The organism is Sphingobium sp. YR768 (assembly GCF_900111125.1).
GTDB lineage: Bacteria > Pseudomonadota > Alphaproteobacteria > Sphingomonadales > Sphingomonadaceae > Sphingobium.
This window is the reverse complement of the sequence record NZ_FOGE01000006.1, coordinates 1-57,671: the sequence shown is the minus strand read 5'-3', so window position 1 is coordinate 57,671 and position 57,671 is coordinate 1. Positions and strand designations below refer to the sequence as shown.

Annotated in this window: 40 protein-coding genes (1 of these 40 running past the window's edge); 28 read left to right on the top strand and 12 right to left on the bottom strand. The window is 64.3% G+C overall.

The features are described 5' to 3' along the window. The 5 genes from xdhB to BMX92_RS09785 all read left to right on the top strand — a co-directional run. Nucleotides 1-1,843 carry the 3' portion of a xanthine dehydrogenase molybdopterin binding subunit gene (gene xdhB / locus BMX92_RS09805; protein WP_093015754.1) on the top strand. It extends 467 nt beyond the left edge of the window, so 1,843 of the gene's 2,310 nt are visible here — the last part of the coding sequence; its start codon lies beyond the left edge, outside the window; the stop codon is at nt 1,841-1,843. Next, on the top strand, nt 1,840-2,760 hold the full coding sequence (xdhC, locus tag BMX92_RS09800; protein WP_093015751.1) for a xanthine dehydrogenase accessory protein XdhC: 921 nt from the start codon (nt 1,840-1,842) through the stop codon (nt 2,758-2,760). The genes xdhB and xdhC overlap by 4 nt, the downstream gene beginning before the upstream one ends. Then, nucleotides 2,757-4,037 carry a guanine deaminase gene (guaD, locus tag BMX92_RS09795; RefSeq protein ID WP_093015748.1) on the top strand — a complete coding sequence of 427 codons (1,281 nt, stop codon included), beginning with the start codon at nt 2,757-2,759 and terminating at the stop codon, nt 4,035-4,037. Before xdhC ends, guaD begins: the two co-directional genes overlap by 4 nt. Nucleotides 4,038-4,047: 10 nt before the next feature. Next, nucleotides 4,048-4,743, top strand: coding sequence for an HAD family hydrolase (locus tag BMX92_RS09790; RefSeq protein WP_093015745.1), 696 nt, complete (start codon nt 4,048-4,050; stop codon nt 4,741-4,743). Between the two features lie 74 nt (nt 4,744-4,817). After that, complete coding sequence (locus tag BMX92_RS09785; protein WP_093015742.1) at nt 4,818-5,837, top strand: adenosine deaminase; 1,020 nt, start codon at nt 4,818-4,820, stop codon at nt 5,835-5,837. A 119-nt stretch (nt 5,838-5,956) separates the two neighbouring features. Here BMX92_RS09785 and BMX92_RS09780 read toward each other — a convergent pair whose 3' ends face one another. The 3 genes from BMX92_RS09780 to BMX92_RS09770 all read right to left on the bottom strand — a co-directional run bounded on the left by BMX92_RS09780 (nt 5,957) and on the right by BMX92_RS09770 (nt 8,113). Then, nucleotides 5,957-6,535 carry an LOG family protein gene (locus BMX92_RS09780; protein WP_093016055.1) on the bottom strand — a complete coding sequence of 193 codons (579 nt, stop codon included), beginning with the start codon at nt 6,533-6,535 and terminating at the stop codon, nt 5,957-5,959. Nucleotides 6,536-6,564: 29 nt separating this feature from the next. Then, the gene (locus BMX92_RS09775; protein WP_093015739.1) at nt 6,565-7,095 is read right to left on the bottom strand and encodes a phosphoribosyltransferase; all 531 of its coding nucleotides are present in this window, start codon (nt 7,093-7,095) and stop codon (nt 6,565-6,567) included. 85 nt (nt 7,096-7,180) lie between these two features. Then, nucleotides 7,181-8,113, bottom strand: coding sequence for a LysR family transcriptional regulator (locus BMX92_RS09770; protein ID WP_093015736.1), 933 nt, complete (start codon nt 8,111-8,113; stop codon nt 7,181-7,183). A 163-nt stretch (nt 8,114-8,276) separates the two neighbouring features. On the opposite strand from BMX92_RS09770, the gene BMX92_RS09765 reads away from it, so the two are divergent. The 7 genes from BMX92_RS09765 to BMX92_RS09735 all read left to right on the top strand — a co-directional run bounded on the left by BMX92_RS09765 (nt 8,277) and on the right by BMX92_RS09735 (nt 21,084). Then, nucleotides 8,277-9,353: a purine-nucleoside phosphorylase gene (locus BMX92_RS09765; protein ID WP_256213354.1), complete on the top strand. Its 1,077-nt coding sequence runs from the start codon at nt 8,277-8,279 to the stop codon at nt 9,351-9,353. Beyond that, on the top strand, nt 9,350-10,876 hold the full coding sequence (locus tag BMX92_RS09760; RefSeq protein ID WP_093015730.1) for an adenosine deaminase family protein: 1,527 nt from the start codon (nt 9,350-9,352) through the stop codon (nt 10,874-10,876). Before BMX92_RS09765 ends, BMX92_RS09760 begins: the two co-directional genes overlap by 4 nt. 188 nt (nt 10,877-11,064) lie before the next feature. Further along, nucleotides 11,065-13,542, top strand: coding sequence for a TonB-dependent siderophore receptor (locus BMX92_RS09755; RefSeq protein WP_093015727.1), 2,478 nt, complete (start codon nt 11,065-11,067; stop codon nt 13,540-13,542). Between the two features lie 63 nt (nt 13,543-13,605). After that, nucleotides 13,606-14,718: a purine nucleoside permease gene (locus BMX92_RS09750; protein ID WP_256213353.1), complete on the top strand. Its 1,113-nt coding sequence runs from the start codon at nt 13,606-13,608 to the stop codon at nt 14,716-14,718. Next, the gene (locus tag BMX92_RS09745) at nt 14,715-16,100 is read left to right on the top strand and encodes a uracil-xanthine permease family protein (RefSeq protein WP_093015725.1); all 1,386 of its coding nucleotides are present in this window, start codon (nt 14,715-14,717) and stop codon (nt 16,098-16,100) included. The genes BMX92_RS09750 and BMX92_RS09745 overlap by 4 nt, the downstream gene beginning before the upstream one ends. A gap of 132 nt (nt 16,101-16,232) precedes the next feature. Then, nucleotides 16,233-18,101, top strand: a complete 1,869-nt coding sequence (locus BMX92_RS09740; protein ID WP_093015722.1) for a gamma-glutamyltransferase family protein — start codon at nt 16,233-16,235, stop codon at nt 18,099-18,101. A 16-nt stretch (nt 18,102-18,117) separates the two neighbouring features. Continuing rightward, nucleotides 18,118-21,084, top strand: a complete 2,967-nt coding sequence (locus BMX92_RS09735; protein WP_093015719.1) for an amidohydrolase family protein — start codon at nt 18,118-18,120, stop codon at nt 21,082-21,084. A 40-nt stretch (nt 21,085-21,124) separates the two neighbouring features. On the opposite strand, the gene BMX92_RS09730 is transcribed toward BMX92_RS09735, so the two are convergent. Next, the gene (locus tag BMX92_RS09730; protein WP_093015716.1) at nt 21,125-21,874 is read right to left on the bottom strand and encodes a FadR/GntR family transcriptional regulator; all 750 of its coding nucleotides are present in this window, start codon (nt 21,872-21,874) and stop codon (nt 21,125-21,127) included. A gap of 151 nt (nt 21,875-22,025) precedes the next feature. Between BMX92_RS09730 and BMX92_RS09725 the strand changes: the two genes are divergently transcribed. The 4 genes from BMX92_RS09725 (at nt 22,026) to BMX92_RS09710 (ending at nt 28,762) form a co-directional block, all read left to right on the top strand. Further along, nucleotides 22,026-23,177 carry a mandelate racemase/muconate lactonizing enzyme family protein gene (locus tag BMX92_RS09725; protein ID WP_093015713.1) on the top strand — a complete coding sequence of 384 codons (1,152 nt, stop codon included), beginning with the start codon at nt 22,026-22,028 and terminating at the stop codon, nt 23,175-23,177. After that, entirely contained in the window at nt 23,177-24,448 is a 1,272-nt protein-coding gene (locus BMX92_RS09720) for an MFS transporter (RefSeq protein WP_093015709.1), read from the top strand. The genes BMX92_RS09725 and BMX92_RS09720 overlap by 1 nt, the downstream gene beginning before the upstream one ends. Before the next feature lie 80 nt (nt 24,449-24,528). Then, the gene (locus tag BMX92_RS09715; RefSeq protein ID WP_218145752.1) at nt 24,529-27,312 is read left to right on the top strand and encodes a TonB-dependent receptor; all 2,784 of its coding nucleotides are present in this window, start codon (nt 24,529-24,531) and stop codon (nt 27,310-27,312) included. 55 nt (nt 27,313-27,367) lie between these two features. After that, nucleotides 27,368-28,762: a DUF1593 domain-containing protein gene (locus BMX92_RS09710; protein ID WP_093015703.1), complete on the top strand. Its 1,395-nt coding sequence runs from the start codon at nt 27,368-27,370 to the stop codon at nt 28,760-28,762. Nucleotides 28,763-28,859: 97 nt separating this feature from the next. Here the strand turns inward: BMX92_RS09710 and BMX92_RS09705 are convergent, their stop codons facing one another. Genes BMX92_RS09705 through BMX92_RS09690 form a run of 4 tightly spaced genes read right to left on the bottom strand, consistent with a single transcriptional unit; the run spans nt 28,860 to nt 33,641 of the window. After that, complete coding sequence (locus tag BMX92_RS09705; protein WP_093015700.1) at nt 28,860-29,744, bottom strand: BadF/BadG/BcrA/BcrD ATPase family protein; 885 nt, start codon at nt 29,742-29,744, stop codon at nt 28,860-28,862. Further along, nucleotides 29,741-31,438 (bottom strand): D-lactate dehydrogenase, encoded by a 1,698-nt coding sequence (dld, locus tag BMX92_RS09700; protein WP_093015697.1) that lies wholly within the window; start codon nt 31,436-31,438, stop codon nt 29,741-29,743. Before dld ends, BMX92_RS09705 begins: the two co-directional genes overlap by 4 nt. Then, the gene (gene nagA, locus BMX92_RS09695; RefSeq protein WP_093015694.1) at nt 31,435-32,586 is read right to left on the bottom strand and encodes an N-acetylglucosamine-6-phosphate deacetylase; all 1,152 of its coding nucleotides are present in this window, start codon (nt 32,584-32,586) and stop codon (nt 31,435-31,437) included. Before nagA ends, dld begins: the two co-directional genes overlap by 4 nt. Then, complete coding sequence (locus BMX92_RS09690) at nt 32,583-33,641, bottom strand: SIS domain-containing protein (RefSeq protein WP_093015691.1); 1,059 nt, start codon at nt 33,639-33,641, stop codon at nt 32,583-32,585. Before BMX92_RS09690 ends, nagA begins: the two co-directional genes overlap by 4 nt. 172 nt (nt 33,642-33,813) lie before the next feature. On the opposite strand from BMX92_RS09690, the gene BMX92_RS09685 reads away from it, so the two are divergent. From BMX92_RS09685 to BMX92_RS09670, 4 genes are read left to right on the top strand one after another with little or no spacing between them, the layout of a single operon-like run. Further along, nucleotides 33,814-34,704, top strand: coding sequence for an N-acetylmuramic acid 6-phosphate etherase (locus BMX92_RS09685; RefSeq protein ID WP_093015688.1), 891 nt, complete (start codon nt 33,814-33,816; stop codon nt 34,702-34,704). A gap of 6 nt (nt 34,705-34,710) precedes the next feature. Continuing rightward, nucleotides 34,711-35,442, top strand: a complete 732-nt coding sequence (locus BMX92_RS09680; RefSeq protein ID WP_093015685.1) for a GntR family transcriptional regulator — start codon at nt 34,711-34,713, stop codon at nt 35,440-35,442. After that, nucleotides 35,443-36,936 carry a permease gene (locus BMX92_RS09675; protein WP_093015682.1) on the top strand — a complete coding sequence of 498 codons (1,494 nt, stop codon included), beginning with the start codon at nt 35,443-35,445 and terminating at the stop codon, nt 36,934-36,936. Nucleotides 36,937-36,945: 9 nt separating this feature from the next. Continuing rightward, nucleotides 36,946-37,962, top strand: a complete 1,017-nt coding sequence (locus tag BMX92_RS09670; RefSeq protein ID WP_093015679.1) for a serine hydrolase domain-containing protein — start codon at nt 36,946-36,948, stop codon at nt 37,960-37,962. Here BMX92_RS09670 and BMX92_RS09665 read toward each other — a convergent pair. Beyond that, nucleotides 37,959-39,158, bottom strand: a complete 1,200-nt coding sequence (locus BMX92_RS09665; protein WP_218145751.1) for a serine hydrolase domain-containing protein — start codon at nt 39,156-39,158, stop codon at nt 37,959-37,961. The two genes, BMX92_RS09670 and BMX92_RS09665, sit on opposite strands and share 4 nt — an antisense overlap. Nucleotides 39,159-39,276: 118 nt before the next feature. Here BMX92_RS09665 and dacB point away from each other — a divergent pair, with 118 nt between their 5' ends. Continuing rightward, nucleotides 39,277-40,719 carry a D-alanyl-D-alanine carboxypeptidase/D-alanyl-D-alanine endopeptidase gene (dacB, locus tag BMX92_RS09660; RefSeq protein ID WP_256213352.1) on the top strand — a complete coding sequence of 481 codons (1,443 nt, stop codon included), beginning with the start codon at nt 39,277-39,279 and terminating at the stop codon, nt 40,717-40,719. A gap of 128 nt (nt 40,720-40,847) precedes the next feature. Here the strand turns inward: dacB and BMX92_RS09655 are convergent, their stop codons facing one another. Continuing rightward, entirely contained in the window at nt 40,848-43,229 is a 2,382-nt protein-coding gene (locus BMX92_RS09655; RefSeq protein WP_093016047.1) for a penicillin acylase family protein, read from the bottom strand. Nucleotides 43,230-43,638: 409 nt separating this feature from the next. On the opposite strand from BMX92_RS09655, the gene BMX92_RS09650 reads away from it, so the two are divergent. Both BMX92_RS09650 and BMX92_RS09645 read left to right on the top strand, forming a co-directional pair. Further along, nucleotides 43,639-46,491, top strand: a complete 2,853-nt coding sequence (locus tag BMX92_RS09650; protein WP_177184982.1) for a TonB-dependent receptor plug domain-containing protein — start codon at nt 43,639-43,641, stop codon at nt 46,489-46,491. Nucleotides 46,492-46,654: 163 nt separating this feature from the next. Further along, on the top strand, nt 46,655-47,137 hold the full coding sequence (locus BMX92_RS09645; protein ID WP_093015673.1) for a hypothetical protein: 483 nt from the start codon (nt 46,655-46,657) through the stop codon (nt 47,135-47,137). 269 nt (nt 47,138-47,406) lie between these two features. Here the strand turns inward: BMX92_RS09645 and BMX92_RS09640 are convergent, their stop codons facing one another. Then, a complete protein-coding gene (locus BMX92_RS09640; RefSeq protein WP_093016041.1) occupies nt 47,407-49,038 on the bottom strand; it encodes an N-acyl-D-amino-acid deacylase family protein in 1,632 nt (543 codons plus the stop codon). Between the two features lie 166 nt (nt 49,039-49,204). Here BMX92_RS09640 and BMX92_RS09635 point away from each other — a divergent pair, with 166 nt between their 5' ends. The 5 genes from BMX92_RS09635 (at nt 49,205) to BMX92_RS09615 (ending at nt 54,649) form a co-directional block, all read left to right on the top strand. Continuing rightward, a complete protein-coding gene (locus tag BMX92_RS09635) occupies nt 49,205-50,089 on the top strand; it encodes a LysR family transcriptional regulator (protein WP_093015670.1) in 885 nt (294 codons plus the stop codon). A gap of 93 nt (nt 50,090-50,182) precedes the next feature. Next, nucleotides 50,183-51,220 (top strand): N-acetyltransferase DgcN, encoded by a 1,038-nt coding sequence (dgcN, locus tag BMX92_RS09630; protein WP_093015667.1) that lies wholly within the window; start codon nt 50,183-50,185, stop codon nt 51,218-51,220. A 5-nt stretch (nt 51,221-51,225) separates the two neighbouring features. Further along, nucleotides 51,226-52,218 carry an N-acetyl-D-Glu racemase DgcA gene (dgcA, locus tag BMX92_RS09625; protein WP_093015663.1) on the top strand — a complete coding sequence of 331 codons (993 nt, stop codon included), beginning with the start codon at nt 51,226-51,228 and terminating at the stop codon, nt 52,216-52,218. A 7-nt stretch (nt 52,219-52,225) separates the two neighbouring features. Continuing rightward, nucleotides 52,226-53,455, top strand: a complete 1,230-nt coding sequence (locus BMX92_RS09620; RefSeq protein WP_093015661.1) for a dicarboxylate/amino acid:cation symporter — start codon at nt 52,226-52,228, stop codon at nt 53,453-53,455. A 42-nt stretch (nt 53,456-53,497) separates the two neighbouring features. Beyond that, nucleotides 53,498-54,649 (top strand): M20 aminoacylase family protein, encoded by a 1,152-nt coding sequence (locus BMX92_RS09615; protein WP_093015658.1) that lies wholly within the window; start codon nt 53,498-53,500, stop codon nt 54,647-54,649. Between the two features lie 21 nt (nt 54,650-54,670). Here BMX92_RS09615 and galB read toward each other — a convergent pair whose 3' ends face one another. Further along, on the bottom strand, nt 54,671-57,394 hold the full coding sequence (galB, locus tag BMX92_RS09610) for a beta-galactosidase GalB (protein ID WP_256213351.1): 2,724 nt from the start codon (nt 57,392-57,394) through the stop codon (nt 54,671-54,673). Nucleotides 57,395-57,671 lie beyond the last annotated feature (277 nt).

Sequence of the window (57,671 nt, the reverse complement as noted above, 5' to 3'; positions counted from 1 at the left end):
CGGCGATGCGGATGCAGCGCTGCAAACCGCGCCGCTGCGCCTGACCGGCGGCTTCGACATGGGCGGGCAGGATCATTTCTATCTGGAGGGGCAGGTTGCGGTCGCCACGCCGGGCGAGGATGGGCAGATGCACCTGCTCTGCTCCACCCAGCATCCCAGCGAAGTCCAGCATCTGGTCGCCCATATGCTCCATTGCTCTTCCGCCGACGTCATGGTCGAGGTGCGGCGCATGGGCGGTGCTTTCGGTGGCAAGGAAACGCAGGCCGCCCTTTTCGCCGCCGCCGCCGCGCTGGTGGCGCACAAGACCGGACGCCCGGCCAAATTCCGCTGCGACCGCGACGATGACATGGTGATGACCGGCAAGCGCCATGATTTCCGCGTCGATTATGAGGCCGGCTTCGATGCGGCGGGGCATGTTCTCGCCCTCAAACTCCGCCTTGCCTCCCGTTGCGGCGCGACCGTGGACCTGTCGCCCGCGATCAACGACCGGGCGATGTTCCATGCCGATAATTGCTATCATCTGCCCGATATCGAGATCGCCTCGGAGCGGCTGAAGACCCATATGGTGTCGGCCACAGCCTTTCGCGGGTTCGGCGGGCCGCAGGGGATGCTGGCGATCGAGCGGATCATGGACGATGTCGCGGCGCATCTGGGCGTGGACCCGCTCGCCGTGCGCATTGCCAATCTCTATGGTCCCGGCCGGGACGTCACGCCCTATGGCATGACGATCACCGACAATATCGCCCCGCAACTGATCGACCGGCTACGCACCGACTCTCGCTATGATGCACGGCGAGAGGCTATCGCTGCCTTCAATGCGGCCAATCCAGTCCTGAAAAAGGGGATCGCGCTGACCCCGGTCCGCTTCGGCATCAGCTTCACCACCACCCACCTCAATCAGGCCGGCGCGCTGGTCCATGTCTATGCCGATGGCAGCATCCAGATCAATCATGGCGGCACCGAAATGGGCCAGGGCCTCTATATCAAGGTCGCGCAAGTCGTGGCCGATGTGTTCGCCCTGCCAGTCGGACAGGTCCGCATCACCGCGACCCGCACCGACAAGGTGCCCAACACCTCCGCAACGGCAGCGTCTTCGGGTGCGGACCTGAACGGCATGGCCGCCTATAATGCGGCGATGACGATCCGCGACCGGCTGACCGCTTTCGCCGCGCGCAGCTTCGGCTGCGAGGAAGTAGCCGTCCTCTTCACGCCGGACGGCGTGCAGATCGGCAGCGAGTGCCTCGACTTCGGCACGCTCTGCCGCAAGGCGCATATGGGCCGCATCTCGCTCTCCTCGACCGGCTATTATGCCACGCCCGACATCGCCTATGACCGCGCCACGCATAAGGGGCGGCCCTTCTATTATTTCGCCTATGGCGCGGCCGTCGCGGAAGTCGCGATCGACACGCTGACGGGCGAGCATAAGGTGCTGGCGGTCGATATCCTGCATGATGTCGGCAAGTCGCTGAACCCCATCATCGATATCGGCCAGATTGAGGGCGGTTTCCTGCAGGGGCAAGGCTGGCTCACCACCGAAGAACTGGTGTGGGACGACAAGGGTCGATTGCTGACCCACTCCCCCGCCACCTACAAGATCCCGACCGCATCGGACCGGCCCCGCCATCTGTCGATCCGCCTGTGGGACGGCGAAAATGTACAGCCGACCATCAACCGGTCCAAGGCGGTGGGCGAGCCGCCCTTCATGCTGGCCAACTCGGTCTTTTCCGCGCTCAATCAGGCGATCGCCGCCACTGCGCCGGACAAGCGCAGTCTGCCTCCGCTCGACGCGCCGGCCACGCCCGAACGAATCTTGCACGCCATTGCGAGCCACCGCGCTGCATGAGTGAATGGCTGACATGGGTGCGGGACGTGGCGACGCAGGAACCGGCGGCACTGGTCAGCGTGCTGGCGAGCGAAGGATCGGCCCCGCGTGGTGCGGGCACGCGCATGCTGGTCAGCGCGGATCGCCTGTTCGGCACGATCGGCGGCGGGCAGCTGGAACATCGGGCGATCGAGCAGGCCCATGCTATATTGGCGCTGCCTCCAGGCAGTTGGCGAGTGCAGGATTATCCGCTTGGCCCCTTGCTCGGCCAATGCTGCGGCGGGCGGGTGCGGGTGCTGATCGAACATCTCGATCCGGCCGCACTCGACTGGCTGGCGGACGCGGCGGAAGAGCGGGTGCTGGTGTCCGCGCTGCATTCCGGCCGGATCAAGCGCCATGTCAGCACGCAGGCCGCACCCACCCTCCTGTCCGCGCGCGGCGACCGGCCACGGGAGGGCATGACTTTCGCCGAGATTATCGGCCAGCGCCGCCGCCCGCTCTATCTGTTCGGGGCGGGGCATGTCGGTCAGGCGATCGCCCGCCATGTCCAGCAGCTCCCCTTCCGCCTCGCCTGGTTCGACACGCGCCCTTTGTTCGAGACGATCGATGGCGTCGCTATCGTGCCGGAAGATGCGATCGCCCAATGCGTCGCCGAAGCGCCGGACGCCGCCGCGATGCTGATCCTGACGCATGACCATGCGCTCGATTATCTCTTGACCAGTGCAGCCTTGCGCCGCCCGCCGATCGCCTTTGTCGGCCTGATCGGATCGCTGACCAAGCGCGCCCGCTTCCACAGCCGGCTGGAACGGGACGGCCTGCCCGACACGGCCCGCGCGCGCCTGACCTGCCCGATCGGCGTCGCGGGCGTGGCTGGCAAGGAACCGGACGTTATCGCCATCGCGGCGCTGGCCCAACTTTTACAACTGGAGCGCCCATGACCGTCCAGGCCTTTCGCGGCGAAATCCTGTCCGTACCGCATGATCCGCTGTTCAATAGCGATGCGATCCGCCACGATCCCGACGGGCTGCTGCTGGTAGAAAACGGCATCGTCGTTGCGCGCGGCGCCTATGCCGATCTTGCGCCGCGCTATCCCGATATCCCGGTCGAAACGCTGCCGGGCCTGATCGTCCCCGGCTTCATCGACGCCCATATCCATTATCCGCAGATGGACCGGATCGCCTCCCATGGCGAACAACTGCTCGACTGGCTCGATCGGCATATCTTCCCGGCGGAAAAGGCCTTCGCCGATCGCGCCCATGCCGATCAGGTCGCTGGGCTGTTCCTTGACGAACTGCTGCGCAATGGCACCACCAGCGCGCTCGTTTTCCCCACCGTCCACGCCCATTCGGTCGACGCCCTGTTCGAGGCCGCGCTGGCCCGCAACATGCGCATCATATCCGGCAAGATATTGATGGACCTTGGCCCCGATGGTCTGGCCGATACGCCCGACAGCGCCCGAACGGAGAGCGACACCCTGATCCGCCATTGGCGCGGCAGGGGGCGCCTCGGCTATGCGGTGACGCCCCGCTTCGCCCTGACCTCCTCGGACGAACAACTCCGGGTCGCAGGCACGCTACTGGCGGACTATCCCGACGTGCTGCTGCACACCCATCTGGCCGAAAATGAACGGGAATGTGCGGCTGTCGCCGCGCGCTTCCCGGATGCCGCCGACTATCTCGACGCCTATGACCGTTTCGGGCTTGTCGGCGACCGATCCGTCTTCGCCCATGGTGTCCATCTGTCCGACCGCGCCTGCGCTCGCATGCAGGAAAGCGGCGCAGGCATAGCGGTCTGCCCGACCTCCAACCTGTTCCTGGGATCAGGCTTCTTCGATTTCAGTCAGGCGTACCGCCACGGCCTGAAACTCGGCCTCGGCACCGATGTCGGCGCGGGCACCAGCTTCTCCATGCTGCACACCGCTGGCGTCGCCTATCAGGCCGGGTTGATGCGTGGCCATCGGCTCGATCCGTTCCGGGCGCTTTACCTCGCCACCGCAGGCAGCGCGGCGCTGCTGCATATCGAAGACAAGGTCGGCGGGCTGATGCCCGGGCAGGAGGCTGACTTCATCGTGCTGGACCCGGCCGCAACGCCACTTCTCGCACGACGAACTGCCGGCGCAGACCTTGCCGAACGGCTTTTCGCGTTGCAGATATTGGGGGACGACCGGGCAATTGCGGGCACCTATGTCATGGGCGCCCGCACCGGTCGCACATGATGGAAAGACTATGACGATCAAGCTGATCTGCCTCGATGCCGACGACACGCTCTGGCACAATATGCGCCACTTCAACGCGACCGAGGAAGCGCTGGTGGCGATGCTCCAGCCCTTTGCCGATGATCATGTCACGCGCGACCGGCTGATCACCTGCGAAACGCGCAACCTCAAGCTTTACGGCTATGGCGCCAAGGGCTTCACCCTGTCGATGATCGAGACGGCGGTGGAACTGGCCGGGGACAATCTCTCCAAATCGCTGGTGACCGATATTCTCGCCGCCGGACGTACACTTCTGGCGCATCCGGTCGAACTGTTCGACGATGTCCACGAAACGCTTGAGGCGCTGTCGGATATCGGCCGGGTGGTCCTGGTGACGAAGGGCGACCTGCTGCACCAGGAAAGCAAGCTGGCGGCGTCGGGCCTGGGCGATTTGTTCAGCGGCATAGAGATCGTCAGCGACAAGAAGCCCGAAACCTTCACTCGTATCTTCGCTCAATATGGCGTCGCGGCGGAAGAAGCCGTGATGGCCGGCGATTCGCTGCGGTCGGACATCAACCCCGCGCTGGAGGCGGGCGCCTGGGCCGCCTATATCCCGCAGGAGGGCGCCTGGGCGCATGAAATGGGCCGCGTACCCGACGATCATGCCCGGTTCCGCCTGCTGGAGCGCCTTGGCGACCTGCCCGATTGGGTCCGTACGATCGCCTGATGCGCACTTTGCGGCAACGGGCCATGGCCGGGATTGCATTTGCGGGCGCCGCCGTCCCTGTCTAAAGTCGCGCCATGACCGATCTCGACGCTTTCATCACCGGCCTGCCCAAGGCCGAACTCCATCTGCATATCGAAGGAAGCCTGGAGCCCGAACTCATGTTCGCCCTGGCACGGCGCAATGGCGTGACCATTCCCTATGCCAGTGTGGAGGAAGTGCGCGCCGCCTATGCCTTCGGCAATCTCCAGGATTTCCTCGACATCTATTATGCCGGGGCGGACGTGCTGCGGACGCGGCAGGATTTCCATGATCTGGCCGCCGCCTATTTCGAACGGGCCGCCGCCGATGGCGTAGTCCATGCCGAAATCATGTTCGATCCGCAGACCCACACCGATCGCGGTGTCCCCTTCGCGGAAGTGATCGAAGGCCTGCTGTCCGCCTGTGCCGAAGCCGAAACCCGGCTGGGCATCAGCAGCAGCCTGATCCTCAGCTTCCTGCGCCATCTGAGCGAAGACGCCGCCTTTGCAACGCTGGCGATGGCGGAACCTTGGCTTGACCGGATCGCGGCCGTCGGCCTCGACTCCTCGGAAATGGGCCATCCGCCCGAAAAATTCGCGTGCGTATTCGCCGCTGCCGCCGACCGGGGCCTGCGCCTCGTCGCCCATGCCGGGGAAGAAGGCCCGCCCGCCTATGTCATACAAGCGCTGGACGTGCTGAAGGTCGACCGGATCGACCATGGCAATCGCGCGCTGGAGGATATGGCGCTGGTCGAACGCCTCGCGCGCGAAGGCATGACGCTGACCGTCTGCCCTTTATCCAACCTCAAGCTCTGCGTCATCGACGCGATCGAGGATCATCCTATCGACCGGATGCTGGCGGCCGGCCTCAAGGCGACCGTCAATTCGGACGACCCCGCCTATTTCGGCGGCTATGTCGGCGACAATTATCGCGCGATCGCAGCGGCACGGGGCCTGGACCGCGCCGCACTGGCCACGCTGGCGCGCAACAGCTTCACCGGTTCCTTCCTGCCCGAACCGACCGTCGCCGCCCATCTGGAGCGGCTGGACATGTATGTCGAAGAAACGCTAAACTAGAGCCGTTCGTGCTGAGCCTGTCGAAGCACGCGCGATAGGCATGTACCTTACGCGCCCTTCGACAGGCTCAGGGCGAACGGGGGTTTTAAAAGCCGGAATAGCGCTTCGGTGTTGCCACTTCATACATCATTATCGCCCAGCCAATGTTCGGTCCGGGGTGGCAGATATTGCGCGATCCGGTCGAGCATCACTTCCGGGTCCTTCTCCACCAGCAGCATGGCGCGATGTTCGGGCTTCAGGAACCCTTCGGTCACGACATGGTCGATGAAGCCCGACATGCCGCTGTAAAAGCCGTTAACGTCCAGCATCCCGACCGGCTTGGCATGATAGCCAAGCTGCGACCAGCACCAGGCCTCGAACATCTCTTCAAAGGTGCCGATCCCGCCCGGCAGGGTCACGAAACCGTCAGCCAGCTTGGCCATCAGCGCCTTGCGCTCATGCATGGTCTGCACGACATGCAATTCGCTGATCCCCTGATGATCATGTTCGCGCGCGCGCAGCGCTTCGGGGATGACGCCGATTACCTCGCCGCCCGCCGCGCAGGCCGCATCGGCCACCACGCCCATCAGGCCGACGGTGCCGCCGCCATAGACCAGGCCAATGCCCCGCTTGGCCAGCAACGTGCCAAACGCTTCCGCCGCCTCCCGATAGATGGGCGAGCGCCCCGGCGACGAACCAAGGAACACACAGATGCGCATCCGCCCGTCGCGGCCAAGCACGTCCATGCTCAGGACAGCCTCTCGGGCACCGACAGCGCCTCTTCCACGATATCGTCGTTCGTGCCGACCGATTCCCAGGGGAAGACGAACCAGCGCTTGTCGCTGTCGCGATCAATCATGCTCGCCCAATAATCCACCGTCTGGCGCGACCGGCTGTTGTTCATCAGCACCGCGAAGCGCAGATTGTCCTGGTCGCAACCATTGTCGCGCAGAAGGTGGCGGATATAATCGATCGTGCCGCCGCTATCATTGATATCGTCGACGAACAGCAGCTTGACGCCCGCCGCACTCTTGGCCGCGACCTTCCCCAGCAGTTCGTCAGCAAAGCCCGGCACTTTCGAGCTATGGTCGATCGACAGCATCGGCAGCTTCAACTGGTGCGAGATATAGACCGCCGGCACCAGCCCGCCGCGCCCGATGCCGATGATGAAATCGGGCGTCCAGTCGCCGCCGCCCACCTGCCGCGCGACCGTCTGCACATCGGCAAGGAAGGCGTCATAGGCGATGTAGAAAAGTTCGGGTTCTTCGGTGCTGCTCATGAAACGCGAATCCAGTTGGCGGGAATAGAGACAAACTTGCCGATTATCCTGCCCGGGCCAAGGGGGCAATCGGTGGCAGCGCGGATCAGATGTCGGCCCTCTCGATCGAGGCAGGATAGCTTAATTGCGCGAACCCGCTCTCGATCTCGCCCAGCACGATCCCCGCCGCATAGGATGGCGTGCGCGTCGCCGCCGTGCACAGCGCCAGCGTCATCGGGCGCAGGATCGGATCGGAAATGCGGGTGAAGGACAGCAGGCCGCGCTGCACCTCCGTAATCACGTCGAGCGAGGTGAGAATGCCGATGCCCACGCCCTGCAACACCAGCGACGTGATCATCTGGATATTGTCAGACGTCGCGCTGCGATCGATATGCAGGCCGCTGGTCCCTTCCAGCACCGCGATCTGCTGGCATACGGCCAGCGGTTCGGCCGGCACGATCAGCGGCGATCCGGCACAGGCGGAAAAGCGCGCCTCGCGCTGGTCGCCGAACGGATGGCCCGCAGGGGTGATGAAGCCCAACCTCACCTCGACAAAGGAACGCACGGTCAGGTCGCGATAGGATTGCGGTTCGAACAGGATGCCGAAATCCACCTCCCCACTGGCGATCGCGTCGCGGACCCGATCATTTTCCAGCACCTGCACGCCGATGGTGATGCCCGGATAGCGGCTCTGGATCGCGCGGATGGCGCCGGGGATATAGCCCTTGGCCAGCGCGTCGATGATGGCGATATCGACATGCCCCCGCTTCAGCCCGCGCAGATCCTCTATCTGGGCGCGCACATCGGTCAGGTTCTTTTGCCAGCGACCGCCGGCCGCCATCATGATCTCCCCAGCCGCCGTCAGTCGCAGGCCGGTCGGCAGACGCTCGAACAGCGGCATGCCCAGGTCCGCCTCGACATTCAAAATCTGCCGATCGATCGCGGAGGCGGAGATGTTGAGTTCGTCCGCGGCCTTACGGATCGACCCCAACCGTCCGACAGCCATGAAGTAGCGCAGAAAGCGCGAAAATGCCGGCATGAACCCACCCTATTTTTTGCAACACTCTGTAGGATTCATTGCGTTTGATCGCATCAGGTCAAGCCCCTACTCGCACCACAGGGTAAATTTCGGGGGGCGCGTGGCATTTATGGGGGAAGGGTCCGGGAAAAAGGCGGTACTGGCCTTCGCTACGGCTGTCGCCATGCTCGCGCCTTCCGCCGCCTCCAGCGCGGAACCGCCAGTCCCGGCCTTGCCGAGTACGAAGCCGATCCCGGTCAAAGTGATCGTCGTCGCCAATTTCGAACCGGGCGAGGATAAGGGCGATGCGCCGGGCGAATTCCAGTTCTGGGCCGAACGCGAACATCTGGACGAAGTGATCCCTATCAAGGGCGCACTCCATCCGCTGCGGCGCAATGCCGACGGCCTTTATGGCATGTGCTGGGGCAGCCCGGACACGATGCTGGGCGGGGTTGCCGAACAGTTGATGAGCCTGCTGCTCGATCCGCGCTTCGACTTCAGCAAGACCTATTGGCTGTTCACCGGCATTTCCGGCGTCGACCCCGAACTCGCCTCCGTCGGCAGCGCCGCCTGGTCGCGCTGGGTGGTGCAGGGGGACACGCTGCGCGAATTTGACGACCGCGAAGTGCCCAAGGACTGGCCCTATGGCCTGTTCGCGATCGGTGCGGACGCTCCGAACAAGCTACCTGCCAATACCGAGAATTTCGCCGGCTTCACTGACACGGGCAAACTCGCCATGTCGGTGAAGCTCAACCAGAGTCTGGCGCAATGGGCCTATGACCGCACCAAGGATGTGGTCATTCCCGACAGCCCGGCACTGCAAAAGGCCCGCGCCGCGTGGAAAGGCTATCCCAATGCGCAAAAGCCGCCCTTCGTGCTGATGGGCGAGACGCTGGGATCGGTGCGCTACTGGCATGGCCCCGGCCGCACCCAATGGGCGCGCGACTGGGTGAAGCTGTGGACCGGCGGCAAGGGCCGCTTTGCCATGACCAATATGGAAAGCCAGTCGCTGGCCGGAACCATGGCGATCGCTGCAAAACAGGGGCTGGTGGATCCGGCGCGCGTGCTGGTGCTGCGCACCGGCAGCAACCCGTCCATGCCGCCGCCGGGCCGATCGGCCGTGGAGAGCGTGGCCGATGAAGGCGCAGGCCAGATCGCCTCATTCGAAGCCAATTATCGCGTCGGCGTGCCGGTGGTGCACGAACTTCTGACCCATTGGGACATATATCAGGACCATGTGCCGGGAGCCGATCCCCAGTGAAAACAGGGCTGGCTCTCTTTACTTCCCTTGCCGCCCTGTCGCCGGCGACCGCACAGGCGCAATCGGGCGAAGCGGCCGCATCGGCGCTGTTCGACAAGCTGCTGGACAGCCCGCCTGCGCTGCGCGTCTTTCTGAAGGCCATGCCCAAGGGCGGCGACCTGCACAATCATTTGGGCGGCACCCCCTATGCCGAAGATTATCTGCGCTGGGCCGCCAAGACCGATCTTTGCGTCGATGAAGGCGGCACCGCCATTGTCGCGCCGCCCTGCCCCGACGATCGGCGGTTAAAGCATCTGGGCGAACGCAGCCCCTTCGCCTTCGGCAAGCTGATCGACGCCATGTCGACGCGCGGCTTGCAACGGGGCGTAGGCGCCAACGACGCGTCGGGCCACACCCAGTTCTTCTCCAGCTTCGACCGCTTTGGACCAGACACAGCGGAAACCGAAGTCGGCAGCATGGTCGTCGCTCGGCAGGTCGCAGCGGGAGATCGGGTCGCCTATGTCGAACTGACCCACAATCCCGCCGCGCTGATCGCCGCGACGCTGGGAGCGACCGACACGCCGTTGGACGCCACAACCCTTGCCGCCTTTTACGACCGGACGATGCGCGATACGAAGCCGATCATTGATCGCGCCATCGCCGAACTGGATTCCCATGAAGCCGCCGCGCGCAAAGCCATGGCCTGCGACGGCGCAAAGCCCGATCCGGGCTGCCGCGTCCCCACCCGCTATCTTGCCTGGGGCTGGCGCGACCTGCCGCCCGCGCAGGTCTTCACCTCGCTGATTCTCGCCTTCGCGCTGGCCGATCGCGATCCGCGCTATGTCGGCATCAATATCGTCCAGCCCGAAGACTGGGTAATCGCCCTGCGCGACTATGATCTGCACATGGCGATGATCCGCTTCCTCGGCGAACGCTATCCGCGTGTCCATCGCACGCTGCACGCAGGCGAACTCGCCTTCGGACTGGTGCCGCCTGCCGCGCTGCGCGACCATATCGCCAAGGCGCTGGATGCGGGCGCGGAACGGATCGGCCATGGCACTGCTATCGCCTATGAGGACGATGCGACGGGCACCTTGCAGCGCATGGCGCGCAACCATGTCGGGGTGGAAATCAACCTCAGCAGCAATGACATCATCCTGGGCGTGAAGGGCGATGCGCACCCGCTGCGCCTCTACCGGCAAATGGGGGTGCCGGTGATGCTCTCGACCGACGATCAGGGCATTTTGCGCACCGACATGACCAACGAATATCTGCGCGCCGCGCGGGAACAGGGCCTGTCCTATGCCGACCTCAAGCAGATGGCGCGCACCAGTCTGGAACAGGCCTTCGTCGCAGGCGACAGCCTTTGGGCCAACGGACAGGTCGGAACGCAGGTGACGGCGTGCGCCACAGTTGCTGCACCGGCCTGCCGCGCGCTCGTCCGGCGCAGCGCCAAGGCCGCGCTCCAGCTACAACTGGAAGAAGAATATAAGATTTTTGAAGATGTTACCGTTCCGGCCATGACCAAAATGGCAAAGCCATGATCATGGCCGGTCCAAAATCTGGAAGATAGTCGAGAATATAAGACATTTTCTTTGCAGCGATGCGTCTAAAATATTAGTTTGGTGCATCGCAGCATTTCAATTTGTCATGGGAGAGGCAGGCAGCAGGGAAAACCGGCTGGCGGAGCTGTGGGGATTTGCGCTTCGCCGCCTTTAAAAGGGGGTATAAGATGCCGAATTATAAAGTTTCTGGTCGCAAATCATTTGGCGCTGCATCGCGGCATGGCCGCAACGCAGCGCTGGGACTGGCGCTATTGTCCTGCACGGCGCTGAGTTCCGCCGCATGGGCGCAGACGCCCGAACCCGGCGATGCGCCGGGAGACGCCGAAATCGTCGTGACCGGCGCGCTCGACGCGCTGCCGGTCAAGAATGTCGGCTCCATCTTCGGCTTCGACAAGACCATCCTGGAAACGCCGCGCTCCGCCTCCACCATTTCCAGCGAGCAGATCGAACGCTTCGGCATTACCGACATTTATGATCTGGTCGCGCAGGCGCCGGGCACCTTCACCAACAGCTTCTTCGGCGTCGGCGGCGCGCTCGACATTCGCGGCACGCCCGGCGAAGTCTATTTTCGCGGCATGCGCCGGCTCGACAATCCGGGCAACTATCCCACGCCCATCGGCGCGTCGGACCGCATCGACATCGTGCGCGGCCCCGCTTCGCCCATCTATGGCCCGTCCAAGACCGGCGGCTATATGAACTTCGTGCCGAAATCCGCGCGCGTCGCCGATGGCAAGCTGCGCGACAAGGCATCGGGCGAACTCAGCTACACCCGCGGCAGCTGGGACATGAATGTCGTGAAGGGCAATATCTCCGGCCCGCTGAAGATCGGCGAACAGGAATTCGGCTACAGCCTGTTCGGCCAATATGAAGATGACGGCAGCTACTACAACAATATGTGGACCAAGCAGACGATCCTTCAGGGATCGTTTGACACCGATCTGTCCGATCATGTCCGCATCGAATGGGGCGGCCAGTATCAGAACTACAAAGGTCAGCAAAATGGTGGCTGGAACCGCCTTACCCAGGCTCTGGTCAATGACGGCACCTATATCACCGGTCAGGCCAAGCCGCTCGACACCAATGGCGATGGCCAGTTGTCGCAGCAGGAATTTACCTCGGTCATCCCCGGTGGCTTTTCCGTTTTTGGCGGTTTTCAGTGTGGCGGTGGCGTATTCGCCTCATCAATCACCGATGCCTGCTTTACCGGTTCACCCTACAGCGCGATGAACCTGACCAACACCGGCACCACCAAGCTCAGCCGCCGCAATGTCCTGACCGGCAAGGATGACAGGCTGGTCAACCGCGGCACGACGCTCTATTTCGACGCCATCTACACCGCAGACAGCGGCTTTGAGCTCAAGAACCAGGCCTTTTACGACAGCTATGAGAATATGAACGAGAATGCCTATGGCTTCTCGCAATTCCATGACAGCTGGGTGTTCGAGGACAAGATCGTCGCGTCCAAGACCTTCGAAAGCAGCGCCGGCAAATTCGCCTTCCAGCTCTCGCCCTCGGTCCGCTACACCAAATATAAGCATGGCGACGACTTCAACTATGAATATTTCAACCGCGTCGACCTGACCGTCGGCTATGACGCTTTGTCCGACCGGCTGCTGTCGACCGAGTGCGACTGCGACTATACCAATTATGTCGTCGGCCATTATACCGACCTCGCCTTTGCGGGCCTTGCCGATCTCGATTTCGCCTTCGGCCTGGATGTGACGCTGGGCGCCCGCTACGACCATCTGGACGTCAAGGCGACCAACATCGTGTCGAAGCTGGAAGCGCCCGATGCCAACCCGGTGAACAATAATGCCAGCGGCAGCAAGGGCGCCTGGTCCTGGTCGGCCAGCGCCAATTACAAGCTGCCCCTCGGCCTCATCCCCTATGGCACGATCGCCAAGCAATCGACCGTGATCGCGGGACAGGGCGCCGAAATCTACCCGACGGACGTGCTGGCCGGCACCTATATCTCCGCTTCGAAACTCTATGAAGCGGGCCTCAAGGGCAGTTGGCTGGACAATAAGCTCTATGCCGCCGTCTCGGTCTACAAGCAGAAGCGCACCGACTATAATGTCCAGTCGATTACCGTGAACCAGTCGGTCGAGACCAAGGGTCTGGAAGCGGAACTGCGCTGGTCGGTGGATCGTCACCTGCTGATCACCGGTGCCTATACCCACACCAATGTCTATAATTTGACGGCACTGCATGATGGCACGCTGTTCAGCTTCTTTGGCATCGAGGATCTGGTCAACGTCACCGATCCCACCCTCTTCCTGGGTGGCCAGCCGATCGGTCTGGTGCCGATCAACAGCAAGAACGACTCCAAGCGCGCGGGCATCCCCGAAAATATGTATTCGGCGACCGCCACCTATGCCTTCGACTTCGGCCTCGCCCTTTCGGCCAGCATCGTCCACGTAGAATCGGTCTATTCCGGACAGAGCCAGGCGGTGAAGCTGCCCGCCTACACCACGGCGGACCTTAGCGCGTCGTTCGAAACCGGCCCGGTGTTGCTGCGTCTGGTGGTCAAAAATGCCACCAACGAGAAATATTTCCGCGCCAACTTCACCGAATTGTTCGGCAGCACCATCGTCCTGCCGGAACGCCCGCGCAGCTTCCAGGCGTCGGTCGTCTATAAATTCTGATTGGTTCAGGGGGAGCGCGGCCACACCATGCTCCCCCATTTTTGATTATCGGAAGGCCTGTTCTTGACCTTATCCCCGTTCCGCTGCCTGCTTCTGACCGCCAGCGCCTGTCTCTCCCTTGCGACAGCCAGCGCGGCCTCGGCCGCCGCCCCTGCCGTCGATGCCGCGCTGGCCTGCGCGCCAACGAAACTCTGCGCCAATCCCCTGCCCGTCCGCATGGTCATCGTCACCATGTTCGAAATCGGCGCCGACACCGGCGATGCGCCCGGCGAATTCCAGCTCTGGAAGGAACGCCGCAAGCTCGACACGCGCATCCCCTTCCCGCAGGGCTATCACGACCTCTACTACAATCCCGACAGCCAGATATTGGCGATGGTGACGGGCGTGGGCACCGCCCGGTCCGCCACCGCCACCATGGCGCTGGGCCTCGATCCGCGTTTCGACCTGTCGAAATCCTATTGGCTGGTCGCGGGCATAGCCGGCATCGACCCCGAAAATGCCTCGATCGGATCGGCCGCCTGGGCGCGCTACAGCGTGGACGGCGATCTGGTGCATGAAATCGACGCCCGCGAAATCCCGAAGGACTGGCCGTCCGGCTTCTTCCCGCTCGACAAAAATGGCCCGCATGACAAGAGCCCGCCCATCACCGAGGGCCGGGTCTTCGCGCTGAACCCAAAGCTGGTCGACTGGGCCTTTGCCCTGACGAAGGACACGCCCATCCCGGACGATGCCGGTATTCAGAAGGAACGGGCGCGCTACACCAGCTATCCCAATGCGCAAAAGCCGCCCTTCGTCCTGATCGGCGATCAGTTTTCGGCCATGACTTTCTGGCATGGCAAGCTGCTCAACAATTGGGCCAATGACTTCACCCGCTATTCCACCAGCAGCAAGGGCGAATTCGTCACCTCCGCCATGGAGGAAACCGGCACGCTTCAGGCGATGACCTATCTCGACCGGGTCGGCCGGGCGAAGATGGACAGGGTCATGGTGCTGCGGTCGGGCAGCAATTATTCCATGCCGCCCGATGGCGTGTCCGCCGCCGACAATCTGATGCGGGAAAATGAAGGCTATTCGGGCATGCGCGCCTCGCTGGAAAGCCTCTATCTGGTCGGATCGAAAGTGGTGGACGAACTGCTCGGCCATTGGGACCGCTACGAACAGGCGCCGCCGCAATGAGCAGCGCGCCGCTCGCCGTTACGGACATTCCACCCGTATCGCCGGGCGGCATGACCGCCGCACAGGCGCGCGATCCCGATCATTTTCCCGGCTTCGCCATCGCCATCCCGCTGGGCATCCAGCATGTGCTGGCGATGTTCGTCAGCAACATCACCCCCGCCATCATTATCGCGGGCGCGGCCGGTTTCGGCTATGGATCGGCCGACCCCGGCGCGCTCATCTACATGATCCAGATGGCGATGCTGTTCGCGGGCGTCGCCACCCTGCTCCAGACGGTCGGCATCGGCCCGGTCGGCGCGCGGTTGCCGCTGGTGCAGGGCACCAGCTTCGCCTTCCTGCCGGTCATCATCCCGATCTGCGCGGGACGCGGGGTGGAGGCGATGGCGGAACTCACCGCCGCCGCCCTGTTCGGCGGGCTGTTCCACATCTTCGTCAGCCAGTTTGTCGGCCGCATCCGCTTCGCCCTGCCGCCGCTGGTGACGGGACTGGTGGTGCTGATGATCGCCCTGTCGCTGATGCGGGTGGGCATCCAATATGCCGCAGGCGGCGTCGCCGCGCAGGGAACGCCAGCCTATGGCGCGGGCGCGAGTTGGCTGCTGGCGGGCGTGGTGATCGTCACGACATTGGGCCTCAGCTTTTTCGGGAAGGGCCTCTGGTCGACCGCGTCCGTCCTGCTCGGCCTGATGGCGGGCTATGTTCTCGCCTTCCTAATGGGCCGCGTCTCCTTCGCGCCGATCGGCTCGGCCGGCCTCTTCATGCTGCCCGATCCGCTGCATTTCGGCTTCTCGATTTCCGCCTCGGCCATATTGGGCTTCTGCCTGATGGGCTTCATCTCGGCGATCGAATCCATCGCCGACGTGTCCGCCATCTGCGAAGGCAATGCCGGGCGCCCGGCGCATGACCGTGAACTGATCGGCGCGACGGCGGCGGACGGCGTCGGCACCGCCTTTGGCGCGCTGTTCGGCGCCATGCCCAATACCAGTTTCAGCCAGAATGTCGGCCTGATCGCCATCACCGGCGTCGTCAGCCGCCATGTCGTGACGATCGGCGCCCTGTTTCTGATCCTGTGCGGATTGGTGCCCAAGATCGGCGCGACCATCACCACCATCCCGATCGAGGTGCTGGGCGGCGGTGTCATCCTGATGTTCGGCATGGTCGCCTCGGCCGCCCTCTCCATGTTGCAGGCGGTCGAATGGACTCAGCGCAACATGATGATCTTCGCCCTCGCTCTGTCGCTGGGCATCGGGCTGGAACTGGAAGCGGACGCTCTGTCCCATTTGCCCGAAGCCGCGCGTATCCTGCTGTCGTCGGGGGTCCTGCCGGCGGCGGTGATTGCCGTGGCGCTCAATCTCCTGATCCCCGGACGCTCCCCCGTCCGCTGACCTCCCGAAATATCGCCTGAATTGATCGCGCTATGGCGGACCCGACCCGCTTGGCCGTTATGACCGGTATCGGCAGGCACGCGCCTTCCCTTCAGGCCGGGCAGGACATGCTGACCACAGGGGGTTCACGGGATGAGCGACAGCAACAAGCAGGGGTTGAGCCGTCGCGACTTTGCGGCGCTGGCGGCGGGCGGCGTAGCCCTGATGGGCGATGCGATACCCGCCCTCTCACAGACATCCAAACCGGCGATCGAACCCACCCGACTGGTCAGCGCGGGCGAAACATTGCGGCCCGAAATCGTCGGCCAGTTCGGCATCGTGGCGGCCGGTCGCCATTATGCGGTGGCGGCGGGCACCCGCATTTTGATGGCGGGCGGCAATGCGACCGATGCCGGCGTCGCGGCCGTGTTCGCGGCGGCGGTGACGGAAATATCCCATTTCGGCTTTGGCGGCGAAGCACCCACCATCATCTATGATGCTGGCACGAAAAAGATATCGCTGGTGAATGGACAGGGCGTCGCCCCCGCCCTCGCCACGCCGGACAGATTCGCCGCCGCTGGCGTCATCCCCGGCAATGGCCCCAATGGCGGCACGGTGCCCGCCATGGTCGACGCCATGGCACTGGCGCTCCAGCTTAACGGCACGATGACCCTCGATCAGGTGATGCAACCGGCGATCGAACTGGCCGACGGCTTCGTCATGTACAATTTTCTGGCGGAGGTTTTCGTCAGCCAGCAGAAGGCGACGTCCAGATATAAGGACGCCTATGACGCCTATTATCCGGGCGGCCAGCCCCCCAGGACCGGCGAGTTCTTCCGTCAACCAAATCTCGCCCGCACCATGCGCATCATCGCGGAGGCGGACCGCGCCGCCTTCGCAAAGACGAAGGACCGCAAGGCCGCGATCCAGGCGGGGCGCGACGCTTTCTACAAAGGTGATATCGCCCGCCGCATCGGCGCCGCCATGGCGCGCGACGGCGGCCTGATGCGCTATGAGGATCTCTCATCCTATAAGGGGAAAATCGAAACCCCGATAATGACCAAATTGTTCGGTTATCAGGTGTACAAGGCTGGGTTCTGGAGCCAGGGTCCGGCCATGCTGATGGCGTTGAACATCGCCGAGGCGGCCGGCATCGCCGCGATGGAGCCGGGGTCCGCGCCCTATCTCCACACCGTGGCGGAATCGATCAAACTCGCCTTCGACGATCGCAACATGTATTTCGGCGATCCCGACTTCGCCACGGTGCCGATGAAGGGCCTCCTCTCCAAGGATTATGCCGCCGCCCGCGCGAAGCAGATCGGGCCTAAAGCCTCGCTGGAGCATCGTTTCGGCGACCCATGGGCCTATGAGGGCAAGGTCCGCACCACGCCCGTCTTCACCCCCCATATGCTGAAGGCCCCGCCCAAGCCCACCGCCGACACGACCGCGATCGAGGTGGTGGACCGGCACGGCAATCTCTTTTCCTGCACGCCCAGTTCGGGCTGGATGCTGGGCGGCGCCTATGTTGCCGGCGACACCGGCGTCCCGATGAGCAACCGGCTGACCGTGTTCGACCTCGATCCCGCCAGCCCCAATGTGCTGGCGCCGGGCAAGCGGCCCCGCACGACCCTGTCGCCCTCCATGGTCTTGAAAGACGGCGCGCCCTATCTGGCGATCGGCACGCCCGGCGGCGACAATCAGGATCAGCAGATCATGAACGTCCTGCTCCGCGTCCTCGCCTTCGACCAGCCGCTACAGGCCGCGATCGAGGCGCCGCGCATCAACTCCAACCATTTCCACAACTCCTTCGGCATCAAGAAGGATGAACCGGGCGTGCTGGAGATTGAGGATCGCGTGCCGCAAGCCGTTCGTGACGACCTGATCGCGCGCGGCCATAAACTGGACGTGCTGGGGCCGTTCGCCGTGTCCACCGGCATCGTCGCCGCCGGCGTCGTGCCGGGCAGCGGCACGCTGCGCGGCGGCGCGGATGTCCGCCGCGAACGCTATATTTTTGGCTGGTAAGGGAAACTCCAAGATCATGAAATCTGCCATCAAGCTCCTGTCCCTCGCCCTTCTGACCGCAGGCGCAACAACCGCCTATGCCCAGCCGGCCAATCTTCCCCCGCCCGGCGGCGAAACCCCGGTCGCCTTCGATGTGCATGAAGGCACGTCCATGGCCGTGTCGATATCGCCCGACGGCAAATGGCTGGCGATAGATTTACAGGGCAGCCTGTGGATCGTCCCGGTCAAGGGCGGCAAGGCGAAGCGGATCACCGATTATTTCAACGATGCCCGCCAGCCGGTCTGGGCGCCGGACGGATCGCGCCTCGCCTATTTCGCCTATCGCGACGGCGGCTATGATCTCTGGACGATCAAGCCAGACGGCAGCGATATGCGCAAGCTGACCAACGGCGCCTATGACGATCGCGAACCGACCTTCTCGCCCGATGGCAAGACCATCGCCTTCTCCTCGGATCGGTCGGGCAGCAATTATGACATCTGGACCATCGACCTTGCCAGCGGCGCGCTGAAACAGATCAGCAAGGGGCCGCTGGAAGACCGTATGCCGACCTGGTCGCCCGACGGCGTGAAGATCGCCTATTCCAGTCAGGAAGGAATGGTGAAGGCCTCCCTGTTCGAAACGAGCCTGGCGGATGGCAAGGAAAGCCTGCTCAAGGCGATTGACGGCACCCGGCTGGATGCGCCCTCCTACGGCCCGTCCGGCCAACTCGCCTATGTCGCCTCCGACCCCAAGGGCTCCTATCTTCAGATCGATGGCAAGACGGTGAGCGGCAGCGAAGTGGTCGCGCCATTCCGCGTGTCGTGGAACAAGAGCGGCTATTATTACGCCGCCGACGGCAAGCTCCATTATCGGACCGGTGCGAAGGCGACCACCATCCCCTTCGCCGCGACGCTGGAAGCCGTCCGGCCCAGCTACACCCGCGCCAAGCGCGACTGGGATTCGACCGCGCCGCGCAAGGCGCTGGGCATCATGCATCCCAAAATCTCGCCCGATGGCAGCCAGATCGCCTTCGTCGCGCTCGGCGACCTCTATATCGTATCGTCCAAGGGGGGCGTGCCGGAAAACCTGACCAAGGATGCCGCGCTCGACGCCGATCCCGCCTGGTCGCCCGATGGGAAGAGCATCGCCTATTCCTCCGATCGCAATGGCGGCCTGCCCGAATTGTTCATCCGCGACCTTGCCACCGGCAAGGACCGCCAGCTGGTCAATATGGACACCCAGCCGCTGGGCGCCGCCTGGTCACCCGATGGCACGAAGATCGCCTTCCTCGACATTGACGGGCAATGGGGCGTCGCGGGCGTATGCATGGTCGACGTCGCGACCGGCAAGATCACCCGGCTCCAGACCTCGCTGGGCCAGCCCGGCAGCCCCAGCTGGTCGGCGGACGGCAAATATGTCGTCATCAGCCTGTCCCACAAATATTCGAGCAGTTTCCGCGAAGGCACCAATCAGGCCTGGGTGATCCCGACCGACGGCACCAGCCCGGCCTTCTGGCAAATTCCCGAAGACAATATGTCGCTCGACACGCGTAGTGGCAGCGGTCCGGTCTGGTCGCCCGACGGTACGAAGATGGCGGGCATCTATGAAGGACTGCTGAAGGTCTGGCCGGTGGACAAGGATGGAAAGCCACTGGGTCCGCCGCGCGCGCTGGCATCCGACACCGCCTTCTTCCCCACCTGGGTGGCCGACAGCAACACGATCCTGTTCCAGTCCGATGACAGAATGAAGACCGTCAATCTGGAAACGGGCGTCGTCACGCCGGTCCCGCTGACGCTGAACTACACGCTCGCCAAGCCGACGGGTCGCACCATCATCCATGTCGGCAAGCTGGTGGATTCGGTGAAGGACGAGACCCAGCTCGACAAGGACATCGTGATCGACGGCAATCGCATCACCGAAATCCGCGCCCATGATCCGGCCAGACGCGATGCATCCGCCAAATATATCGACGCGCCGAACCTGACCGCCATTCCCGGCCTGATCGAATATCATGCCCATGTTCAGAAGGATTTCGGTTCCAATCTGGAAAAGGCCTGGCTGGCCTATGGCATCACGACGGTCCGCGATCCGGGCACCATGGTCTATGACGCGATCGAGGATCGCGAGGCGAGCGAAGCGGGCGTCCGCGTCAGCCCGCGACTCTACACCGCCAGCCCGCTGCTGGAATGGCAGCGCGTCTATTATAAGATGGGTGTCGCGGTATCCGGCCCCGCCCATCTGGAGCGCGAACTGGCGCGGGCCAAGGCGCTCAAATATGACCTTATCAAAAGCTATGTGCGCATGACCGATTTCGGCCAGCGCCGCATCGTGGAAGCGGCGCACGAGATGGGCGTGCCGGTGTCGGGTCATGAAATCTTCCCCGCCGCCTATACCGGCGTCGACGGCACCGAACATGTCGGCGCGACCAGCCGGCGCGGCTATTCGCCCAAACAAGGCCCGCTGGGTATTGCCTATGATGATGTCGTCCAACTGTTCGGCCGCAGCGGCCGCACCCTGACGCCGACGATGTTCGGCGCGCTGTCAGGCTATCTGACCAAGCACCCCGATTATGTGAATGATCCCCGCATCAAGCTGTTCCCGGTCTGGGCGCAGAAGTCGGTCACCGAACGCAGCCCGCTGGAAGGCCTGATCAAGCCGATGTTCGGCGGCATGCTGCTGAGCATGAAGAAGATGTATGATGCGGGCGCATTAGTGGTCGCCGGCACCGACACGATGATCTCGACCAATCTCCATGCCGAAATCGCCTCCTATGTCGATGCCGGCCTCACGCCGTTCCAGGCGCTGCAAACCGCCACCGTCAATCCGGCCAGGGCGCTCAATCTGGACGCCGGTACGCTGGAAGCCGGGAAACTCGCCGACATCGCCCTGATCGAAGGTGATCCACGCGAAGATATCGCCAACACGTTCAAGGTCCGCAAGGTGGTGGCGAACGGCGTCAGCCATGACGTCGATGATCTGGTCGCCAGCGGCTCGCAGAAATAAGTCTCCGATCATGGGCTGCCCACCGGCAGCCCACGACATCCTATGTCGCCGCGCGCGAACCGCGCCGCTTGGCCCAGGATGATTCGATATGCTCGCGCATCGCACGCGCGGCTCCGTCGGGGTCGCCCGCCACGATCGCGTCGTGGATGCGCCGATGCGCGGCATGGGTGTCGCGCACATGCGCCACGCTCAGCTTGCCGGCATAGCCATGGGTGTTGAGCGCCTTGCCCTGAATGCCGTCGATGATCGCCTTGCTCAGCCGGTCGCCCGACATGCGCATGATGATATCGTGGAAATGGACATCCTCATGCACATAGGCGGCCGGCATCTCGACCAGCGCTTCCAGCTTGCCGATCTGCGCGGATAGCTCCGCCACGCTTTCGGGCGTCGCCTTCTTCGCCGCCTTGGCCGCCATCGACGCTTCCAGGGAGGATCGGATTTCCGACAGATTGTCGAGATAGGACAAGCCATCTTCGCGCCGGAACAGGGCCGCCAGAATCATCGGGTCCAGCAGGTTCCAGTCGCGCGAATCGCGCACGATCGTCCCGCGCCCCTGCTGTGACACCACCAGCCCCTTTTCGGTCAGCGCCGTCGTCGCCTCCCGCACCACCGTCCGGCTGACGCCATACAGGTCGCACAGCATATTTTCCGGCGGCAGCGCAGTCCCCGCCGGATACATTTCGGTGACGATCGCATTGACCAGATCCTCGACCACCGCTTCCGCCAGTCGCGGACGCCGCCTGACCCTTTGCGTCGCTGCCGGGCCCCCGCCGGCCACTCCATCCTGCATGTTTTTTACGCCTTTTCTCATGCTCGCGCCCTGCACGACGCTCTTTTCGACGGTGGACCCGATTGACAAGTGTCGTCAAGACTTGTCAAACGAGATAGATAATACATAATATGACTCGTGGCCGGCTGGACCGGAGGGTAGAGGACATACAATGAAGATCACAGGCTATCGCAGCCTTACCGCCTATCATGACTGGCAGCGCCCCGTGGGCGACGTGAATGGCGTCGTCCAGTCCGGCATTACCGAAGTGCCCTTGCTGTTGCTGGAAACCGATGGCGGCCTGACCGGCGTGGGCCTGGGCCAGCATGGCGAGATCGACCGGCTGTTCCCGGCGGTCGAGGGGGCGGACCCCCGCGCCGTATCGACCCTCTATGACGCGATGCTGGCCCATGTGTTCAAGAGCGGCCATGCCGGCGCCACCTTCGGCACGATCGCCGCGATCGACATGGCGCTGTGGGATCTGAAGGCCAAGATGGCCGACGAGCCTCTGTGGCGCACATTGGGTGCGGGCGATCGCTTCGTCCCCGGCTATGCTTCGGGCCTCTGCTATGGTCTGGATGACGACGCCTTCGCCGCCCATTATGGCGACTGGGCCGATCGCGGCTTCACCGCCGCCAAGATCAAGGGCGGCCGCGATCTCGATCGCGACATCGCCCGGCTGGAAACGGTGCGCGCCATATTGTCGCGCAACAGCAGTCGCCCCGCGCTGATGCTCGACGTCAACGAAGCGTGGAATTGCAAACAGGCGATCCGCCATCTCGCCGAAATCGAAAAGCGGATCGACCTGACCTGGATCGAGGAGCCGGTGCGCCGCTGGGACGCGGCAGGCCATGCCGCCATTTCCCGCGCGGCCAAGGCCGCCGTCGCCACCGGCGAGAACCTCACCGGACTGGAACAATATATGCCCCTGCTGGACGCCGGCGCCGTGGACATCGTCCAGACCGGCAGCGTCTGGGGCATCACCCATTTCCAACGTGTCGCCATGGCCGCCCATGCGCGCGGCCTGCCCGTCTCGCCGGTCGCCTATAATGCCAATCCGGTGGCCCATGCCGCTGCGGCCGTGCCCAACATGATCGGCATAGAGGTGCAGGATTTCCGCTTCCCCACCGGCCTCGACGTCGATCAGCAGATTGCCGATGGCGGCATCATCCTGGGCGACCGTCCGGGCCTCGGCATATTGGTCGATGAAGCCGCCATTGCGCAGAGCGTGGCCGGCAATGGCTGGAACGTGCGCGGCGGCCCGCACCGCCGCCCCCGAGACGCGGGCCTGCGTCTGGTGCCACAGGGCCGGGCGACCCACTGATGCACGGCGCCGTCACATCCACCGACACCGCCTCGCCCCAATGGGTGACAGGCCCGGCGCGCGTCCGGCTGCAACTGTCGCTGATGGTCAATTTCTTCCTGCTGATGGCGCTCTACAGCGGCGTGCTGGGCGTGTTGCTGCCCAACCAGATCGCCGAACTTTCACCGGGCGCGAAGGAAAATAATCTCGCGCTGCTCTTTGCCATCACGTCGATCTTCTCGACGCTGGCGACGCCGATCGCCGGCGCCCTGTCGGACCGCACCCGCAGCCGCTGGGGCCGCCGCGCGCCATGGATCGCCATCGCCTCGCTGGTCGGCTCGCTCTGCCTGTTCGGCGTGTCATGGATGACCAGCTTCTGGTCGCTGATGATCCTGTGGGTGATGGCGGCGATCGCCTATAATGCCATGCAACCGGCGATGACGACGCTGATCGCCGATCGCTTCGCCCCGGAAACGCGCGGCGGCATATCGGGCATCGTCGGCGCGGGCATGACCGCCGGTCTGACGGCGGGAACGGTGGTCGCGGGCTATCTGGCTGGCGAGCGCGTGCTGGCCTATGGCCTGTTCGCTGGCGCCATCGCCGCTTCCTGCGTGGCCTTCGTGGCGCTCAACCGCGAACCGCCCAGCGACGCCCTGCCGCATCGGCCGATGCAATGGGGCAGCTTCTTCAAAAGCTTCTGGATCAGCCCGCGCGCCCATCCCGATTTCGCCTGGGCCTTCGCCAGCCGCTTCACCATCTATATGGGCTATCAAGCGGTCGCCGCCTATCTGCTCTACATATTGCGCGACTATATCGGCCTGGCCGACGCCGCATCGAACATCGCCATCGCCAATATGGCGCTGCTGACCCTGGTCTGCCTCGTCGCCTCCTCGCTGATTTCCGGCTGGCTGTCGGATCGTTGGCAGCGGCGCAAACCCTTCGTCATTCTGGGCAGCCTGATCATGGGTATCGCGATGAGCGCCCCGCTGCTGGCGCCTTCCATGACCGGCATGTGGGTCTATGCCGGGGTGATCGGCATCGGATATGGCATGTTCATGTCGATCGACATGGCGCTGATGACGCAGGTGCTGCCCCAAAGCGCGCTGGGGGACGAGGGCAAGGATCTGGGCGTGCTGACCACGGCGGTCAATATTCCCCAGATTATCAGCCCGGTCATGGCCGCTATCCTGCTCGGCCTGTTCGACAATGACTATCGCGCCATCTTCATCGCGGCGCTGCTGTTCGTCTTCGGATCGGCGCTGTGCGTGCTGCCGATCCGCGCCGTCCGCTAATTCATATTATGTATTACATCATTTGACATATGCGCAGTGTTGCGCCATAAACACCGGCAATAAATAGAGGGAGAGTGGTTATGAGGAAGGTGGGTAAGGTCCATCTTGCGAGCATGATGGCGGCGTCCGGTCTGGCGCTGACGATCGGCGGCGCGGCCCTGGCGCAGGATGCATCCGCGCCGCAAAATGCGGAATCGACAACGGAAGACATCATCGTCACCGGCATCCGCGCCAGCCAGAAAGCCTCTATCGACATCAAGCGGGAATCGGTCGGCGTGGTCGACTCGATCGTGGCGGAGGATCTGGGCAAGCTGCCCGACCAGAATGTCGCTGAATCGCTTCAGCGCGTCGCCGGCGTCACCATCGAACGCAACCGCGGCGAGGGCCGCTACATCACCGTCCGCGGCTTCGGCCCGAAATTCAACGCCGTCACCGTCAATGGCCGTACGCTCGCCACCGACAATAATGGCCGCGAATTCTCCTTCGACGTGCTGCCGTCCGAAATCATCGCCGGCGCCGACGTCTTCAAATCGCCCCAGGCCAATCTGAACGGCGCATCGATCGGCGCGACCGTGGACGTCCACACGCTGCGCCCCATCGACCAGAAGGAGCAATTCGCCTTCAGCGCGTCGGCCGGACAGATGTGGGCGGAAATCGCCGACAAGTTCAATCCTGAAGTGTCCGGCGTCGCCTCCTGGCGCAATGCCGACCGCACCATCGGCCTGTCGCTGTCGGGCGTTTACACGCGGCGGCAAACCCGTAACGACGAATTCACCATCGGCGCGGGCCATGTGAAGCGCGGCAGCCTGGCTGCCGATCCCGAGGAAGGCCGCAACGCGAACGAATATTTCTTCAACCGTGTTGGGCCTGACGTAACGCCGTTCACACAGGTCGACATGCCATCGAACTTGTCGCCCTTCTTCTTCGAACGAGATCTGAAGCGTTATGGCTTCTCGGGATCCTTACAGGTTCGACCCACCGATACGCTGACAGTATCGCTGGACGGCCTCTATTCGAAAGCGAAATTCACCGAACAGCAAACCGGCCTCGCCTATGATTTCTCCGGCGGCAAAGTCGTTGAACAGATCGTCAAGGGCGGCAGCGTCGTCAACGGCGTACAGACCGGAGGCGCAGTCGAATATCAAAGGATACAGGGCGGCTTCGTCGACCAGATCCTGCAATATGACCAGCGCAACGTCATGACCAACCAGTTCGGCGCCAATGTCGAATGGAAGCCGTCCGACAATTTCAAACTGAAGCTGGACGCCTCCCGGTCCAAGGCGGAACGGCGCGGCAAGGAGAATAATCTCTTCACCACTATCCGCCGCAAAAATATCGACCTGTGGTATGATCGGAGGGGCGACAGCCCAATCTACGATTATGGTTTCACCAGCCCCAATTACCCCAATGCCGCGACCAACCCGCAGGGCATCACCGCGCACTATTATATCTGGGGTGGCGGGACCGACGTCGATGACAAGATCGGCGAATATCGCGCCGATACCGAATGGAAGGCGACGTCCAACCTCACCCTCTTCACCGGCGGTATGATCGCCAATCGCAAGAAGACGCTGACCGCCGACGAAATGCCCTTTGGCGAACAATGCGCCTATTGCGGTTCCGACCGGTTGCTGCCCACTTCGCTGTTCAGCCCGACCAATCGCAATTTCTTCCAGGGCGGCGGCCCCGACAACATCATCCGCGACTGGGTGATCTACAGCCCGCAGCAACTGGTGAGCGTGATCGATCAATATGCGACCGAAGATGGCAAAGCGTTCAACCCCGCCGTCTTCTCGCCCTCCGCCTCCTCTGTGATCGATGAGAAGGTGAAGATCGCCTATGTCATGGCCAATTTCGAAACCATGCTGGGGTCGATGCCGCTGACCATCAACGCCGGTCTGCGCTACGAAAATACGGATTACACCTCGTCGGGTGCATCCCGCACGATATTGAGCGCCAAGCCGCGTGTCGACGCCAACGGCAATCCCACCGGACAGAACGACATCGTCGTATCTGGGGTGGTTCCCATCAGCTTCCGCGGCAAATATGATGACTGGCTGCCATCGTTGAATATCAAACTGGAGGCAGCCGAGGATTTGATCCTGCGCCTGTCCGCGTCGAAGGTGATGACTCGTCCGACCCTGACCGACCTGTCGCCCCGCCAGTCGATCCAGACCAATCCGGGCAATGAGACAATTAGCCGGGGCAACCCGAACCTACAGCCCTTCCGGGCCAAGCAGATCGAGGCTGGTGCCGAATGGTATTTCGCCGACTCTTCGCTCCTGTCCTTCGCCGCCTTCTATAAGAAAATCGACTCTTTCGTTGCGCTCTTCACCACACCCCAGAAGGTCGATCAGGTGTTGTTCCAGGTGACGGTGCCGGGCAATGGCAAGGGCGCGACGGTCAAGGGCTTCGAAGTCGGCTATCGTCAGGCCTTTTCCGGCCTGCCCGCCCCGTTCGATGGCCTTGGCGTGCAGACCAGCTTCAACTACACCGAGTCCAACGCCAACTACACCAATGCTGTCACCAATGTTTCCTACGGTTTGGAAGGATTGTCCAAATACAGCTACAGCCTCGTCGGTTTCTACGAGAAATATGGCGTGCAGGCTCGCCTGGCCTACACTTGGCGCGACAAGTTCCTGCAAGTGGCAGTGGGGCGCAATGGCGATGCGGAGTATTTCGACGCCTATGGCCAGCTCGACGCCGGCCTCTCCTATGAGGTGACGCCGAACTTCACCATCTTCGCCGACGCGATCAACCTCAATAATGCGAAGGAATTCATCTATTCGGTCAGCCCGGACCGGACGAAGGAATATCGCCAGACCGGCCGACGCCTCTCCGGCGGCGTGCGCGTCCGCTTCTGATCCTGACGGGCGGGGCAGCGATGCCCCGCTCTTTTCCTCGCAAGGACGATCCCTGATGAAATGCCTCTGGGCCTCCGCCCTGTGCGCCATGGCCTTGGCGATGACGCCCGCGCAGGCGGCACCGGACAAAGGCAGCGACCTGCCAAAATCCCGCGTCATCGTGCTGACCGATATCGGGTCGGACCCCGACGACATGGAGTCGATGGTCCGCTTCCTTCTCTATGCCAATGATTTCGACATAGAGGCGCTGGTCCCCTCCACCTCGCGGCACCTCAAGGACAGCGTCCACCCCGAACAAATCCTGCGCCGGATAGACGCCTATGCGCAGATACTGCCGAACCTAAAAACCCACGCCGATGGCTGGCCCAGCGCCGACACCCTGCGCGCCGCAGTAAAGCCCGGCCGCCCCGAATATGGCATGGCAGGAGTCGGCGCGGGCAAGGACACGCCGGGATCGCAGGCGATCATCGCCGCCGTCGACCGGCCCGACCCCCGGCCCGTCTGGATCACCGTCTGGGGTGGCGCGGTCGATCTGGCGCAGGCGCTTTGGACCGTCCGCGAAACCCGCTCACCCGAACAGCTCGCCAAATTCGTCAGCAAATTGCGCGTCTATTCCATCTCCGATCAGGACAATGCCGGCCCCTGGGTCCGTCGCTATTTCCCCGATCTCTTCTGGATCGTCAGTCTGACCGCGCATCGCCATTACAACCTATCGACCTGGGGCGGCATATCCGGCGACCGCATGTATTATTTCGACGGGCCGGACTTCACGACCGTTTCCAAGGAATGGCTGCGCGAGAATATCCAGATCGGTCCGCTCGGATCGCTCTATCCCAATTATGAATTTATCATGGAAGGCGACACGCCCAGCTTCCTCTATCTGGTCCCCAATGGCCTGGGCCATCCGGAGCATCCCGATTATGGCAGCTGGGGCGGCCGCTATGGCAAGATTTCGGAATGGGACGGTATCTGGACCGACACCAGCGATCTCGTCACCGGGGCCGACGGCCGCACCCATCAAAGCAACAAGGCGACCATCTGGCGTTGGCGCGACGCCTTCCAAAACGACTTTGCCGCCCGCATCCTATGGTCGCTCCAGTCCAGCTACAAGGGCGCCAATCACCCGCCCCGACTGGTCCTGAACGGTGTCGCAGGGAACGCCCCAGTCGAACTGATCGCCAAACCCGGCGACGTCATCCGCCTCTCCGCCGCCGGATCGGTTGACCCCGATGGCGACGCCGTCAGCTATGACTGGTGGCAATATCGCGAGTCCGAAGCGACCAACCGCAATCCCCGCGTCGAGCTGCAACGCGGCGATCCGCGCGACACCCGCTTCACCGTCCCCGCCGTCGAGGAAGCGACCCGCTTCCACATCATCCTGGAGGCCCGCGATCAGGGCAAACCCGCCCTCACCAGCTATCGCCGCGCGATCGTCACCGTCACGCCATAATTGCGCACCTTGCGTCATTCCTCTCCGTCATTGCGAGCGCAGCGAAGCAATCCACGTAGCGCTATATGGATTGCTTCGCTGCGCTCGCAATGACGACTTACACAGACCTCATGACATTTTCACCAGCGCGATAACCCGCCAGCAGCAGCGCCCCGTCCAGCGGATCGCCTAGCATCGGGCTCAATCGCGCCACCGTCCGCGCCCGCAGCCAGGGCTGCATCCGCTCCGCCAGCCCGCCGACCAAAGTGCAGCGGCTCGCCCCCCGTTCGAAGATCGTCTCGATGAAGCGCTCGATATGCTGGACCGCATCCTCGACGATCGACCGGGCGATGGCGTCGTCCGCCTCCGCATAGTCCATCACCAGCGGCGCAAAGCTGCCATACTCCTTGGGGCTGGCCTTATCCATCCAGCCGATCGCCTGCGCCGTGTCATGGTCGAACCGCTCCGTCACCGCGCGGCTCAATGGCGTTGCCTGCGACCGCCCGTCCAGCGCGCGCAGCGCATGACGCATCGCGCTCAGGCCCAGCGCCGCGCCGCTGCCTTCATCGGAAATGGGAAAGCCATAACCGCCGATGGTGAAGTCCCGGCCGCCCGCCCGCACCTGCGCGATGCTGCCCGTGCCCAATATCAGGATCGCCCCGTCCGCGCCGCCATGCGCGCCCAGATTGGCGATGAAGGCGTCCGTTTCATATGCCACCGAAGCGAAAGGAAAGGCGAAGTCCTGCAAGGCATCGCGCACGCCGGGCCGCGAAATGCCGGCAATGCCCATGCCCGCACGGATCGTTCCGACCTGCGCCGGCGACAGCCCCGCCTCTCCGATCGCCTGATCCGACACGGCGCGCAATGTCGCATAGAGCGGCTCCAGCCCGATCCGGGCATTGGCCGTCCCGCCCTGCCCCGTGCCGATCACCGTGCCGTCGCCGTCGATCAGCCGCGCGCGGCAATTGCTGCCCCCCGCATCGATGCCCAGAAAATAGCTCATCGTTGCGCCTCCTGTTGCGGCGCGCCCCAATGGCGCGCCCGCGCCGTCTGGCCGATGCCCGGATTGCACTGGTTGCGCGGATCGATCCGGCGATAGAAGTCCGCCAGATCGGCCTTCGCCTTGTAGAGATGGCCGACATTATGTTCGGCCGGATATTCCGCCCCGCGCGCGTCCAGCAGCGCCCAGATGCGATGCTCGAATGCCAGTGGGTCCACGCCCTTGCGCACGATATAATCCTGATGGAACACATGGCACATAAAATGGCCATAATAGAGGCTGTGGAGGCTCTGCGCCGCCAGATCGGGCGGCAATATCTCGTGCCAGTCCAGCGCATTGCGCGGCAGCGCCACGTCCAGCGGGACGATATCCTCGACGTCGTCCTTATGCACCGCGCGATAGCGCACCGCTGCCCCCGCCGCCACGAAACGGTGCAGGAAAGCCTTGGCCGCCAGCGCCGGGCTGCACTTGAAATAGTCGCCCTCCCCGGCGGCGAACAGGCCGGAAAGCAAAGCGCGCGTCTCTTCCACCACCGCCAGCGGCATCTTGAGCAGCAGATGATGCTCAAAGCGATTATGATAGGCGCGCATCTCAGGCGGCAGATGATCGGGCAACAACCGGCCGATCCGCTGCATCATCCGGTCGCTGAAACCCGCCCCGACAAAGGGCAGCGCATCGACCCGTGATTTCAACGCGAACAGCCGGGGCAGCCGATCCGTCCCCAGCCGCTCGATCGCGACGAACATGTCCTTGCCATAGCGATCGGCAATATCGAATGCATCCCGGTGCATATATTCGCCCGCCACCGGCAGATGGCTGAACCCACCCAATATGGCGCGCCGGATCGCGGTCAACTGTGCGGAATCATTGGTCCCTATATAGAAGGTGGTGGCTCCTTCCTCCTTCACGAAACTGTCCAGCCGCACCGCAAAGACGATCATCTTGCCCGCACTGCCCGCCGCTTCATACAGGCATCTTCTGTCGGCGTTGAAGCGGGCGGGCGTCGCGCTGTCGATATCGCGCACATGGCCGGCATAGTCATGGTCATGCGCCCGGCGGTCCGCCGCCGCATCGACATCGTCCGGCCGAAAATCCCCGCTCTCCAGCCGCCGCAACATCTCTTCGGGATCATCGCCCAGCGCCACGCCAAGATGATTGACCAGCCGCACCGCTCCGTCCGCGCCGACCTGCGCATAGAGGCTGAGCTGCGTATAGGCCGGCCCGCGCTGCACCAGCGACCCGCCCGAATTATTGCACACGCCGCCCACCACCGACGCGCCGAAGCAGGAGGAACCGATCACCGAATGCGGCTCCCGCCCCAGCGGCGCCAGCGCCTTTTCCAGCGCATAAAGCGTCGTGCCGGGCAGGCATATGACCTGCGCGCCATCGCGGATCAAATGCAGCCCGTCGATCCGCGTCGTGCTGATGATCACGCAGCCGCCTGGATAATCGTCGCCGTCAGGCGTCGACCCGCCGGTCAGCCCGGTGTTGGACGCCTGCATGATGATCGACACGTCCGCCGCGACGCAGGCTTGCACCACGCGCCATTGCTCGACCAGACTGCCCGGCCGCACCACCGCCAGCGCCGCGCCCGATCCGGTGCGATAGCCATGGCGATAGCGCGCGGTCGCCTGTGCGCCCGTCAGTACATGACTCGGCCCGACGATCGTGCGCAGACGGGGCAGCAGGTCGGTCATTCGCCGCGCTCCTCCATCTGCCCGCCGATCCAGGTCCGCCGCACCCGCCGGTCGCTGTCCAGATGCACCAGATCCGCACGCAAGCCCGATGCGATCGCTCCCGTCTGATCGTCCAGCCGCAAAAAGCGCGCCGGATTGCCGCTCGCCATGCGCGACGCCTCGACCATGGAGCAGCCCATCATGTCCATCGCATTGCGGAAAGCCTGCGCCATGCTCAGCGCCGATCCCGCCAATGTCCCGTCCGGCCCGCGACAGGTTCCATCCACCACATGGATAGGCTGGCCCATCAGGGTGAAACTGTCCTTCTGTCCCCCAACCGGCGGCATCGCGTCCGTCACCAGCATCGCGCCGTCCAGCCCCCGCGCCGCCACCGCCACGCGCAGGGCGGCGGGGTGGACATGCAGCCCGTCGACGATGAGCCCGAAATGGCTGCCCCGATCCAGCAATGCGGCGGCGACCATGCCTGGCACCCTGCTTCCCATCTGCGTCATCGCATTGAACAAATGGGTGAAGCCGGTCAAGCCTTCGCGCAGCGCCGCAAGCGTCTGGTCATAATCGGCCAGGCTATGCCCCGCCGCGACCAACACCCCCGCATCATGCAACGCCCGGATCGCGCCCGGCGGCGCCAGCTCCGGCGCCAGCGTCACGATCCGCCGCCCGGCGGTCGGCCGCGTCAGCCGCGCCAGCACCTGCGGATCGATGGTGGTGAATTTGGCGGCATCATGAATACCCTTCTTCACGGGGTTGAGATGCGGCCCTTCGATATGCACACCCAGCACGCCGGGCACGCCCTGCGCCAGCGCCGCCTCTCCAGCCGCGATCGCCGCATCGACCACATCGGCATCATCGCTGATCAATGTGGGCAGCAGGCCGGTCGTGCCGAACCGACGATGCGCGTGCGCAATCGCGCTGATCCCATCCACATCGGGCCGATCGTTGAACAGCACATCGCCGCCGCCATTGACCTGCGTGTCGATGAAGCCGGGCAGCAGCCATCCGCCCTCCAGCGCTACCGTCTCGCACCCATCGGGCACAGCATCGCGCCCCACGATCCCAACGATGCGTCCGCCCTCGATCAGCAGCGCGCCATCGTCCACGATCCCGTCCGGCCGCACGATCGCCGCACCGACAAGCGCTTGCACGCTCATAGCGTCCGCGTCACCTTGGCCAGATGCGGCGGCGCATCGGGATTGCGCCCGCGCGCCAGCGACAGCGCATTGGCGAGGCCATAGAAGCTCTGGATCTGTGCGATCGCGCCCAGCACCGGATGCACATCCCACTGCCCTGGCAACGCCAGAGTCGCCGCCGCGACATCGTCAGGATGGCCCGCCGCGATCACCTGCGCGCCACGCGCCCGGAAATCCTCCAGCCGTGCGCGCAGGCCCGTGCGCGCTTCATCGATCGGCCCCAGCGCCAGCACCGGATCGCCTTCGCCGACCAGCGTCATCGGCCCATGCGCCACCTCGGCAATGCTGAAGGCTTCGGCATGCAGGCTCGACGTCTCCTTGAACTTCAGCGCCGCCTCCCCCGCGATCGGCAGGGTCAGGCCCCGCCCCAGCACCAACATATTGCCCGCATCGCGCAGCAACGACACTGCACCGGTCCAGTCGGCCGCAGCCGCCGCCTCCAGCACATCGCCGATTGATGGCAATGCATCCAGCAACTCTGCATCCTCGCTCCATTCCGCCACCAGATGCGCCAGCGCGACCAGCGTGCCGATAAAGCTCTTGGTCGCCGCCACGCTCATTTCCGGCCCGGCATGGATGGGAATGCAGATATCCGCCATCTCCGCCAGCGGCGACGCGGCGTCATTGACGATCGCGACCACCAGCGCGCCCTGTCGCTGCGCATCCGCTGCTGCGGCGATCAGGTCCGGGCTGCGCCCCGACTGCGAAATGGCAATCAGCGGCACGCCCTTGAAACGCGGCGACGTCGCCTTGTACAGCGATCCGATCGATGGCGCATGGCTCAATGTCGGCATCCCCGCCCGCGTTTCCAGCAGAACCTTGGCAAAGGCCGCGGCCTGGTCTGAACTCCCCCGCGCCAGCGTCGCGGCAAAGGGCGGCGCCAGCGCGCGCAGCCGCGCCCCGGCCTCCCGCATCAGATCGGCATTGCGCGCAATCTGCACCGCGCAGCGTTCCGGCGCTTCCGCCGCCTCGCGCGCCATCAGCGTGGCGCGGCTCTCATCCTGTATCGCGATCATGCCGAAACAATACCAAATGAACGAAAAAGGGCAATTGGATTTATTTTGGTTGCATCGAAATGCGACAAGGACAATACCACATGCCTGAGTTGCCGCTTGCACGCGTCCTGCCTGCCGCGCATGAAGTTGAACCGATCACAGCCGGACGTCAACGGCCGGCCACGGAGCATATATGAGTACCGAAGCCATCGATCCGCGCTATGTCGATATCGACCAATGGCCGACCATTCGCGCGGTCGAAGCGATGCTGGAAGGGCAGATGGCCGCCATCGCTGCGATCGGATCGCAGGCGGGCGCCATCGCACAGGCCGCCGAAGCCGCCGCCACGCGCCTCGGCACGCAGGGCCGGCTGGTCTATGTCGGCGCCGGCACTTCCGGCCGCATCGCGGTGCAGGATGGCGTCGAACTCTACCCCACCTATAACTGGCCGCAGGAGAGGCTGCTCTTCCTGATGGCCGGCGGCCTCGCCGCGCTCACCGAAGCGGCCGAAGGCGCGGAGGATGATGCCGACGCCGCCCGCGCCGAAATCGCCGCCGCGTCCATCGGCCCGCAGGATGTAGTGATCGGCGTCGCCGCCAGCGGCCGCACGCCCTACACGCTCGCCGCCATCACCGCCGCCCGCGCGGCCGGGGCGCTCACCATCGCCATCGCCAATAATCCGGGCACCGCTTTGCCCGCCGCCGCCGACCATGGCCTGGTCGCGGAAACCGGGACCGAAATCGTCGCTGGCTCCACCCGGATGAAGGCCGGCACGGCGCAGAAGGCGACGCTTAACATTCTGTCTACCGCGATCATGCTGCGCATGGGCCTCGTCTATCGCGGCCGCATGGTCAACATGCGCATCTCCAACGAAAAGCTACGCTTGCGCGGAGAGGCCATGGTGCGCGACATTGCCGATGTGGACATGGCCGCCGCGTCGCGTGCGCTGGATGCGGCCGGGCAGGACATCAAGCAGGCGGTGCTGGTCGCCATGGGGGTGGCGACCGACGAAGCGCACCGTCTTCTTGACATTCATGGCCAGAATCTGCCGGCCGCGATGCGGGCCGCGCAACAGGGGGGATAGGCGGACATGCGGGAAAAACTGGTCGCGCGCGGGGAAGACGGGACGCCGCTCTACCTGCAACTGGCGCGCAATCTGCGCGATCATATCGAAAGCGGCGGCATCATCCCGGGCAATGCCCTGCCGTCCGAACGCGACCTCAGCGAAATGGCCGGCATTTCGCGCGTCACCGTGCGCAAGGCGATCGAGCAACTGATCGAGGAAGGCGTGCTGTTCCGCAAGCAGGGATCGGGCACCTTCGTCGCCCGCCGGATCGAAACGCCCGCCTCCGTCCTGTCCAGCTTCACCCATGACGCCCTGTCTCGTGGCGAAGATCCCGGCGTCATCTGGATGATGAAAAATTACGCCCAGCCGACCGAAGAGGAAGCCGCAGCGCTGGCCATTTCCCCCTCCGCCCGCGTCGCGCGCCTGGGCCGCGTGCGCCTGTCGGGCGGGGAGCCATTGGCGATCGAACATGCTATCGTCCCCGCCGATTGCCTGCCCGACCTCACGACCATCGGCGACTCTCTCTATGAAGCGATGGGCCGCAGCGGCTTTCGCCCCACATCCGGCACACAGCGCGTCCGCGCCTCGCTCGCCACGCCCACCGAAGCCGGCCTGCTGTGCGTCCGCCAGAACAGCGAAGTGCTGCGGATCGAGCGCCTCACCCGCATCCCCGGCGGCCGGGCGGTCGAATTCACCCGCTCCGTCTATCGCGGCGACCGCTATGACTTCGTGACCGAACTCAAGGAAATCGGCTGAATGACCGCATCGATCGCCGCTGACCTGAGCGAAGCGCCCACCCCGGAGCGCCCGCCGCTCCGTACGCTCGGCCTCTATCTTCTGCTCGGCTTCTCCGCCGGCCTGCCCTTCTACATGTTCAATGCGGTGCTGACGCTGCGGCTGGCGCGCCATGGCATCGACATCGTCGTCATCGGCTTCTTCGCCTGGATCGCGCTGCTACCGACCTTCAAATTCGTCTGGGCGCCCCTGCTGGATCGCTACAGCGTGCCGGGCTTCTCCCGCTTCTGGGGCCGGCGACGCGGCTGGATCATGCTGTCGCAACTCGGCATCTTCTTCTCCATGGTCGCCATGGCCTTCACGTCCGGCGACCAGAGCCTGCCGCTCACCGCCCTCTTCGCCATCCTGCTGGCCTTCTGGACCACCACGCTGGAAGTCGCAGCCGATGGCTGGCGTATCGAACTGGCCCCCACACAGGCGCAACAAGGCCCGATCGTCGCCGCCAACCTGTGGGGTTATCGCAGCGCCATGGTCGCGGCCGGCAGCGGCGCGGTGCTCGTCGCCGCCTGGGCCGACTGGACCTGGGCCTATCTCGCCATCGCTATCGCCGCCTTCCTGCCTTTCCCCATACTCGCCGCGATGCGCCCGGAACAGGAAGGCGCAAAAGGCCGCACCGGCGCGTTGATCAGCGGCACCCTCGTCAGCCTCGCCATCCTCGCTGTCACCGGCGCAGCCACTGCGCTGATCGGCTGGGCACTCCTCTCCGCCGTGCAGGGCGCGGGCTTCTCCGCCCAGACCAATGTCACGCCGATCGTGCTCGCGGTCGCGCTGCTGCCCTTCGTCGCGCTTGCCATCGCCCTGCCGCGCATCCGCCGCCTGCCGGCCGATGCGCCCGCGAAAATGCCTGGCTTCATCGCCCCTTATGTCGAGATTTTCTGGCGCTATGGCTATGCCGTGCTGCCGGTGCTGGCCTTTGTCTCCTTCTATCGCATGGGCGACGTGCTGACGCTGACCCTCTCGCACCCGCTCTGGAATGCGGCGGGCTATAGCCTGGAACAGATCAGCATGGCCGACGGCGTCGTCGCGCTCACCTGCTCCATGGCGGGCGTGGCGCTGGGCGGCCTGTGTGCCGCGCGCCTGCCGATGACGGTCGCGCTCATCATCGGCGCTTGCGCCTCGGCCATCGGCAACTGGGTGTTCGTCTGGCTCTGGTATGCCGAACCCTCCGCCTTCGTCCTCTATGTCGCGGCGGGCGTGGACCAGTTCGGCCATGGCCTGGAAGGCGCCGTCTTCGTCGTCTATCTCTCCATGCTGGTCAGCCCGCGCTATCCCGGCACCCAATATGCCTTCCTGTCAGGCTTCGCCTTCCTGCTGCCCCGCCTGATCGGTGGCGCGGCCGGCGCGATCCAGAAGCAGATCGGCTATGACGGCTTCTTCATCCTGTCGGGCGCCTTGAGCTTCGCCGCTATCTTCTTCCTGCCGATCGTCATGCGCGTGCGCGCCAGAACTGCGTAAGGGTTTCCAATGATCGACCAAATCTGCGAAGCCGCCTTCGCCCCGGCGGCGGAAGCTGTCGCCAGCGGCCGCATCCCCGGCGCGACGCTGGGCGTGGTCAGTGCCGACGGCCATAGCGCCGTGCGCATCGCCGGATCTGCCGCCATCCTGCCCGAACGCGAAGCCCTGACCCGCGACCATTGGTTCGACCTCGCCTCCGTGTCAAAGGTGATCGCCACCACCACCATGATCCTGCAACTGGCGGAGCAGGGCCGGCTCGATCTCGACCGTCCGCTGACCGACGCCATTCCCGACCTGCGCCAATATGACGTCGCGAACGCCGCCGAACGCAAACTCACCTTCCGCGATTGCCTCGCCCATCGCAGCTTCCTGCCCGCCGTCGAACCGATCTACACTTATGGCGACGATCCCGCCCGCCTGCGCGCCTTCGTCCTCCAGCGCGAATGGCGCCACGGCCCGCCGGTCTATTCCGACATCAACTTCATCCTGCTCGGCATCGCGATCGAGCGCATCACCGGTGCGCCGCTCACCGACTGGCCGCTGGGCGATGGCCTGTCCTACGGCCCGCCCCCCGGCCCCGCCGTCGCGACTGAGGCGTGCATTTGGCGCGGCCGGATACTCAAGGGCGAAGTGCATGACGAAAACGCCTCTGCGCTGGGCGGCGCGCCGGGCCATGCCGGCCTGTTCGGCACCGTCGACGGCGTGCTGACCTTCGCCAAAGCGATGCTCGACGGCTCGATCCTCTCCCCGGCGATGCTGGCGCAGACCCGCACCGCGCAACTGGGCCATCGCACCTGCGGCTGGGAACGCGCTTTCGCCGGCTGGTCAGGCGGCGACGCCTGTTCGCCCGAAACGATCGGCCATACCGGCTTCACCGGTACGGGCCTGTGGATCGATTTCGACCGCGGCCTCGCCTGGACTCTCCTCACCAACCGCGTCCACCCCACGCGCCATGCCGACAGCGGCATATTCACCCTGCGCCCGGCGGTAGGCGACGCGCTGATCCGGGCATGGGATGCCGCCTAGGGGAGCCGCCCCTGCGCCAACCCTTCCTCGACCGGCGTGTAGGCGCTGACTGCACCCCGCCCTGCCTGCACATCCGTTGCGAAATAGACGACGCCGGTGCCTTCTTCAGGATCGATCCACAGCCCGGACTTCAGGCCATAGGCATCACCGGCATGGCCGATACGCTGTCGGCCGTCGCCGAACGCATCATCGGCGCACCCCTTGGCAGCCGTCGCAAGGAAGGCGATCGCCAGACCATAGCGGCAGGTGAAACCCGTGTTCGTATCGCCCGTATCGGCTTCCCCGGTCACGCCATTGGCGGCATCGACGCCGCCATAGGTCCATAGCGACGTCATCAGTTGCGCCATGCTCTTCTCGCTCAACAGGCGCCTGCCATCAACCATGCCCCGTCCCAGCAGCAGGCGTCCCACCGTCGCCAATCCGCGCGCCGAAATCCGCAGACCGCCCTGCGGCGAGAAGATCGCGCCATTGCGCCCCGCAACCCAGGTCGACAGATCACAACTGCCATCGCGGGCCGGCGTCACCGTGCAGGCCGGCTTCGCGCCCTTATTATCGTCCCGCACCTGCTGCCCGTCCTGATACAACACCACCGCCTGCGCGGCGCGGGCATCCGAACAGCTTGACCAGTTATAGCAGGCGTCCAGTTTCAGCGGCTTCAGCACCAGCCGATCCATCAACCGGTCGAACCGCTCACCGGTTGCTCGCTCCATGACCGCAGCGACGACCGGAAAGTTGAGATTGGTATAGGCATACCAGTCGCCGGGCCCGTGGTGCGCATCCCATGCTTCCGCCTTGTCCAGCGTGGCGCGCATGTCCGCATCCAGCGGCAGCGCATAGCCTGCGCTGTCGACCAGCCCCGACCGGTGCGACAACAGCAGTCGCAGCGTGATCGGCCGATCCGGAAAACCGGGATGCCGCAGCCGGTAGCCCAGCCAGTCGGACACGTCCCGGTCCAGATCGAGTTGGCCCGCCTCCACCAGTCGCATGACACCGATGGCGACCACCAGTTTCGAAATGGACGCAACCCGAACCGGATCATCGATCGTCACCGCTCGCCCAGTCGCCAGGTCGGCCGGGCCGGAGATCTTGCTGCCGGTCACGCCTTTACGATCGAAGGTCAGCCGGACCATAGCGACTGGCGGATGCGCGGGAGGCGTCGCGGTGGCAGAGGCGAGAGCAAGGAGCAGGGACAACATGCACAACAGGCTAGTCCGATCCCCGCCAGCACCGCAAGTCCACCTCATTGCCCCAAGTTATAGGTTCCGCCATTCACGTCCTATTCCACCGGTCTGCTTGCGGTCTATGATCCGCGCCATGCGTCTTATCATCCCCCTGCTCGCCCTCACCCTGCCGCTGACCGGCCTGTCCGCCCAGAATGCGCCGCCGCCGCTCCTCGCCGCGGTCGAACAGCAACTGGCGCAGGGGCCGGCGGGCACACGCTATGGCCTGCTGGTCGCCACGCTGGAGGGCGAACCGATCCTCGCCATTGCGCCGGATCAGCGCTTCATCCCGGCCTCCAATACCAAGATGTTCACCACCGCCACCGCCTATGCCGATCTGCCTGCGCTGGATGCTGCGGCGCAGGGCACCGGCGTCCGGCTGGATCAGGGCGACGTCATCCTTGTCGGCCGTGGCGATGCGCGGCTTTCCAGCGCGGACAATTGCACGATCGACTGCCTCCAGACGCTGGCCGACGCGGTCGCCGCAAAGACCCGCCATGTCCACAACATCTTGGGCGATGATAGCTGGTTTCCTGATGAACGGTGGGGGCCGGGGATGAGCTGGAATAATATCCAGTCGCGCTATGGCACCGGCATTTCCGCGCTGACGCTGGACGATAATGAAATGACCGCTTCGGTCGTGCCCGCCACGATCGGCGCGGCGCCGACCGTCACCGCGCCCGCTTATTATGACATCGACAACCGTGTCATCACCGTCCCCGGCAAGGGCGAAGCGATCATAGCCGACCGCATGCCCTATGGCCGCGTCATCCGCCTGACCGGCACGATCGGCGTGGAAGCAAAACCCGCCACGCTCCATTTCAGCATCGACGATCCGGCCCATTATGCCGCCTGGCGGCTGCGCGCCCTGCTCGTCGCGCGGGGCGTGAAAGTCGACGGCACGGTCATGGCCCGTCACCGTCCGCTCTCGCCGGACGATGATCCCGCCATCCGCAAGGGTGCGCCCGCCGCCCAGCCGCCCTCGCCCGACATGCTCGCGCAACTCCCCGCCTTGCCGCTGGCGGACGACATGCGCATCATCAACAAACAGAGTCAGAATCTCCACGCCGACCTGATGCTGCGCCGCGTGTCCCGCGCGCAGGCGAGCGGCTCGATCGCCGATGGGCAGATCGTGCTGCACCGGCTGATGACGCAGGCAGGCCTGCCCGAAACCAGCTATAGCTTTGCCGACGGATCGGGCATGTCCTCCTATAACCGCGTCACCCCGCGCGCCGCCGTCACCCTGCTCACATGGATCGCGCGGCAGCCCTGGGGCATGGCCTGGCGCGAAACGCTGCCGATCGCCGGGCAGGACGGCACGCTGCGCGGCCGCTTCAAGGGCACATTGCTGGAAGGCAAGCTGTTCGCCAAGACCGGATCGCTCAACGCCGCCCGCGCCGTCTCCGGCTATTTCGTGACGAAGAGCGGCCGCACGCTCGTCTTCTCCGCCCTCGCCAACGACATGCCTGATGGCACCGATGCACAGGCCACCGCCGCCGTCGACCGCGCGCTGGTCGACATAGCGGCGGCGCTATAGCTTTTAATCGCACCGGCCCACACCCCCGCCCGACCGCCCAGCTATGGTATCCTGCGGGCGGTCGGGCGGGGGTGTGGGCCGGTGCGGCGGCAAAAAATGCGCTCTTTCGCGCATTTTTCAAACAGGCTTTACCCCGGCAATATCTCCATCCGCTCCACCGCATGCCCCTCCACAGCCTCACGACTGAACCAGAGCGGCTGCATCTCGCCCGCCAGCCAGCGCGGATAGAAATCGCGATAGCGCGGCGATCGCGGGTCGGCCGACTGGCCGGGCAACAGCAGGAAGCGGCTATTGTCCCACGCCCCCACATCCGCGACCAGCAGATAGCTGGCGCCATGCGACACCTGATAGCCACGCCTGGGATTGAAGCCCCGCGCCATCGGCGTGAAGCCATCGCCGCCTGAACGCCCGCCCTCGATCTTTGGGAAAGCCGCCGCGATGCCCGGCAAGGACGACAGCGGATGCGCCAGCGTCACCCGATGCAGATCGCCCCAGCGCCATTGCGCCGGATCGGCCCCGCCCTGCGCGACCGCCTTCTTCCACCCGGCGATCAGCGACCGTTCGATCAGCGCATTGCGCGCCAGATCCGGCACCGGCCCCAGCCGCTTGTCGGGCGCCGCCAATATCCGCAGCATTTCGAACAGGTTGACCGACGGGATAAATTCCCGCGCTGCCGCCGGCACCACCAGATCGCGGAAGCCCGATTGCAGTTCGGGCATGATCATCTCGTAGAGCAGCGCAGCGCCGCTATCCGCCTCCAACCCGCAATCCCAGCGTTTCAGCATTGCCGCCGCCGGCTGCGCTTCGGGCGACAGCTTGTCCGGCAGCAATTTCACCAGCGCCCGCGCCGGAAGCGACTGGACATCATGCTGGAGCGCGATGCTGTCTTCGATCCGGTGCTTTGGCTGGCTGCGCAGCACTTCGGAAATGCGGTCATAGCGGAAGGGATCGCTCCAGTCGAAACTGATGACCTTCTTGCCATAGGGATAATCGGCCGGGATATTGAGCTGATTGGCGGAGGCGAACCAGCCTTCCTTCGGGTTATAGACGGACGGCATTTCCTCGACCGGCAATATGCCCGTCCAGTCGAAATCGCCGTCACCCGGCGCCGGGAACAGGCCGTCATGCTTCGGGCGCATCGGCGTGAAGCCGATCGTCTGCCAGCCGGTATTGCCGTCCACATCGGCATAGTGGAAATTGGTCGGCGAGGTATGGATCTTGAACGCCTGCCGCAGCGACAGCCAGTCCTTGGCCAGATTGATCGCGATGATGGCAAAGCGCATATTTGCGCCCGGCAGCATGCTGACCGTGGCAAAGGCGCTGGCCCGCTGCTTCGCTGCATCCTGCGCCACGATCGGCCGCCCCTGCGCATAGCGCAACGTCACCCGCTGCGCCGGGCCATCCTTGACCGCAATCTCATCCTCGAACGTTTCGAACCGCTTCCACTGCCCCTTGTGCCAGTAACGCTCCGGGTCATTCTTGTCGGTACGCAGGATGAACAGGTCGGTCTGGTCGATATGGAAATTGGTGCGGCCAAAGGCGAAATGGTCGCTATGCCCCTGCATGATCCCCGGCAGGCCCGGCGCGCCCGCGCCGATCACGTCCAGCCCCGGTGCGGTCAGATGGACCATGTGGCGCGGGCTGGTGCCGCCAATCCCCAGATGCGGGTCGTTCGCCAGGATCGGCCGCCCGGTCGCGCTGCGCGACGCGGCGATGGTCCAGGCATTGCTCCCCTGCGCAAAGCGATCGGCGCGTCGCTCCGCCCGGTCGAGCGACGCCTCCTGAATCGCATCGAACGGCACCGGCCGGTTCGCCGGGTCCAGCACGCCCAGATCGGCGTCGCTCACCGCCGCGCAGTCCAGCCCCTCCGGCACCGTAAACGTCCACGCCGGGCGCAGCGGCGCCATCAGCGCATCCTGCTCCAGCAGCCCCTTCGCCTGCATCTGCGCGCGCCGCACCTCATCATCAGCGTCGCCCATGCCGATGCCCCGGTTGCGCACCAGATCAAGCACATCCCAGCGCAGCGGTTTCAGGTCCAATATCCCATATTCCAGCGGCATCTGCGCCGGATCGGCCGCCAGTTCAGCGATCCGGGCATTGACGCCCGCGACATACCCCTTAGCGCATTCCAGCACGCCGGGCGGCAGGCTCGCCAGTTCCGCCGCGATATCGCCGCGATAGAGGAACAGCCGCGCCGCCTTGTCCGCCGCCACGAAGCGCGGGCCAAAGGCTTCGGCCATCCGCCCCATGTCGCGCCGATAATCCATGTCGATCTGGAATAGCCGATCACGCGCCACCAGATAGCCCTGCCCGAAATAGGCATCGTGCAGCGATTGCGCCCGCACATGCGGCACGCCCAGTTCATCCTCGAGTATCTCGATCGGCGCCTTTGCCCCCGCCGCCTTCATCCGCAACGGCTTCCCGCCCCGCACCACTGGCCTCGCCATCAGCCCGCCGGGCAAGGCGAATGCGGCCACACCGGCCAGAAGGAACGCACGACGCTGGATCAACACAGCCTCCTTATCTTGAACAGGGCGGAAACGACTATCGCAGCGGGACCGGACGGACCTATAGTAAGCCGACCAGCGCCCATAACTGCAAGCTATCCGTAACCCGACGGAGCGGGGTCGCGCCACCCCACCATTCCCTTTGGCTATACCTGTATATGATCAAAGTAATACCAAATCTATTGACCAACCGTGACCACCCTGTAACCTCCCCGTCATGGAACCGGCTTTCCCCTCCCTTCGGATGGGTCTGACGGGATCGTGATGACAGCATGGTGGGAACCGGCAGACGGCGAAACGGCCTGCCTGCGGTCATGTGGTTGAAAGGGCAGGATAGGGTCAGATCGGCGCAAGGAAGCCGCGCGCGCAGGAAAAGTGCGCAACCCTATCCTTTGAAAAGGGGCTTTTATCTATGCGTGATTTCAGGCGTACTCGTCGGTCGTTGGGCCGTTACCATGGTTTCGGGCTGGCGATGAGCGCTCTGGCGCTGGTCCATGGCGCACCCGCCCTGGCACAGGATGCCGCAACGCCCCAGCAAAGTGCGGATGCCGCCCCGGTCGACCAGATCGTCGTCACAGGCACCCGTATCGTGCGCGATGGCTTCAAATCGCCCACCCCGCTCACCGTCATGTCGCAGGAGGCGATCCAGAACCAGTCGCCGACTAACAATATCGCGGACCTCATCAACCAGATGCCGGCGCTGGCCGGCAGCGCCCGTCCATCCAACTCGCGCCTTGCCATCAGTTCCGGTCTTGCGGGCATCAACACGATGAACCTGCGCAACCTGGGCGAAGTGCGTACGCTGGTGCTGCTCGACGGCCGCCGTTCGGTCGGATCGACCATCACCGGCCTCGTCGACATCAACACCTTCCCGCAGGCGCTGGTGAGGAGCGTGGAGATCGTGACCGGCGGCGCATCGGCAGCCTATGGGTCGGATGCGGTTGCAGGCGTCGTCAACTATGTCCTCGACAAGAAATATGAGGGCTTCAAGATCAACGCCGACACCGGCATCACCGACAAGGGCGACGGCTTCAACTACAGCTTCAACGGCGCGATCGGCAAAAGCTTCGCCGACGGCCGCGGTCACATCCTGCTGTCGGGCGAATATGCCCATAAGGACGGCATTTTCGATGTCGATCGTGACTGGAACCAGCTGGGCTACCGCACGGTCGCCAACACCGCCGCCGCGATCGCGGCCGGCGGTCCGGCCAGCCTGGTCGTGCGCGGCGCGGGCACCTGGAACACCACGCCGGGCGGCATTATCCGCTCGCAGGTGGGCAACGGCACCAGTCTGCGCGCCACCTATTTCGGGCAGGGCGGCACGCCCGGCGTCTACCAGTTCGGTTCGCTGACCGACAGTTCGCAGACGGTCGGCGGCGACTGGGAAATGAACGACACCTCGCGCCGCATCGGCCTGGATGCGACAGACGATCGTCGCGGCGTATTCGGCCGCCTGAGCTATCAGCTGGCCGACTGGATCGAAGTGTTTGGCGAAGCCTCCTACAACTGGAACCGTACCCTGTTCAATGCGGGTCCGCAGGCGACGACCTTCACCCTCACCAGCGACAACCCCTATCTGCAACAGGCGCTGGGCGCCGCCGCGCTGGCGGGCGTCACCTCCGTCACCATCGGCTCCTCATCGGCCGACATGCCCTATCGCAAGAATAACAGCACCCGCGAAGTGCAGCGTTACGCCATCGGTGCCGGCGGCGAATTCCAGCTGTTCGGCAAGAAGGCGGTCTGGGATGTCTATGGCCAATATGGCCAGACCGACACGCATGAACTGCTGCGCGACATCATCAACACTACGCGCCTCGCGCAGGCGACCGATGCCGTCTACAGCCCGACCGGCACGATCGTCTGCCGCTCCACCCTGACCAACCCGACCAATGGCTGCATTTCGCTCAATCGTCTGGGCATCGGCGTCGCCAATCAGGCGGCGGTCGAATGGGCGCTGGGCGATCCCTATCGCGACCAGCGCTTCAAGCAGACGACGGCCGGCTTGAACCTGTCGGTCACGCCCTTCGCCACCTGGGCCGGCGACGTCAGCGTCGCGGTCGGCGGCGAATATCGCAAGGAAGAAGTGTCGGGCTACGTCCCCACCGAATATCAGAGCGGCTGGTCGGTCGGCAATTTCCGCCCCACCTTCGGCAGCTATAATGTCAAGGAAGCCTATCTGGAAACCGTCGTTCCGCTGGGTCTGGGCGCGGAATTCAACGGCGCGGTGCGCGCGACCGACTATTCGACGTCGGGCTATGTCACCACCTGGAAAGCGGGCCTGACCTGGCAGCCGATCCCCGACATCCTGCTGCGCGGCACCCGCTCGCGCGACATTCGCGCGCCCAACCTCAACGAACTATTCCAGTCGGGCACGTCGCGCACCAACACCTTCGGCACCAATGCATCGGCCTACGGCCAATATGCTGGCGCCACCTTCCGCGAACTGACCACCGGCAATCTGGCGCTCGACCCCGAAAAGGCCGATACGCTGACGCTCGGCGGCGTGCTCCAGCCGCGCTTCGTGCCGGGCCTGTCCATCTCGGTCGACTGGTTCCGCACCAAGGTGAAGGATGCGATCGCGCAATTCTATGCCGATGACATCGCCCAGCGCTGCAATGAAGGCATTCAGAGCTTCTGCGCCGCCATCGTCCGCGACCCGCTGGGTGAACGCGACTATTATGTCACCGCCAGCCCGTTCAACTTCGCGCAGGTCAAGGTGCGTGGTATCGACTATGCCATCAATTACACCCTGCCCATGGACCGCCTGTTCAACAATGGCAGCTCCAGCAGCCTGACGTTGAACGGCACGGCAACCAACTATCTGGAAAATCTGGTCGACAACGGTATTTCGGTGCCGGTCGACACGGTCGGCCAGAATAGCGGCCAGTCCAGCACGCCCGACTGGATCTTCCGCCTGTCGGCGACCTTCGACACCCCGACCTACTCGATCACCGCAGTCGGCCGCGGCGTCAGTTCAGGCACCTACAACAACACCTATATCGTCTGCACCACCGCCTGCCCGACCAGCACGGCGGCCAATCCGACCATCAACAACAACCATGTCGACGGCACCTTCTACACCGACCTCAACTTCACCGCGAAGATCAAGGTCGGCGGTGCGGACGGCCAGGTCTTCCTCAACATCACCAACCTGTTCGACAAGGATCCGATCCTGCTGCCCGAAACCGGTCTGTCGGCCAACTCGACCTACAGCGACCTGCTGGGCCGCAGCTTCCGCGTCGGCGTGCGTTTCAAGACCAACTGAGCATTTCCGAAGCAGATGGCATCATCTGCTTCGGAAAATGCGGAGAACGAATAAACTCGACATTGCCAGGAGGAACGGGGTGGCGGATCAACGATCCGCCACCCTTTTTCTTGCCCGCGATCATCGGCCTTGCGTCATCCAATCGCCACGATAACCTCATGCCATGCCGTCCTCCCCTGCCCGCCTGCTGCTGCTCGCTTTGCTATTCAACACAAGCGATGCGCAGGCGCTTTGCAGCTATGGCGGCAGGCTTTACGCCAGAACGACAGTCGCGCAGGAATATCGCGACGCGCGCTGGGTGGTCCGCGCCCGCGTGATAGATGGGAAGGACTGGGAGTCCGCCGATACCAGCGGCACGCTCTATCGCCTTCGCCTGATCGAAACGTTCAAGGGTAAACTGCCAGCCAGCTTCTCCTTCTCCACTGAACGCAACAGCGGCGGCTTCTATCTGGACGGCGCGTCGGGACGGCCCGATGTGGGCGGCGATTATCTGCTATTCCTGAACCCCGCGCAGGCAGGGTCGGCAGGTCCGCCATCGGTACGGTCAGCGCCGCGCATCAATTATAGCTGCGGCCAGTCGCGGCATTGGCGGGAGGTGTCGCCCTCGGCGCAAGCAGCTCTGCGACACCTTCGGGATCGCCGCTAAACCGTCATGACTTTGCTTTGTTCTACCCCGTCATTGCGAGCGCAGCGAAGCAATCCATGGTCGTGCAGTGGCGCTCGCAATGACGATTTAGACTGATGTCATGGCACGCCAAACCGGCGATCCTGTCCTATCGACCCTCACCGTCCTATCATGGCCACGGCTCTTTCCACCGTCTCCGATGCCGGCACATCATCATAAAATGTCCAACATCTGTTCGATAATTTCACGATTCACGGGACATATGCGAAGTTAAGCGCGGACATTACTGTTCACGAACAGCCCGCCGCCGGCTTGGGCCGCAGCAAAGCGCGTCCCGCCTTCGCCCCCGTGGTCTGGCTGCCATCGACCGCCAGCGTCCCGTTGACGAACAGCTTGGCTACCCCGACGCTCAGTTCGCGCGGATGCACATAGTCGGCGCGCGGCGCATAGTGGGCGGGGTCGATCACCACCACATCGGCATAATAGCCCGCTTTCAGATAGCCGCGATGATCGATCTTGTAGATGTCCGCCGTCGCGCCGGTCGATTGCCGCACGAAGGTCTGAAGGCTGATCACCTTACGGTCGCGGACATAGTTCACATATTTTTCCGTGAAGGTCGCAAACATGCGCGGATGGCCATCGGACCCGTCCGACGATGTCACGATCCAGGGCTGCTGCATGATCAGGTCGACATCGGCTTGCGCCATGTTGAAGGAGGCGACCGCCGTCCCCTTGCCCTTCTTGCCCGGCTCGCTCGTCTCGATGCTCTGGCGGATGATGCGCAGCGCCGCGTCACGCGGATCGACCTGCCATTCCGCCGCCACCTGCTCCAGCGTCTTGCCCGTCCAGGGGAAACCCTGCGCGATCAGCAGCAGCGCCTTCGGTCCGCCGCGACGGCGCATGTTGTTCTGCATCTCGTCCCGGATCTTCGCCAGCGTCGCCGGATCGTCCAGCCGCTTGACCAGCGCCTCGCCGCCGCCATCGACCGCCCATCCGGGCAGCAGCGATGCGTCCAGGCTCGATCCCGACGCCAGCCAGGGATATTGGTCGGCGGTCACATCCTGCCCCGCCTTGCGCGCCGCCTCGATCTCCGCGATTACCGCCGGGGCCTGCCCCTGAACATCGACGCCCAGCGCCTTCAGATGCGCGAAATGCACCGGCATCCCGGCCTGTTTGCCGATCGAGATGGCCTCCTTCACCGATCCCAGCAGGCCGATCGTGTAGCTGGATTCGTCCCGCTGATGGGTGTCGTACAGACCGCCCCGGATCGCCGCTTCCTTCGCCACTGCGACCACCTCTTCGGTCTTGGCAAAGCTCTGCGGCGGATAGAAAAGCCCGGCCGAAAAGCCGGTCGCCCCTTCACACATGCCCTTGGCGACCAGCGCCTTCATCCGGTCCAGTTCCTGCGCATCGGGCGCCCGCGCGTCATCGCCCAGCACCTGCTGCCGCACCCGACCGAAGCCGATGAAGGGCACGATATTCGTCCCGATGCCAGACGCCTCCAGCTTCGCCGCATCCGCGCCCACATCGGGCGTGCCGAAGCCGTCGACCCCGATCATCACCGTGCTCACCCCCTGATCCAGCCAGGCGGCATTGACCCGCGTCGCGGCGTCGGGCGAACGGATGAAACTGTCGGCATGGGTATGCGCATCGATGAAGCCGGGGGCGACGATCATCCCCTTGGCATCGATCACCTTTGCCGCCGTCAGCCCCTTCGCCCGGCCGACATAGACGATCCGGTCGCCCTTCAGCGCGATATCGCCGACATAGGGCTTGCCCGTGCCGCCATCATAGATGGTGCCACCCCGGATCAGCACGTCCGCCTTCTCTTGCGGCGCGGCATGGGCGACCGCCGCCGCGGCGACCAGACCGCTCGCCAGCAATGCGATACGGCAGCGACGGGAGAGGCGAGAAGAAGGCATGATCATGAAATCCCTGGCAAGTGAGCCTATTGCGCAACATGACCCGGATAACCGGCCGCCGTCCAGACCCGGCCGGTTGCGCGGCCTATAACCCGATGGCATGGTGGCCCGCAGAGCCCCTGTCGTTGCGTGCAAAGACGGGTCGCAGCCAGAGGGGACGACGCCTATGAACCTGCGCCAGATCGAGATTTTCCACGCCGTCTATCTGCACGGCACCGTCAGCGCCGCCGCCCGCGCACTCAACGTATCGCAGCCTGCGGTGACGAAGGTGTTGCGCCATGCCGAGAAATCGATCGGCCTGCCGTTGTTCGAACGGTCGAAGGGGCGGCTGATCCCCACCCAGGACGCCCGCACCCTGTTCGACGAAGTCTCCGACATTCAGGACCGCGTCCGCTCCCTGCGGCAGGCGGCCCAGAATATGCGGCATGGGCGCGGCAGCCTGCTGCGCATTTCCGCCCTCCCTTCGCTGGGTCTGGGCGCCATACCCGATGCGGTGGCTCGCTTCCTGCGCGGCCATGAAGATATCATGTTCGATCTTCAGACGCTGCATCATGATGAAATGGTTCGCAAATTATATGAGCGCGAAACCGATATTGCGATCAGCTTCGAAGTCCCCCTGTCCGCTCCGGTCGCCCATCAGGTGATTGGCGAGGGCGAACTGGTCGTCCTCTATCGCGAGGAGGATATGCCCGACGCCCCCGGCCGCCTCCATCTGGAGGAGCTGCGCGACCATAAATTCATCAGCCCGGCCCAGAGCGGCCCGATCGGCCGGGTGCTCTCCAGCGAGCTTTCCCGCCTCGACGTCGAACTGGATGAAGTGGTGTCGGCCCGCACCTATTATATCGCCGCCGCCCTTGTCCGCGCCGGGGTCGGTATGGCGATCGTCGACAATTTCACCGCCCATGCCTCGACCGCGCCCGGCCTGTCGAGCCGCCCGCTCCAGCCCGCCATCACCTTCGACATCAATGCCGTCTATCTCCAGAACCGGCCGCCATCGAAGACCGCGTCGGAATTTCTGACCCTGCTTTCGGAGGTGATCGAGAGCCTATAGCGTCAGGCTATAGCCTATGTGGGCATCGATATTGGGGCTGTCGCCGGCCCGGCGATATGACGGACCTCCCATCAGCACAGGTTCGACACATCCATGATCGCCACGCCCTATCTCCTCTATCTCGGCCACAGCAATGACGAGATCGGCATCAAGACTTCGCGCGGGCTGGCGGTGTTCCGGCCGGATATCTGCGTGGGCGAATTTCGCCATGACGATTGCGGCTTGACGCTGGGCCTGCCCCGCATGGACTTTGCCGCCGCTTATGCCGCTGGCGCACGGACTTTGGTGCTGGGCATCGCCAATGCCGGCGGCAAGCTGGGCGAGGATCTGGTGCGCGATGCGCTCGCCGCGATGGAAGCCGGGCTCGACATCGCATCGGGCCTGCATCAGCGCCTGAAGGATGAACCGCAACTGGTCGAAGCCGCCACGCGCCTTGGCCGCGCCCTGCATGACGTCCGCGATCCCCGGCCCGATATCCCGGTCGGCAATGGCAAGAAGCGCACCGGCAATCGCCTGCTGACCGTGGGCACCGACTGTTCGGTGGGCAAGATGTACACCACGCTTTGTCTGGCCCGCGCCCTGTCCGCGCGCGGTGTCCCCGCCGATTTCCGGGCCACCGGCCAGACTGGCATCCTGATCGCGGGCGACGGCGTACCATTGGACGCTGTGGTGGCCGACTTCATCTCCGGCGCGATCGAGCAGATTTCGCCCGATCGCCATGACGGCGGCTGGGATCTGATCGAGGGTCAGGGCTCGCTCTTCCACCCCTCCTTCGCCGGCGTGTCGACCGGGCTGCTGCACGGCGCCCAGCCCGACGCGCTGGTGCTGTGCCATGATCCGATGCGCCAGAGCATGCGCGGTCTGCCCCATTACACGCCGCCGGGCCTGTCCGACTGTCTGGAGGCCAATCTGCGCACCGCGCGCCTCACCAACCCCGATGTCCGCGTCGTCGGCATCGCGCTCAACACCTCCACCATGGAGGAGGCTGACGCGCTGGCGCTCTGCGCCCGCATCGGCGACGAGTTCGGCTTGCCCTGTTCCGATCCCTATCGCATGGGTGTGGAGGCGATCCTCGATCGGCTGCTGGAAACGGACGCCGCGACGACTGCCCCCGCAACGGAGACTGCCTGATCCCCATGGCTCGCACGCTGACCGCTCTGGGGGAAAGCTTCCTCCTCGCCACCCCCTTCCGCATCTCCCGCGGGGTCAAGACCGCCGCTGATGTCGTCACCGTCACCCTGTCGGAGGGCGGCATCGTCGGCCGGGGCGAATGCGTCCCCTATCCCCGCTATGGCGAAAGCGTGGAGGGCAGCATCGCCGAGATCGAGGCAATCCGGGAAGCGCTGGAGAGCGGCATCGATCGCCGCGCCCTGATAGACCTGCTGCCCGCAGGCGCGGCGCGCAACGCAGTCGATTGCGCCCTGTGGGATCTGGAATTGCGGCTGAGCGGCAGCGACATCGCCACGGCCATGGGTCTTGCCCGGCCGCTCCAGCCGATCGCCACCGCCATGACCGTGGGCCTCGACACGCCCGACGCCATGGGACTGGCCGCCGCCGCGCTTGCCAACGTGCCGCTGATCAAGGTGAAGGTAGACCAGACCGATCCCGCCGCACAACTCCGCGCCGTCCGCGCCGCCGCGCCCGCTCCCCGCATGATCGTCGATCCCAATGAAAGCTGGACTATGGCGGAGGTCAGCGATCTTCAGGCGCTGATGATCGACCTGCGCATCGACCTGCTGGAACAGCCGCTGCCCGCGCATGAGGATGGCGATCTCAACGGCTTTACCTCCGCGATCCTGATCGCCGCCGACGAATCCATCCATGTCGCCGCCGATCTCGACAGCCTGGCCGACGGCTATGGCGTGGTGAATATCAAGCTGGACAAGGCCGGCGGCCTGACCGCCGCGCTCGATCTGGCGCAGGCGGCGCGCACCCGCGGCCTTGGCGTCATGACCGGCTGCATGATCTGCTCGTCCCTCTCCATTGCGCCTGCCTGGGCCATTGCGGCGGACAGCGCCTTTGTCGATCTGGACGGGCCACTCTGGCTGTCGGCCGACCGGGAGGGTGGCGTCACCGGGGATCGCGGCCATCTGTTGCCCGCGCAACCGGGCTTCTGGGGCGGACTGTAACCCTCCGATGGCCGCATTAGCCCGCCGCTGGTTCGCCATCCCGCTCTGGCAGCGCGTCCTTGCCGGGCTGGTCGCCGGCGTGGCGCTCGGCCTCTTCTGGCCGGCCGCCGCACCCTGGATCGCCTTCATCGGGGAGCTTTTTGTTCGCCTGATCCGGATGCTGGTCGTCCCGATCGTCTTCATCTCGATCGCGTCAGGCGTGACCGCGCTGGCGGACCCTCGCCGCATGGGATCGGTCGGTGGACGCACCATCCTCCTCTTCGCTTTCACCACCGCCTGCGCCGTTTCGGTGGGCATGGCGCTCGGCCTGCTGATCACCCCCGGCGCCGGCGCGGCGCTGGGCAGCGCCATTCCCCATGCGCTGGGGGAGGCAAAGTCCCTGCATGACCAGTTGATCGGCATCGTGCCCATCAACATCGTCCAGTCTCTGGCCGAAGGGGACATGCTGGCCATCATCTTCTTTGCCATGCTCTTCGGCTTCGGCGTCATATTGGCCGGGGACGAAGGACGCCCCATCGCCAATATGCTGCAATCGGCCAGCCGCGTGCTGTTTCACCTCGTCCGCCTGGTCATGGAAATCACACCCTTCGGCGTCCTTGCTTTGATTGCCAAGGCCGTGGCCGACAATGGCGTCGCCGTCTTCACCAATATCGGCTGGCTGACACTATGCGTCTTGCTCGGCGTGATCGCGCAGATATTGCTCGTTCACCTGCCGCTCATCCGGCTGGTCGCCCGCCTGTCGATCCGTCGCTTCTTCCGGGCAGCGGTCGATCCGCTGCTGGTCGCCTTCTCCACCGCCTCCTCGGCCGCGACCCTGCCGGTCGCCCTGCGTGTCGCGCAGGAAGATTTGCGCATCGAACCCGCCATCGCCTCCACCATACTGCCGATCGGCGCCAGCATCGGAAAGGACGGCACCGCCATGTATGTGGGCCTGCTGGCCGTCTTCAGCCTTCAGGCGCTGGGCGTTCATCCTGATCCGACGATGCTGGCGATCATGCTGCTGACCGGATCGCTTGCCGCTTTCGGCACCGCGCCGATCCCCTCCGCTTCGCTCTTCATGTTGGCGGCCGTATTGTCAGCGGTGGGCATCTCGCCTGAACAGACGGCGCTGGTCGTCGGCTTCGTCCTGCCGTTCGACCGGCTGCTCGACATGACCCGCACCGTCGCCAGCGCCAGCGCCAACCTGACCGTCACCGCCGTCGTCGCGCGACAGGAAAGCGCGATCGAACCGGGCTGATAGCCCCTGTTCGCAGGGCGACGATGACGTTAGACTTTCGTCATGACCGACATTGCCGACCTTATCGAACCGCTCATCGCCTTTCGCCGCGATATCCACGCGCATCCCGAACTCGGCTTTTGCGAACATCGCACCGCCGGGCGGATAGCCGAGCAACTGCGTGCGCTGGGGATGGAGGTGCATGAGGGCATAGGCAAGACCGGCGTGGTCGGCGTGTTGCGCAACGGGACGTCGAACCGGGCGATCGGCCTGCGCGCAGACATGGACGCGCTGCCGATCCATGAACAGACCAACCTGCCCTATGCCAGCACGACGCCGGGCAGTTTTCACGGCTGCGGCCATGATGGCCATGTCGCAATGCTGCTTGGCGCGGCGCAATATCTGAGCCGAAGCCGCAATTTCGACGGCACCGTGAACTTCTTCTTCCAGCCTGCGGAGGAAGGACAGGGCGGCGCGCGCGAAATGGTCAATGAAGGCCTGTTCGACCGCTTCCCCTGCGACCGGGTGTTCGGCCTGCACAACTGGCCCGATCTGCCCGCCGGCACGATCGCCACGCGGGTCGGCCCGATCATGGGTGCGGCCGACCGCTTCGACATCCGACTGGAAGGGCGCGGGGGCCATGCCGCCATACCGCAGGACACGCCCGACGCCATCGTGGCTGCGGCATCGCTTGTCCAGCAATTGAACATGATCGTCTCACGCCGGATCGCGCCGACTTCTTCCGCCGTGCTGTCCGTTACCCAGATCCATGGAGGACATGCCCATAATGTCCTGCCCGATGTCGTGACGATCACGGGCACCGTCAGGACTTTCGACCCGGCGGTTCAGGACCGGATCGAACAGGCGATCCGTCAGGTCGCTTCCGGCGTGGCGATGGCCGGCGAACTGGCTGCCACGGTCGATTATCAACGCCTCTATCCCGCGACCATCAACGATGCGGACGCCACGCAGGAAGCACTGGACGCCGCTGCGACTATCGGCGAAGCAAGGCTTGCGCCCGACCCGGCCTTCACCTCGGAGGATTTCGCCTTCATGCTACAGGCGTGCAAGGGCGCCTACATCTGGCTGGGTCAGGCGCGGCCGGAAGGATCGATGCCGTTGCACAACCCGCATTATGACTTCAACGACGACGTGCTGGAACTGGGCGTGAAGCTGCACGTCGCTCTGGCCGAACGGCACCTGGCGAAACGCTAGGCCCCACCAGATACCCGTTCATCAGGGCTTGGCGCGTCCGCTTGTGATTTCTACCTGCGTCTCGCCCAGCCCTTGCGCGCGTGCGTGCAGGACGATCCGGCCCGTCCGCTTGGGATCGCCCTTCACGATCGCCAGTGCCAGACCGTTGAAGGCATCCCGGATCTTCGACGGGAAAGCCGTCAGGTCGGTCGGATCGCCATTGTCGGTGGCGACGATCTCACCGGGCCCCTCGATCGAGAAATCGATCTTCTGCTTGGCGGCGGGCACGACATTGCCATCCTTGTCCAGAACCTTGAGCGTCACGAAACTCAGGTCGCGGCCGTCAGCAGCAATGGCGCTGCGGTCGGCGGTCAGGGAGAGTTTTGCCGCCTCACCTACGGTGTGGATCGTCTCGGTCGCCCAAGGCTGTCCCTGCTTCCAGGTAACGACCTTCACTTCGCCTGGTTCATAGACGACATAGTCCCAGCGGAAGCGATATTCATAATCGCGCTTCTTGACCTTGCCCTGCGACTTACCGTTGACGAACAGTTCCGCCTCATCCGCCGAGGAAAAGACATGGACCGGCGTGATCTGGCCGACGCGGTCGGGCCAAGTCCAGTGCGGCAGGATGTGCGCGAATTTCAGGTCCGGCCGCCAGCGCGACTGATAGAGCCAGAAGCGATCTTTCGGGAAACCGGCAAGATCGAGGATGCCCGAATAGCTGCTGCGCGACGTGTAATAGGGTGTGGGTTCGCCCAGATAATCGAAGCCGGTCCAGACGAATTCGCCCGCGACATAGGGATTCTGGTCGTCCGCCGCCCAGACGCGATCGGGCGACGACCCAAAGTCCGCTGCATGCAGTTCATAGGCGCTTACCTGATGCGTGTCAGGGTTGCCGCCGGACCAGGGTCGCACCGGACCACTGATCGCGCCCGCCACCGGGAACATGTATTCGCCGCGACTGGACAGGGCCGACGCGCTTTCGGTCGACAGGATCAGCTTGTCCGGGAATTTCGCCCGGAAAGCGGGATATTGGCCGATGATACCGCGAATGCCCGCGCCCTGATAGTTGAGGCTGATGACGTCCACCGTGGTCGGCAGCAGCATGTCCGCCTTGGCGAAATTCATCGCGCCGGTCGCCGGCCGGGTCGGATCTTCCTCATGCGCGATGGCGACCAGCTCGCGGCCGATCTTCGCACCCGCTTCGCCATCATATTGTTCGCCGACCTCGTTGCCCACACTCCAGATGATGATCGAGGGATGATTGCGATCACGGCGCAGCATGGCCCGCGCATCAGCCTCGTGCCAGTCGGGGAAGATCAAGTGGAAGTCGTGCGGCGTCTTCTTCTTTTCCCAGCTGTCGAACACTTCGTCCATGACCAGGAAACCCATCTGGTCGGTCAGTTCCAACAGTTCGGGCGCGGGCGGATTGTGGCTCATGCGCACCGCATTGGTGCCCATGTCGCGCAACAGCTCCAGCTGGCGCTGGGCCGCGCGACGATTGAAGGCGGCACCTATCGCGCCGAGATCATGGTGATTGTTGACGCCGCGCAGCGGGATATGCTCGCCATTGACGATCACGCCCTTGTCGGGATCGAAACGGATATCGCGCACACCGAAGCGAGTTTCATAGCTGTCGATCTGGCGGCCGCCCTGCGTCACGGTGGAGACGGCGACATAGCGATTGGGCTGCTGCGTGGGCGGCGGCCCCCAGAGGCGCGGATTGCGCAACATGGTCGATCCGCTGAGCACCGCCTTGGCACCCGGCGCGATGCTGGCCGACTGGCGGGCGATGCTGGCGACCGGTCGGCCGATACGCTTACCGTCGCTGTCGATCGCATAGAGCGTCGTCGCCACGTCGACCTGCGCCGGCCGGTCACCATCATTGTCGAGTGTCAGGCTGAGGTCGACGGTCGCCTGTTCTTTGCTGACCTGCGGCGTGCGGACGATGCTGCCCCACTGGCCGACATGGACCTTGTCGGTCTTGGTCAGGTAGATGTCGCGATAGAGGCCGCCGCCCGGATACCAGCGCGCCGACGCCTGCGGATTGTCCAGCCGAATGGCCAACTGGTTCCGGCCGCCCGGCACCGCATAGGAAGTCAGGTCCAGTCGGAAGCTGTTATAGCCATAGGGCCAGCCACCCACGAGCTTTCCGTTGAGCCAGACAGTGGCGTAGGACATCGCCCCTTCCACATCCAGGAAGATCGACTTGCCCTTGTCGCTCGCGGGAATATCGAGCGTCTTGCGATACCAGCCGATGCCCCAGCTCGGCAGGCGGCCCATGCCGCCATAAGGGCCGTCCTTGATGAACGGCCCGGCGATCGCCCAGTCATGCGGCAGGTCGACATGGGTCCAGCCGCTATCGTCGAAACCGGGCTGGACATAGGATATATCGCCACCGGGATTGCCCGCAGGCCGGACATGATGTTTCGACGCATCCTTGATGAAGGGATTGGCGCTGGGCAAAATCCATGGCTTCAGCACCTTCGCGCCCTTGTCATCGACCTGGACGGCCGCATCCGGGCGGGCATCGGCGATCTTGCCGTCGCCGCTATCCTCGATCGGCGGACGCACATCATAGCGCAGGTCCGTGGTCAGCCCCGCCGGATCACCCTTGGTAAAGCGCCAGTCCCGGCTGATCGACACGCTTTCGCGCGCAAAAGCCGGCTGCGCGATCATGAAGGCCAGTACGGGCAGGCAGGTCAGGGAACCCAATGATCCAGCCGCGCGCACCATGCGCGACACCAATTTGGACAGCTGAATCACTTTCTCTCCCCTGATTGTTAGCGTTATCATTACTCTGAGCGATAACGGCGTCGTTGGCAAGGGAAAGCCTGTGTCTGGACGATTGCCGCGATAGCACCGAGCCACCACGGACAGCATCAGGGCGCCAGACCTGTCGGTCGGCGCCCTGAAAAAAGGATCATGCCTGATCTGAACGACGTGCTTAGAGCGGGATGACGTTTGGCTGATTCAAGCGGGATTCCCTTTGGGGTGATTTTCTGATTCAAGATGCTTGCTGGGCATGGAGGCCAGCGAGCAT

What these genes read in the sequence shown, in the direction of transcription:
- xdhC (WP_093015751.1), top strand. Translation starts at nt 1,840, where the DNA reads ATGAGTGAATGGCTGACATGGGTGCGGGACGTGGCGACGCAGGAACCG.
- guaD (WP_093015748.1), top strand. Translation starts at nt 2,757, where the DNA reads ATGACCGTCCAGGCCTTTCGCGGCGAAATCCTGTCCGTACCGCATGAT.
- BMX92_RS09790 (WP_093015745.1), top strand. Translation starts at nt 4,048, where the DNA reads ATGACGATCAAGCTGATCTGCCTCGATGCCGACGACACGCTCTGGCAC.
- BMX92_RS09785 (WP_093015742.1), top strand. Translation starts at nt 4,818, where the DNA reads ATGACCGATCTCGACGCTTTCATCACCGGCCTGCCCAAGGCCGAACTC.
- BMX92_RS09780 (WP_093016055.1), bottom strand. Translation starts at nt 6,535, where the DNA reads ATGCGCATCTGTGTGTTCCTTGGTTCGTCGCCGGGGCGCTCGCCCATC.
- BMX92_RS09775 (WP_093015739.1), bottom strand. Translation starts at nt 7,095, where the DNA reads ATGAGCAGCACCGAAGAACCCGAACTTTTCTACATCGCCTATGACGCC.
- BMX92_RS09770 (WP_093015736.1), bottom strand. Translation starts at nt 8,113, where the DNA reads ATGCCGGCATTTTCGCGCTTTCTGCGCTACTTCATGGCTGTCGGACGG.
- BMX92_RS09765 (WP_256213354.1), top strand. Translation starts at nt 8,277, where the DNA reads ATGCTCGCGCCTTCCGCCGCCTCCAGCGCGGAACCGCCAGTCCCGGCC.
- BMX92_RS09755 (WP_093015727.1), top strand. Translation starts at nt 11,065, where the DNA reads ATGCCGAATTATAAAGTTTCTGGTCGCAAATCATTTGGCGCTGCATCG.
- BMX92_RS09745 (WP_093015725.1), top strand. Translation starts at nt 14,715, where the DNA reads ATGAGCAGCGCGCCGCTCGCCGTTACGGACATTCCACCCGTATCGCCG.
- BMX92_RS09740 (WP_093015722.1), top strand. Translation starts at nt 16,233, where the DNA reads ATGAGCGACAGCAACAAGCAGGGGTTGAGCCGTCGCGACTTTGCGGCG.
- BMX92_RS09735 (WP_093015719.1), top strand. Translation starts at nt 18,118, where the DNA reads ATGAAATCTGCCATCAAGCTCCTGTCCCTCGCCCTTCTGACCGCAGGC.
- BMX92_RS09730 (WP_093015716.1), bottom strand. Translation starts at nt 21,874, where the DNA reads ATGCAGGATGGAGTGGCCGGCGGGGGCCCGGCAGCGACGCAAAGGGTC.
- BMX92_RS09725 (WP_093015713.1), top strand. Translation starts at nt 22,026, where the DNA reads ATGAAGATCACAGGCTATCGCAGCCTTACCGCCTATCATGACTGGCAG.
- BMX92_RS09720 (WP_093015709.1), top strand. Translation starts at nt 23,177, where the DNA reads ATGCACGGCGCCGTCACATCCACCGACACCGCCTCGCCCCAATGGGTG.
- BMX92_RS09715 (WP_218145752.1), top strand. Translation starts at nt 24,529, where the DNA reads ATGAGGAAGGTGGGTAAGGTCCATCTTGCGAGCATGATGGCGGCGTCC.
- BMX92_RS09710 (WP_093015703.1), top strand. Translation starts at nt 27,368, where the DNA reads ATGAAATGCCTCTGGGCCTCCGCCCTGTGCGCCATGGCCTTGGCGATG.
- BMX92_RS09705 (WP_093015700.1), bottom strand. Translation starts at nt 29,744, where the DNA reads ATGAGCTATTTTCTGGGCATCGATGCGGGGGGCAGCAATTGCCGCGCG.
- dld (WP_093015697.1), bottom strand. Translation starts at nt 31,438, where the DNA reads ATGACCGACCTGCTGCCCCGTCTGCGCACGATCGTCGGGCCGAGTCAT.
- nagA (WP_093015694.1), bottom strand. Translation starts at nt 32,586, where the DNA reads ATGAGCGTGCAAGCGCTTGTCGGTGCGGCGATCGTGCGGCCGGACGGG.
- BMX92_RS09690 (WP_093015691.1), bottom strand. Translation starts at nt 33,641, where the DNA reads ATGATCGCGATACAGGATGAGAGCCGCGCCACGCTGATGGCGCGCGAG.
- BMX92_RS09685 (WP_093015688.1), top strand. Translation starts at nt 33,814, where the DNA reads ATGAGTACCGAAGCCATCGATCCGCGCTATGTCGATATCGACCAATGG.
- BMX92_RS09680 (WP_093015685.1), top strand. Translation starts at nt 34,711, where the DNA reads ATGCGGGAAAAACTGGTCGCGCGCGGGGAAGACGGGACGCCGCTCTAC.
- BMX92_RS09675 (WP_093015682.1), top strand. Translation starts at nt 35,443, where the DNA reads ATGACCGCATCGATCGCCGCTGACCTGAGCGAAGCGCCCACCCCGGAG.
- BMX92_RS09670 (WP_093015679.1), top strand. Translation starts at nt 36,946, where the DNA reads ATGATCGACCAAATCTGCGAAGCCGCCTTCGCCCCGGCGGCGGAAGCT.
- BMX92_RS09665 (WP_218145751.1), bottom strand. Translation starts at nt 39,158, where the DNA reads ATGTTGTCCCTGCTCCTTGCTCTCGCCTCTGCCACCGCGACGCCTCCC.
- dacB (WP_256213352.1), top strand. Translation starts at nt 39,277, where the DNA reads ATGCGTCTTATCATCCCCCTGCTCGCCCTCACCCTGCCGCTGACCGGC.
- BMX92_RS09650 (WP_177184982.1), top strand. Translation starts at nt 43,639, where the DNA reads ATGCGTGATTTCAGGCGTACTCGTCGGTCGTTGGGCCGTTACCATGGT.
- BMX92_RS09645 (WP_093015673.1), top strand. Translation starts at nt 46,655, where the DNA reads ATGCCGTCCTCCCCTGCCCGCCTGCTGCTGCTCGCTTTGCTATTCAAC.
- BMX92_RS09640 (WP_093016041.1), bottom strand. Translation starts at nt 49,038, where the DNA reads ATGCCTTCTTCTCGCCTCTCCCGTCGCTGCCGTATCGCATTGCTGGCG.
- BMX92_RS09635 (WP_093015670.1), top strand. Translation starts at nt 49,205, where the DNA reads ATGAACCTGCGCCAGATCGAGATTTTCCACGCCGTCTATCTGCACGGC.
- dgcN (WP_093015667.1), top strand. Translation starts at nt 50,183, where the DNA reads ATGATCGCCACGCCCTATCTCCTCTATCTCGGCCACAGCAATGACGAG.
- dgcA (WP_093015663.1), top strand. Translation starts at nt 51,226, where the DNA reads ATGGCTCGCACGCTGACCGCTCTGGGGGAAAGCTTCCTCCTCGCCACC.
- BMX92_RS09620 (WP_093015661.1), top strand. Translation starts at nt 52,226, where the DNA reads ATGGCCGCATTAGCCCGCCGCTGGTTCGCCATCCCGCTCTGGCAGCGC.
- BMX92_RS09615 (WP_093015658.1), top strand. Translation starts at nt 53,498, where the DNA reads ATGACCGACATTGCCGACCTTATCGAACCGCTCATCGCCTTTCGCCGC.